Genomic DNA, 57,671 nt, shown 5'->3' with positions numbered 1-57,671 from the left:
GGCTCGGCGTCAGCACCGCGGCGCTGGCCACCGCGGCGCGCCGGCGCGGCATCCCCGTACGCCGGATGGGCCACCTGAACCTCCTGCAGCTCGGGCACGGATGCCACCGCAGGATGGTCTGGGCCGCGATGACCGACCGGACCTCGGCGGTCGGGATGGAGACCGCGGCGGACAAGATGCTGACCAAGTGCCTGCTGGAGGAGGCCGGTCTCCCGGTGCCCAGCGGCTACGTCGTGGGATCCGCCGAGGAGGCCGTCGGGGTGTTCCAGGACATCGGCGGGCCCGTCGTGGTCAAGCCGCTGACCGGCCACCACGGCGAGAAGGTGTCGATCGAGCTGGCGGACCCCGCCGAGGTGGTCGCCGCCTTCCGCGAGGCCGCCACCGTGTGCGAGGACGTCCTCGTCGAGGCGTACGTCCCCGGCCGCGACCACCGGGTGCTCGTGGTCGGCGACAAGGTCGTGGCCGCCGCCGAGCTGAGCCCGGCGCGAGTGACCGGCGACGGGCACTCGACCATCGCCGAGCTCGTCGCGGTCGCCAACGCCGACCCGACGCGCGGTGAGGGCCACGACCGCCCGCTGACCCGGCTCGCGCTCGGCGACACCGAGCTCGCCCACCTCGGCCGCCATGACCTGCATCCGGGCAGCGTGCCGGCGGCCGGCGAGGTCGTCCCGCTGCGCCGGAACGCCAACCTGTCCACCGGCGGCACGAGCAGGGACGTCACCGACCGCGTCCACCCGGACGTCGTACTGCTGTGCCGCCGCGTCGCGGCGACGGTCGGGCTCGACGTCTGCGGCATCGACCTGCGGCTTCCCGACATCGGCGCGCCCGTGCCGCCGGACGCCGGAGGCATCGGGGTGATCGAGGTGAACGCCTCGCCGGGCCTGCGCATGCACCTCGCGCCGTACGAGGGGCGGTCGCGCGACGTCGCGGCCGAGATCATCGACCAGATGTACCCGCCGGGCGTGACGGCCCGGGTGCCGCTCGTCACCGTCACCGGCACGAACGGCAAGACCACGACCGTGCGTCTGGCCGCGCACCTGCTCGGCCAGGACGGCCGGCGCGTCGGCATGTGCACGACCGAGGGCGTCTACGTGGGCGACGACCTGATGTACAAGGCCGACGCCTCCGGTCCCCGGTCGGCGCAGATGGTGCTGGGCAACCGCACGGTGGAGACGGCCGTGCTGGAGGCCGCGCGCGGCGGCATCGTACGGCGCGGGCTCGGCTACGACCGGGCCGACGTCGCGATCATCACCAACATCACCAACGACCACCTCGGCGTCGACGACATCGTCGACGTGGACGACCTGGTCGAGATCAAGGCCCTCGTGGCCGAGGAGATCCGGGTCGGCGGGCACGTCGTGCTCAACGCGGACGACCCGCGCGTCGTGGAGTTCGCCGCGCGCCCGGCCGTACTCAGGCGCAAACCGGTCATCCGCTACTTCGCCCAGTCCGCCGCCAACCCCGTCATCGAACGGCACCTGCGCGCGAACGGCGTCGCCTACTTCACCGACGACGGCTGGCTGGTCGAGGCGGAGGGCCGCCGCAGGAGCGCGCTGTTGCCCGTCGGCGAGGTCGCCGGATCGTTCGGCGGGCGGGCCGACTACATGATCGCGAACGCGCTGGCCGCCGCCGCGGCGGCGCGGGCGCTCGGCGTGCCGGCGAGCCTGGTGACGAGTGGCCTGCGGACCTTTGAGCCGCATCGGTGCAACCCCGGGCGTGGCTGCTCCTTTCGCATCGAGGAGACCCCGGTCGTGGTGGACTACGCGCACAATCCCGCGGCGGTCGCGGCCGTCGGCGGGCTCCTGCGCCGCGTGTGGGGGCGCGAGGGCGTCGCGGCGGTCACGCTGCCCGGCGACCGGTGCGACGACCTCGTGATGGACACGGCGCGCGAGGTCGCCCGGTGTTTCGACCGCGTGGTCGTGTACGAGGACGAGGACCTGCGCGGGCGAAGGTCCGGTGAGATGACCCGGCTCATCATCGACGGTCTCACCGAGACGCGGCCGGACGTACGGATCCATACCGCGGGCGATCTGAAGGACGCCGTCGGCATCGCGCTCGGCCTCGCCGTGCCCGGCGAGCCCCTGCTGCTGCTGTACGAGAAGCTGCAGCCCGTCGCCGACCTCCTGCAGACGCTCGGCGCCACGCCGGCCCGGTGAGCCGCGCCGGCCCGCGGCCTCCGGCGAGGCGCGCGGGCCGGCCGCGGGTCAGAGCCATTCGTGCTCGTTCGCGATGCGGATGGCGTCCAGCCGGTTGCGCGCCCCGATCCGGACGAAGGCGCGGGACAGGTGGTTGCGCACCGTCTTCGCGCTCACCGACAGCAGCGCGGCGATCTCGTCGGTCGTCGCGCCGTCGGCCGCGATCCGCAGGACCTCCTGCTCACGGGGGGTCAGCGGATTCTCGTTGATGGCCCGTGCCGTACGGGCCAGGTCCGGGTCGACCACACGCCGGCCGGCCGCCACCCGGCGGACGCACCAGGTGAGCAGGTCGACGGGCGCCTCCCTGGTGATCAGGCCGAGCGGCTGGACGGCCAGGGCGCGGCTGAGGCCGCCGGAGTCGCCCGAGCCGACGAGCATCACCGCGGCGCAGTCCGGAAGCGTCTCCCGCAGCTCGGTGGCCACGGCGGCGCCTCCGGCGGGCGGCAGGTCGACGTCGATGACGGCGACCTCGGGCGAGGTTTCGGCGGCGGCCGTGACGAGCCCGCCGCCTTCGTCGAGCTCGGCGACCACATCGATCCCAGGTTCGCGGGTGAGATAGGCGACAAGACCGATGCGCAGCAGATGCACGTGCTCGGCGACGAGCGTACGGATCACGAGTCGTTCCCCCTTGTGTACTGATCGAACAGCTCCCGCTCCACGGAAGGCACTGGGGTGTGCCGGCTACGAGGCGGTACCGGCGCGACTACGCGTTAGTCAGGGGAGAAGGACGGTTTGTCGGCGATAATGCGGCTGGCCGTGACGGTCGGCTGTGCCGTGACGGTCCAGATCCCGGAAGCCGGCAGGGCGAGGCGCGGCGCGGCGTCCGTACCCGATGAGGACTTGCCCGCGGAGCAGTCGTTCTCCCCGGAACCGGAGCTCGGGAAGGGCATCGGGGTGATCAGGACCGGGCGCGCGACGCGCGGCCGCGGAGTGTGCGTGATGGCGCCGGTCGCCTTCATGGGCGGCGGCGGTCGTGTCGCCCGGCCGGCGGGCGGGCGGTCCGGATGACCTCGTACGGCCGGCGAGGCCTTGGGCGCGTGCGGGACGACGGAAAAACGGCGGTGCGGCGGCGGGAGAGCGGCCCGGCGCGAGTGGCAGCCCTGGTCGCGCCGCTCCGCCGAAACACGCTCTCTCCTGAGCGTGTCGCGCGGGGTGCGGGCCGGTCGTACGACGGTGGGCCGTGCGGCGGCCACGCGGACGCTTCTCAAGGCACGGTACCCGGACGGCGGATGCGGGGCTCTGGCCTGCGGAGACGCCGCGTTGCGGGGCCGGAAGGCGTCGGCGTGCGCCTCGGCGAGAGCGCCGAACGCCCAGCACACGATGATCATGCCGACGCCGGTCAGGAGGAGGCGGGCGACGTGCACGGTCACGGCGCGGAAGGCCGTGAACCGGGCACGACGCGCCGGTAAGTGGCCCTCTCCGTGGACCGATGGGGCGCCGGCCGGACAGGCCGTTGTCCGGGGCGCCGATCGTGGCGACCCCGGACAACGCACGTCTATGGCCATCTCCCCCGCCCCCGCCAATAACGGCTTGATCGGAATTTTCCCCAGCGGATTTACATCAATCCATAAACACGAGGATGTCCGATCCCGGCCGTTATTCGCGGGTCAACGCGGCAGGACGAGCGGAATCATGGCGCGTCTCCGAGGAGCGACCGCAGGTCGAGGCCGTCTCCGGCGTCGCCCAGGTCACCGCCGTCGTCATCGCCTCGGCCGTCGAAGTCGCGGTCGAACCGCTGTTCGTCGTTCTGCTGCTGCACCGACGACCGCGGCCAGTGTGGACGCGGCCTGGGACCTCCGTGATCGCCCGGCGGCGGCTCGGGCTGGTGCCGTCCCCGGTGCCGCGCCGCGATGAGCGGGATCGGCAGGGTGATCGGCCTCCGCTCCGGTTCGGCGGCCGGCGGGGTCTCCACCGGCGGCTGTTCCGGATACACGTCCGAGTCCTGGTCGCCGGGCTCGATGTCCGGCGGGGCCGCTGCGTCGTCCGGCCAGGTGATCTCCGGGACCGCCACGTGGCCGTGCGGGCGATGTGACGCGTGCTCGTCCGCGTGACCGGCGAGTGTACGGACCCAGTGCGGCCATGAGTGGTACGTGGGTGCCCCGGGACGCGCCGCCCCGGCGAACGTCCGGAGCCGCCAGCCGGACAGAGTGCCCTGCTGGACCCGGGCGCCGGTGTGCGGCGCGTGAAGGAACCGGCGGCGGCCGACATAGATGCCGACGTGGTGGTCGCCCGAGAAGAACACGAGGTCTCCCGGGCGAAGATGGTTGAGACCCACCTTCCTGTGGATCATCCGGTGCTGGAGGTCCGCGCGGTGCGGCAGCCGGAGGCCGGCCTGCCGCCAGGCGGCCATCACCAGACCGGAGCAGTCGTAGGTACGCGGCCCGGCGCCGCCCCACTGGTAGGGCTTGCCGATCTGCCGGTAGGCGAACCGCACGGCCCGCCCCGCCTTGGCGCTCTGGACCCGCATCCGGGCCAGATAACGCTCGTAGGAATGCAGCACGTGCAACCGCCGCTGCGTTGGTACGGCTGAGGTGAATTCTTGAGAGCGTGGCAGCGTACGGGCCGACGCGGCGAGTGGCGTCGCGACGACCAGCACGGCGCTGATGCCCAGGACAGGACAACGCAGTAACACTGGAGCAGCCAATTTGGCCCAGAGACTCCAGGCTTGCGACTTCGCCTGGTCCACCGAATCCATCTACTGACCTCCAAAGGGTGCGTGTGAGCCTTTCTTCGCATCAGCAGATACCCCGTCCCCCAGGCCTCGTATCATCGCCTCTTTTCGCCGCAAGACTCGCCATCGTGATTTAAATTCAAGGCCATTACGCCAAAGTAAAGCAGGGGTATATCGATGACCTTATAAACCCCAATGCCACCGCACAGAAAGTGCAAGGGATACGATGTAATTTCATCGTCTCAGCCACGAGAATCGACAACACGGGACGAGATAGCCGCCCGCGACCGGATTCATGGCGGGTGAACGGGAGAGATCGGGATTTGACACCGTCTGGCCCCGCCCCGCGGAGGTGTCCCGTGGCCCGAAAACGAAAAAGGGCGACCTCGCGGTCGCCCTTCGACACCGATTCCGGGGCCGGCACGCCTGGCAGAAGAGCGTCCGCCCGCCCGGTTCTCCCGGGCGGGCGGACGGATGATTCGCTGGACGTCGAGGAATTTCCTGGTCGTCAGCTTCGGCCGAGCGGACCGTTACGGACGGACCGCACGGTTGCCGAGCCACCCGCTCGACGCCGACCCTTCGCAGGCCGCGGTGGCCGTACCGCCGAGGGCGCCGGCGTTGCCGCAGATCCGGACCGGCGTGTTCACCGGAGCCTCCACCTGGTTGCCGCCGAGCACGCTGTTGTCACCGGAGGTGCTCATCTCCACCACCGGAGTGGCGGCCGGAGCCTCGGCGGGCACGGCCGCCGGAGCTTCGGCCGGTGCCTCCACGGGCGCCACCTCAGGTGCCACCTCGGGCTTCACCGCCGGAGCCTCGGCGGCGACGGCGACCGGCTTGCCCGCTGCGCCGATCGCGGCGATCGGCGCACCGACCGCGGCCGTCGGTGCACCGACCGCGGCGTTGGACGCCTCGGCGATGGCCGGGGCCGGGGCCGGGATCGGGGCCGGCGGGGCCGGGGCGGCGATCTCGCCCTGGCCACCGACGCTGGCCGCGCCCTTGCACGAGGCTGTGCCGATGCCGTTCGCGTTGGAGATGGCGTTGCCGCAGATGTCCATCTGCGTCGGGTTCGAGTCGTCCGTGGGGACGGACGCGAGCCGCGCCTCACGGAAGCCGCTCAGCAGGTTGACGCTGTTGCCGTAAATTCCGATCGGGGCCGTGATCGGAATGAAGAACTGGTTGCCGCCGAGAATGCTGTAGTCGCCCGACGTGTCATCCGCATTGGCGATGCCGGCACCGGCCGCCGTAATAGCGGCCGCGACCAACGCCATCCGGGCGGCGCGAACAGTCCATTTATGCATGTCTCCCCCAAGGGTGTTGATTTTATTCACTGGTAATATGGGAGGTTCGCGCCCGGTGATACGGCGGCGCGCGATCCGCGCCGCCTCCCAGGGCGCACAACCGGCGATGTGGATCACCGCTCGGAGTTCTGGTGAATGAGGATTCTCGGGGACGAGGCGGAAATAGGCCGGATCCCGGCGATAATGGGGGCGAAGCGCACGAGGCTCAGGCGGCGATCGTTACCGACGACAAGTGTCGTCATCCACACCTTCAGCCGTTGCCGCTTCACACACCCTCCGTGTGGCCGGTGATTTCAGAAACGTCGCACCCCGATGCTGATCGAACGCAACATTAACACCGTGCCCCGTGGCGTTCGTTAGACCCGATCGAGGTACGTAAAATAGCCTCCGACTTGCCGGGTGATTTAAAAATATCTTGCCCGCTGCGGTCCATGTGGGCACCATTCGGAGTAAACAACGGGCAATGTGCCATCCGTTGCGGGGTTGCAATATTTGACGGTCTCCTTGCGTCTACCGCGCCACCGAGAAGGCCACAGAATGCCCGTCGGTATCGGATATCAGGTTGATTCGTACGGTGCTCTGCGGGATCGTCGTGGAGTTCTGCGCGGACGAGGCGGCGCAGGGAGCGCGCTGCGCCGAGGTGACCTTCACCGCCGCGGCTCACGCCGAGACGGACGCGTGACCGCTGAACGGCGCAGGGCGAGCGTAAGTTGGTTCGCATGACGATCGAGACCGCCGAGTTCGGGCGCACCGGCCACGAGAGCACGCGGGTGATCTTCGGCGCGGCGGCGCTCGCCGAGGTGCCCCAGCGGGTCGCCGACGAGACCTTCGATGTCCTTCTCGAGTACGGCGTGAACCACATCGACGTCGCCGCCTCCTACGGCGAGGCCGAGGTACGACTCAAGCCGCTGCTGGCCCGCGAGCCGGACCGCTTCTTCCTCGCCACCAAGACCGGGGAGCGTACGGCGGCCGCGGCCCGCGAGGAGCTGCACCGGTCGCTGGAGCGGCTGGGCGTCGACCACGTCGACCTGCTGCAGCTCCACAACCTCGCCGACCCGATCGAGTGGGACGTCGCGCTGAGCCCCGGCGGCGCGCTGGAGGCCGCGATCGAGGCGCGCGAGCAGGGCCTCGTACGCGCGATCGGGGTGACGGGTCACGGCGCGCAGATCGCCGCCACCCACCGGCGCAGCCTGGAGCGGTTCGACTTCGACTCGGTGCTCCTGCCGTACAACTACGTGACCATGCGGAACCCCTACTACGCGGAACACTTCGACGCGCTGTACGCGACCTGCCAGGAGCGGCAGGTCGCGGTCCAGACCATCAAGTCGATCGCGCTGCGCCACTGGCGCGACCGCCCGCACACCCGGTCGACCTGGTACGAACCGCTGCAGGAGAAGGGCGACATCGACCTGGCCGTCTGGTGGGCGCTGAGCCGTCCCGGGGTCTTCGTCAACAGCGTCGGCGACGTCGGCCTGCTGCCCCGCGTGCTCGACGCCGCCGCGCGTCACACCACCACCCCGGACGAACAGGCGATGAGCGCGCTGGCCGAGCGGTCGGCGGCCGAGCCGCTGTTCGTCTGAGCCGTCAGGCCGGGGACATGACCTCATAGAGGTTGCGGGCCGCGTCGGCGAAGAACAGAGCGCGCGGGCAGAGCGGATGGTCGACGCGGCCGTTGGCGGGCGTGCGAGGGCTGTTGCCGAAGGGCACGTCCAGCTCACGGACGCGGGCGAGGATCCGGTCGAAGGTCTCCGGATCGACGTCGAACGCCAGATGGTGGCCGGCCGGCTCCTCGACGGTCATGAAGTCGACGGTGAGCTGCTCGTTCACCCTCACCGGGGCGAAGTGCCCGTGCGCGCCGGCCGGCGGCAGGCACTCCAGGCCCATGACCTGGGCGAAGAAGCGCGCGGCCTCGACGTTGTCCGGCGCGGTGACGATCGTGTGGTTGAGGGTGACGGTCACGCGCCGGCTCCTTCGGCCGCGAGGGCGCCGTGGAGGAAGACCTCCACGAGACGCTGAGTGCTCGGCCCGCCCGGCTCCTCGCCGCGCGCGCGGGAGAACAGGAGCCCCAGGAAGATCGACGCGGCCTCCTCCGGCGGGAGCCGCAACGCGTCCTGGTCCGGGTCGAACAGCTCCGCGACGGCCGCACGGATCACCGCGGCCGACTCCTCGCGGCTTGTGGCCGGGGGACGCTGTTGCTGGGCGCCGGGGCGCGACCGGTGGCCGGACGCGTGCAGCGCACCGGCCAGCGTGCCCATGCGGGCGAGATAGGCGCTCAGGGCGTCGGCGGCCTCGGCCAGGCGGCCGTCCAGCGGCTGGTCGAGCGGGACGGAGGCGATCTCCCGTACGGCGTGGTCCGGGCGGACCGCCTCGGCCATGCAGGCGTCCAGGAGCTCCTCCTTGTCGGTGAAGGCGCGGAAGATGGTGGCCTCGCCGATGCCGGCGGCCCGCGCGACCCGGCTGGTGGTCACGGCGGCGCCGTACTCCGCCACCAGGGGCAGCGCCGCGGCGACGATCATCTCCCGGCGCTGTTCGGTGCTCATTCCCGGCGCGCGTCGCCGGGTGGTGGGTTCGCTCATACCGCCGAGCGTACGGAGTGAGTGTTCACTCCGTCAAGGTGGAGTGAGTGGTCACTCCGCTGTCTCTGGCGTCAGCGCGAGGTCGCCGTACTGCTGGACGACGTAGGCGTCCCGGCCCGGTACGTGGTCCACCGATGCCCACGAGCCCGTACGGGTGCCGCGCTCCAGCCCTCAGAACGTGCGCTCAACCGCCTCGTCGCCCTCGCCGTGGTAGAGCCGGGTCTGCACGCTCGGCACCATCGCCGCGATCGCCAGATCCGCGCGTCGGAGTCCGCGACGAGACGGCGCGGTTCCAGCCGCGTGAGCGTCTCCTCGGCCGTACCGTGAACGAAGTCGAACGCCGCGCGGGCACCGGCCGCTGCGAGCGCATCATCATGTAGCCGGCCCGGCTCGGGAACCGGCCCACCGCCGAACCGTCGCCCGTCACATGGAGCCGCGCCAGCCAGCCGTACCCATGACCGGGCGAGAACGGCACGGCGATGGCCCCACCCGGACGCGTCTGCTCGACCCACGCGTCTCCTCCAGCCGGAGCTCTTCCAGAAACGTCACGACGACACCCGGCGCCGAGCACGAGGAGGACGCGAGGCCCTCGCCGGTCGTGACGTCACCGGTCCCGCCGTACAGCCGGGTGATCAGGGAGGCGTCGGAGTAGGCCGCGTCCCACCAGCCGTCCTCGTCGGCCGCCCGGTCGACCGGGTAGCCGGGGCCGGCCCGTCCGGATTCGCCCAGGCGACCGGCGGGACGAACAGACGCCGAGGTATGGCGTGCAACGCCTCCCGCCACCGCGAATCATGCAACTCGTCCTGCGCGGCGAGCCGGTCGGCGAGCCGATCCGCGAGAGCCCGCCGGTCGGTCACGGATTCTTCTTGCCGTCGCCGGAGTTGCTGTCCGTCTTATCGTCCCCGGACCCCCGTGAGCCTTCCTGAGTGACCTGCCGAAAGTCACCTATTTGCGGTCAGCCCCAACCCCGGGTTCATGGCCGCCGGGCCGGCCGTCTCGCTTGGTGTGGTTCGGCGTGCGGGACGATTTCATCTTTTTCAGCGGACATCCGGCATAGGGAGTCGCAAATAGCCACTAGAGGACATCGTGCCCGGCTCTCGTACGGCTGCGTATAGGTTGTGCGGGAACGGCGGAAAGACTCATCTTGGGAGATGTTCCTTCGTGACCCAGGAGCCCTCACACGGCCTGCAATCCTCCCCCGAGATCGACACCACCGTGTCCCACTCAGCACGGGTCTGGGACTACTGGCTGGGCGGCAAGGAGAACTACCCCGTCGACCGCGAGGTCGGCGATCGCATCGCGGAGATGTTCCCCGACATCGTCGAGCATGCCCGCATGGACCGGGCGTTCCTCGGACGCGCGGTGCGCTACCTGGCCACGGAGGAGGGGATCCGGCAGTTCCTCGACATCGGCACCGGCCTGCCCACGGTCGACAACACCCACGAGGTCGCCCAGCGTGTGGCGCCCGAGTCGCGCATCGTCTACGTCGACAACGACCCCCTTGTGCTCGCGCACGCCCGCGCCCTGCTGACCAGCACTCCCGAAGGCGCGACCGACTACATCGATATCGACATGCACGAACCCGCCGCCATCGTGAACGCGGCACAGCGCACACTCGACTTCTCCCGGCCGATCGCCATCACCATGCTCGGCGTTCTCTGGCATATCGTCGACGATGACGAGGCGCAGTCCGTCATCGACCAATATGTCGACGCCGTGCCGCCCGGCAGTTATCTCGCCATCGCCCATCCGACGATCGCGGTCACCGGCGAGAGGATGGCCGAGGCCATCCGGCACTGGAACGAGTTCGGCACACCGCCCGGCATCCACCGCACGCCGCAGCAGATCGCCGCCCTCTTCCATCGCCTCGAACTCGTGGAGCCCGGCGTGGTCTCCTGCACGCGATGGCGGCCCGAGGCCACGCTGGACGGCGAGCCCGAGGAGATGGACCTGTTCTGTGCCGTCGGCCGGAAACCGTGATCTACCGTCCCCTCACGGTGAGGCCGGCATGACCGACGCGCTGCACGAAAGGCCGGTCGGGCCGACGGCGACGCGCATGGTCCTGGGGGTCATGCTCCGGCGGTTGCGTGAGGCCCGCAACATCAGCCTCGAACGCGCGGGCGAGGCGATCCGGGCGTCGCACGCCACGATCCGCCAGCTCGAGCTGGGCCGGACCGGGTTCCGGCTGCGCGACGTGGTCGACCTGTACGACCTGTACGGCGTCACGGACCACGCCGAACGCGCGACCCTCCTCGGCCTGGCCCGGCAGGCGAACGCCCGCGGGTGGTGGCACGCCTACGACGACGTCGTGCCCCACTGGTTCGAGGCCTACCTCGGCCTCGAACAGGCCGCCGGCGTCATCCGCACGTACGAGGTGCAGTTCGTCCCCGGGCTGCTGCAGACCACGGAGTACGCCCGCGCGGTGATCCGGCTCGGCCACCACCACCGCCCGGAGCCGGAGGTCGAGCGCCGCCTCGCGCTCCGGATGCACCGGCAGGACATCCTGCGGCGTCCGCGGCCGCCGTACCTCTGGGTCGTGATCGACGAGGCGGCCCTGCGGCGGCCGATCGGCGGCGCGGCGGTCATGTTCGCCCAGCTCCAGCGCCTCATCGACCTCTCCGAGCTGCCGCATGTCACGATCCAGCTGCTGCCGTTCAACGCGGCCGGCCACGCCGCCGCGGGCGGGCCCATCACCCTGCTGCGCCTGCCCGAGCCCGAGCTCCCCGACGTCGTCTATCTCGAGCAGCTCAGCAGCGCGGTGTACCCGGACAGGAACGGCGACCCGGACTACTACCGGGACATCATGAACCGCCTGGCCACGCAGGCCGAGCGCCCGTCCGCCACTCCCGGCATCCTCCGGCGGATCATCCGGGAGCTGTGAGGCGTACGGGCCGGGCGCGTTCTTTGCGGAACCCCGTCCACCCGCCGGGCGGTCACTTGACATCCCCTTAGCTGAATCTGTTTCGGTTACTGCCGAGTAAGCATGTCCGACCACTGCACAAGGCCGCTCAGAACTCACCAGGACACCACATGAGCTGGCTTTTCCCACATAAAGGAACGATCCAGAACGGTGCCGTACAAGTAAGGACTGTCGAAACTGATCACCCCGAGACGGAGCAACCCGTACTAGTGCAGCATTAGCCCCAAGATGGGCGAACCGCCGTTAAGCCGGGCAACGAGAGTGGCGGGAAATGACACGAAAGCTTCCAGTCAACCCTGCGAAGGCGAGCTTCCTCGCCGACCTGAGGGCGTTCCAGAAGCAGTGCGGGTCCCCGTCGTTCGGCGAGCTGGCCGCCATCTCCAAGAAGCAGCTTCCCGAAGAGCGTGACCTGCCGGAACTCTCGACCACGGCCCTGTCCGAGACGCTCAACGGCCGCCGCGTGAACCTCCCCACCGCGGCGTGGCTCGCCTCGTTCGTCCTGTCCTGCGAGCAGTACGCCTGGAAGGTGGGGAAGTTCACGGCCGAGCCGGGGCCGGAGAGCCTGGCCTCATGGCAGGCGAAGCTGGCGGCGGCCGAGGAGGCCGCCGGCAGCGCCTCCGCGCCGGATACGACGCCCGAGACGCCCACCGGCGACGTGCTCTCGTTCCCGCCTCCGGCCAACGGGCCCGCGGAGGAGACGGCGATGCCGGGCTTCACGCTGACGCCCGCCGAGGCCGCGTACATGAAGAGCCTGGGACCGTACGGGCGGGCGCTGCTGGCCGGGTTGGGGAGCGGAGACCCGGACGTCGCCTACCGGGTGGCCGTCGTGCTCGCCGCCACCACCGACCACCGAGAGGTGGCCGCCTCCCTGCTGATGGGGCCGGGGACGATCGGCCACAAGCCGGCGCTCGCCCTGCTCGAGGCCGGCATGGAGCCCACTTACACCACGACCATCGGCGAACATGCCTGCGAGCTGGGCGCGGCGGCGGCCGACCGCGGCGACGTCGAGGCGGCCGTCGTCTTCTACGGGTGTGCGGCGGGGTGCTGCTCGCACCTGGGCACCGTGGAGCTCGCGGCGATCCTGTTGGCCGAGCGCGGCCTGAGCGGGGTCGCGGAGGCGATCAGGGCCGCGAACCGCGGAGGAACCGACCCGGCGCCGAAGCGCCCCTGAGCGTCATTTCCGGCCCGGCCGGATCACGGCCGCGATAGAGCCATCCATCCGGGAGTCGCTTTCGTCCCGGACCGTTCTGCTCCGTACTTGATCGCTCTGACCTGCACTTCGTCCGTTCCGATCTGCGCGATCTGCCGACGAAGCGGTGAATGGCGGGAGAAGGTGCCGGTGGGCGGTTGCGGTCGTCCGATTCCGACGAAACCTCAGGAAACGAGAGAGCCCGATGCGTCCTCCGCTCACCCGAACCGGCACCGCCCCGGTGCCGTACGGGCCGAGCGGGGAGGGCACGGGCCGGCCGCAGCCGCCCGAGACCCCCGTCGGCCCGCGGTCCGCGAGCGAAACGATCATCGGTATGGCTCTCACGGCCACGTGGATGCTGACCACCGGCCGCCGGCTGGACCAGCCGCCACTGCTGCACGAGCTCACCGCCGACCAGCTCGTCGACTTCTGGGCCGACGACCACAACGGCGGGACCGCTTCCGGCTCCCGCCCGGCACAAAGGTGTGACATGACGGACAGCCCGACCTTTGAGTCGCCGACACGCGTCACCGATCCGACGCACTGCGGCATGATCACCATCGATATCGCCGAGTTCGGCCGGCGGGACTCCGAAGTGCAGGTCTTCCTGCGCGAAGCCGTCTACCGGATCGCCAAGGCCGCCTGCACCGCCAGTGGCGTGCCCTGGGACGCCTGCCACGTCGAGGACCGGGGCGACGGTCTCGTCCTGATCGCCCCGCCCGACGTCAGCGTCCTGTCCCTCCTCGACCCGCTGATCTTCCAGGTCCGCGCCGCCCTCCGTACGCACAACCGGACGGCGAGCTCCGCCGCCCGGCTCCGGCTGCGCATCGCGGTACACGCCGGGTACGTCCGGTTCGACAGCCACGGCGCGACCGGGTCGCAGGTCATCCACCTGTTCCGGATGGTGGACGCGCCGAGCGTGAAGTCCGAGTTCGCCGCCAGCGGTGGTGACTGGATCGTGGTCGTCTCGGACTACCTCTACCAGGAGGTCATCCTCGCCGGCCCGGGTCTCATCGACCCCGAGGTCTTCGCGCCCGTGGTCGTCTCGGTCAAGGAGACCTACTGCCTGGCGTGGGTCTGGCTGCCGCAGCGCGGGCGCGGGGGAACCCCTGTCCGTCCGGCCGATCTCCCGCCGTACGGCCCGCGACACGTCCGCCGCATCCACCGGCGGCGGGACGGTGGGTCATGAGCGGACCGAAACATAACGGTACGTACCTCCGATGTCACGAGTGTGGCCGGTGAATCCCCCGTGGGGAGGCAGCACGCGAAGACACGCGACGTCCTCATCGTCATCGCGGTCACCCTCCTGGTGACGCTGCTGCTGATCTACGTCCTCATCGCGGTGTGGCCGCCGCCGCCGACGTCGCGTACGGCGGGAAACGGTGCCGTGCGCCTGTTCGGCCGCGCCGCGCGGATGTCGCTGGAGACCCGGCTGTTCGTGATCGTCGCGGTGGCGGGCGCGCTGGGGGCGCTCATCCACTCGCTCCGATCGCTGTACTGGTATGTCGGCAACCGCGCGCTGCGCCGGAGCTGGCTGCTGATGTACGTCTCGCTGCCGTTCGTCGGCGCGGTGCTGGGCCTCGTGGTCTACCTGGTGCTGCGCGGCGGCCTGACCAGCTCGGTCGCCCAGTCCTCCGACGTCAACCCGTACGGCATGGCCGCCGTGGCCGCCCTGGTCGGGATGTTCTCCCAGGAGACCTCGGAGAAGCTGCGCACGGTCTTCGCCACCCTGCTGGCCCCGGCCGCGGCGGGCCGGGACCAGGCCCTGCCCGCGCGTGTGGTCTCGGTGCTGCCCGCCGAGGGCACGGCCGGCACCGTCGTGACGCTGCGGGGGGTCGGCCTCGCCTCCGCCCTGGCGGTCGCCTTCGGCCGCGCCGAGGCGGTGGCGGAGGTCGTCTCGGACAACGAGATCAGGGCGATGGTCCCGGACGGGGCGGACGACGGGTATCCCATCGTGAAGACCCCGGCCGGTCCGGTCATCAGCCCGGTGGAGTTCCGGGTGTCAGGGACGGTCGCCTGACCAGGCGGGGTCGAGCACTCCCGGAGCGATCTCGGGAAGCACGCCGTTCTGGGTCAGCCCCACCCCGTCGGCCGTCGCGGCGTGGCCGAACTCCACCGAGAAGTCGTACGTCCCGCGCTCGGGGTCGATCGGCCCCATGACCAGGCAGCTGTAGAGGTCGGGGGGCCGCCGGCCGGGCCTTTGACGACGAGGCTGTTGGAGACGACGATCCAGGTGCCGAGCAGGCTGGTCGCGCGTTCGGCGGCGATCTGCTCCCAGCGGTACCGCATGATCGGCTTGGAGAAGATCGGCACCAGCATGTGGGAGACCCCGCAGGCGATCAGCTCGCGCTCCCAGTTCACCGACTTGGGGAAGTCCTCGCAGATGAGGATCGCGAGCCGGCCGAGGGAGGACTCCAGGACGTTGACGGCGGCGCCCTGCTGGATGTACTCCTCCGCGGACCTGCCCTTCGGCGCGCCGGGGATGCCCCAGCTGACGATCTGCTTCTCCACCAGCGTGAAGTTGCGCAGCTTGTCCTGCGTCATGATGATGTCGCCCGTACGGCGGTCCATCAGAACGGCGCGGTTGTGCGGCGGATCGTCGCTGCCCACCGGCCCGCTGCCGATCAGGATCCAGCGCAGTGACGCCTTTCTCGTCGCCGTACGGCGCGCCTCCGACCGCCAGTAGTCGAGCAGGCCGTTCGACAGTGTCCCTTCGGGCATCACGCCGATGCGCGCACCGCTTTCGTCGAGCCTTCTGAGGATCGCGCTGATCCGTTCGCGAAGCCGCTGCGAATCGGCCGGCGCGAGGCGATAGACCGTCTGGCCATGGCGTTCGATGAAGTCGATGTCGATATCGGCGAAGTTGCCCAGCACGGGGGCGCAGCCGACCGGGATCGGCTCCTCGGCGGGGAAGTGCACGTCGTGGGCCGGGTCGATCACCTGCTGGCGGACCTCGGTGCCCCACCAGTCGGCGGGCACGCGGTGCACGCTGAAGAACTCGCCCTTCGCCTTCTTGCGGGAGGGCACGCCCGGGTAGGCGCACCGCGGCAGCAGCGCGCCACCGTCGATCTTCCCGGAGGCGAAGCTCCCGGTCTCGGCGTACCGCGCCGCCAGGTAGGTCAGATTTCCGTGGGAAAAGGCGCCGCTGAAAGGGCTGACGTCGGCGAGGGCCGCGTCGATCCCGCGAAGGACGGTGAACATGCCCCGATAGTCGGCCGGTTCCTTGATTATCCGCCCCACCGTCGCCTCGGCGACGCGCCCGGAGTCGGAGAGTTCGTCGTACACCTCGTTCGCCAGCTTCTTGACCTTGGGGTCGCGACTCCAGGCCATGGGATCCCACCCACGGAACAATGATTCGGGGAGCGCGTCATAGAGCTGTACGAACAGATCAGCAGGATCGACCGAGTAGATGGATCGGACGAAGTCGTTCATGTGATCCTAGGGCAGATTAAGACGTACGGTATTGCATGGTAACCCGTGAGTAGTTAGCAAACGATGCGGTTTGCCACAGAGGCCGTTCGACCACCGTTATGGCGTCCGCTCTGATCCTTTGCGGTAAAGGTGAGGATCGTCACTTGACATTCACTTGACGTCGACGCACCATGGGTGGACCCGATGGCTCTGCAACCCGAGGTGTGCGATGAGCGCTCCAAGCGACAGTCGTCATGGCCAGGCCGGTGACCGCCGTGCCGAGGTCGAGCGCCTGATCAAGGTCTTGGAGGACAGTCCGGACGGCGCCGACCGGCAGCTCAACACCCTCGGCATGCTGATCACCGACGCGTCCCTGGACGCGGACGAGATCGCCCTCGCGGAGGCGCACGACGGCCTGCAGTGGCTCTATCGCAACCACGAGCAGCAGGCTCCGGAGTTCCGCGGCCGGCTCCAGGGGTTGCTGGACGTCACCCAGTGGGCGCTGCGGCGGCTGCCCTCCCGGCTGCAGCTCGCCCTCGTGCCCAGCGGTCACGCGGCCCGGTTTCTCGTCGCCGTCATCCAGCGGCCGGGGCTGTCCAACCAGGAGATCGCCGCACGCATCGAGGCGGACGAGACCGAGGTGAGCCGGGTCGGACGCCGGCTGCTCGCCGCCGGCGTCGTCATGCGGCGCAAGGAGTGGCGCCACAACATCTGGGACGCGACCCCGCGCGGACGCCAGTACGCCGAGAGTTCCGGCCTGCTGACCAAGGCCGCGCCCGCGCCGCCGACCACGGCGGCTCTCGGCGTCGGTGTCGTGGTCCTGCCCCACCGGCTCGTCGGTGTGGTGACCGACCGCCGGGCGCGGGTCATGACCTGCCTCGAGCAGGAGCTGCCGCCGCTGCTCGACTCGATGACCACGGCCACCGAGGTGGCGGACTTCGTCAACCACCTGCTGAAGGGCGTCCCGGACGCCGACGCCGAGGCCTCCGTCATCGGCGTGCAGGTCGGCGGCCACGTGATCCCGGAGAGTGGCCGCGTGGTCTTCGCGCCCAACCACGAACCGGAGGTCCCGCTGACCGGCGCGTCACTGGCCGGGATGATCGAGGACGCCACCGACCTGCCGACCGTGATCGAGAACGACGCCAACGCGCTGGCGCAGTACGAGCGGTCGTTCGGCGACGGCCGCGACACCGAGTGCTTCGCCACCGTCATCCTCGGCGAGGGCATCGGCAGCGGCCTCATCGCCCACGGGCGCATCTCCCACGGCGCCCGTTCGGCCGCCGGCGAGATCGGCCACGTCGTCGTGGAGCAGCCCGGACGCGCCTGCCAGTGCGGCAACAAGGGGTGCCTGGAGACCGTGGCGAGCGCGCCCGCCATCATCGGCATCGCCCAGGAGAGTGGCCTTTCCGTCTCCGACCTGGACGCGGTGCTGACGCTGGCGAACGAGAAGGACGGGGCCGCGACGGCGGCCGTCGAGCGGGCCGGCCGCGCGCTGGGCCGTGCCCTGTCGATGCTGCTCAACCTGACCAACCCCGAAAAGGTCATCCTGTACGGCCCGCAGGGGCTGGTCGGCAGCCCGGGCACCCACGCGTCGGACCTGTTCCTCGACTCCGTACGCGACGCCCGCGACCAGTACACCTTCCCGACCACCGGCACCGACTGCGAGCTCATCGCCAAGCCGCTGTCCGGCGAGGTCGAGGCCAGAGCGGCGGCGGCCGTCGCCCTGGCCCGGCATCAGTGAGTCAGTTGTTCCACGGCATGGTCGGGAACCAGCCGTAGCCGAAGGCGGCCGGCAGGCGTACGTCCCAGTAGATGACCAGGAAGGCGCCCAGAGCCAGGAGAGCGACGCCGGCCATGGCACTGGCGCGGCGGGGCCGGGCGGCGATCCACCGGCCGAGGGCGCCGCCGCCCAGAACCGCCATCAGGAAACCGAGCAGGCCCACGACCAGGATGTTTCCCAGCGACTGCAGGCCGAAGGTCAGCGCCCCGGCGAACGGGTTGTGCGTCGCCACCGCCCAGTCGGCGAGCTTGTGGAAGAGCGGGTACGGCCGGCCGATGAGGAATCCGCCGATGAGCGCGCCCAGCACCAGGGACCGGGCGCGCGGCCGTGCCGCCAGGGGATCGGGGATCAGGCCGAGCGATCCCAGGCCCAGGAAGACGAAGATCAGGCCGATCACGCCGAACGCCACCACCGACTGCAGCAGCCGTTCCGGCATCCCGTTGCCGATCACGCGGGTGGACAGTTGCGGCAGGTCGGAGCCGATCAGCACCCCGACGAAGCCGTACGCGACCGAGACCGCCAGCATGCCGCCGACGATCCAGCCCAGCGTGGCCAGCGGCGCGGTCCACCGGCTGCGTTCGGCGCCGGTGACCTGAGGCAGCGCGCCGAACACCGCGAAGTTGCAGGCCGTGAACGTCCCGGCGAAACCGGAGACGAACGCGAAGATCGCCGCGCCGGTCGTACCCCCGATGGCGCTGGTCTCGGCGCTGTGCCGCAGCACGCCGTCGGCCACGTTCTGGCCGATGGAGTCGTCGACGAGGTAGGACGACCAGATGACGGCGAGTAAGAGACCGCCGACGACGCTCGCGCCTGCGAGCGCCCAGGCGCTGCGCCGGCCGACGACGGAGGAGCGGGAGGAGGGGACCGAGTCGACCACGGCGGCCATGACAGACCTCGCAAACGGCAATCGATAACGGTGTGATGTCCCGTTACGTTAGAGAGCCGTCGCCGCTGGGGCACCTCCCAGATTGCGCTTGCCAACGGCCTCCCGTGGTGCCTTCGGGGAGTGAGTCGGCGAGGTACGCGTTCAGGTCGGGCCGGTCGGGCGCGAGCATGTGGCGTACCCAGGCGTCACGCTCGTGGATGATCGGCGGGAGCTCCCAGACGCAGCCGATGAAGTTCTCCTCCAGGACCGTGAAGTGCGTCGAGTCGCCGTCCGGGCAGCCGAGCACGGGCTGGCCGGCCGCCGCCGCACGGAAACGCAGCGCGTTGTCCCACGCCCAGCTGTACGCGTTGAGGTAGGCGCCGTCGTCCGTGCCCCGGTGCAGGACGACGAAGGCGGCCGGGGGCGTCCCGTCGGGCTCGGGCAGCAGCTTCGGCAAGATCGCGTACGCGGCCTCCTCCACCTCCGGCTCGATGCCCGCCGGGTCGGCGGTCACGTGGTAACGCTTGATCCGGCGCCCGCCCACCTCGATCGGCGGGTGCACGCGCAGCAGCTTCTCGGCGAATGTCATGGCTGGACCGTACGGCCGCTCCACTGCCATCTTGTGTCAGTGAAGTCGAGCCGGCTGCTGTCCATCCTCCTGCTCCTCCAGACCGGCGGACGGCTGACCGCCGCGCGGCTCGCCGCCGAACTGGAGGTCTCGGTACGCACCGTCTACCGCGACATCGAGGCGCTGCACGCGGCGGGCGTCCCGCTGTACGGGGAGGCCGGGCATGCCGGTGGATACGAGCTGCTCGCGGGCTACCGCACCCGGCTCACCGGGCTGAGTGCGCCCGAGGCCGAGGCGCTGTTCCTGTCCGGCCTGCCAGGGCCCGCCGGCGAGCTCGGGCTCGGCTCCGCGCTCGCGGCCGCCCAGCTCAAGCTGCGCGCCGCGCTCCCGCCCGGCCTGCGGGCCCAAGCCGACCGGATGCGCGGACGCTTCCACCTCGACGCGCCCGGCTGGTACGCCCCGGACGACGACGTACGCCACCTGCCCCAGGTCGCCGACGCGGTGTGGAACAGCAGGGTGGCCGACGTGCGCTACCGCCGCTGGAAGGAGCCGACCGACGTCGACCGGCGGCTGGAGCCGTACGGGCTCGTGCTGAAGGCGGGCCGCTGGTACGTCGTCGCGGGGCCGGGGCCGCGGACGTACCGGGTCGACCAGATCCTGGAGATCACCGTGCTGGAGGAGGTTTTCGATCCTCCGGAGGACTTCGACCTCGCGGGCTACTGGCGGGGCTACCAGGCGGACTTCCACGCGCGCCTGCACCGGGACGAGGCCGCCGTACGGCTGGCGCCGGCCGCCGCGTCACGCCTCACGGGCGCGGCGGCTCGCGCCCTGGCCGCGACCGGGGTGGAGGAGCCGGACGGGTGGGTACGCGCGGTGCTTCCGATCGAGTCACTCGACCACGCGCACGGGAGGTTCCTGGCGATGGGCGCGGACGTCGAGGTTCTCGACCCGCCTGAGCTGCGCGAACGCCTCGCCGGTACGGTCCGCGCCTTGGCGGCGCGCTACGCCCGGTCCTGAGGCCACGTGAGGAAGTCGGGCCCGCCGTGCAACCGAAGCGGCCGCTCGTGCGTACTCAACGAACGCAGATGACTCTCCGAAAGGGTTCGCGGGCGGCGCAGTAAAGCCGCCCCTGGCGAACCCTCGACGAGCGCTCCACCCCGCGTCCTTCAGGAGTCGAAATCGTGCGTTTGAAGCTTTTGACCAAGTCCGTCGCAGTCGCCGGCGCGCTGGCCGTACCGGCCACGGTCGTGCCCGCCGCCGTCGTCGTGGCCGCCGTGACGGCGACCTCCGCCGCCGCCGCGAGCCCGGCCGGAGGTGTCTCCTCGGCGTTCGGCGTGTCCGCGACCGGCCTGGTCAACGTCCCGCAGATCCCCGCCGTCTCCTCCGCGACCGGCACCCACGACAAGAGCCTGGCCGAACTGCCGGCCAACCCGCTCGTGAAGCTGAAGGTCCTGCACACCTCGGCCGTGGCCGGGCGGTCGCGGGCCAGCGTCGTGGACCTGAGAGTCGTCCGGGCCGCCCTGTCCGCCCACCTGATCACGGCCAAGTGCGTCGACGGCCAGGGTTCGTCGCACCTGGTGAAGGCCTCGCTCGCCGGCCGGCGGCTGGCGGCCGACGCCGCGCCGAACAGCACCATCGCGGTCCCGGTCGGGGGCGTCGGCACCGTCTCGGTCGTGCTGAACAAGCAGGTCAGGGGGGCCGACGGCAGCCTTACGGTGACGGCCGTCGAGGTGAACCTGACCCTCGCGTCGGGCAAGGCCGAGACGATCGACATCTCCTCGGCCACCTGCGCCGCGGGCGGGAAGACGCCGCCGGCACCGCCGACCACGCCCGCACCGACCCCGACGACCACCCCGCCCGGGCAGGCACCCGCGCCGATACCGGTCCCCACCGACCTGCCGGTGACCGGCTGACCCTGCCCCTCCCGCGGTGACGTGCGCGGCTCCGCACCGAGCCCGCACGTCACCGCTTTTTCCCGCGCTCGGTGCGTGCCGCCGCGATCTCCTACTTCCAGTGGCCGCCGTGTGACGGACACACCAGGCCGCTGTTGTCGCAGTCCCGGCAGCTGTGCCGGTCACCAAAGATCGACTGGCCTGGCCTTCCTTTGCAGCTCTGGCATGTGACCAGTGACTTTCCACACTTCTGGCATCTTAGATTCGGCATCGCGCCCGACCTCCCCGTCGTCAGCGCTTGAATTGCGCGTCAACCCGTGTCCGGATATCGCACCTTTATCGACCTCTGTTACCAAGGAAATTGATTCCACGATATCCGCGCATTCCATGGAAGAGTGGAATGCGTTTCGTGCCGTTATTCATCCGCCTGATCCACACCGCCGCCCCGGATACGCCCCGGTTTCGCCCGGCTGTCGACCGGTTATCGGACAGCCGCGCTGATGTGCTTGTGGTGGAGGGGAGACCGTGAGGCTCGTCTCGCAGGTGTCACGGTCGATGGGAGAGCCAGGGGGATTCGGAGGGGAAGACGATGCTGCGTCTGACGCAGGAGCTTGAAGGGGCGGTCGTCGCCAGGTGGTGCCGCGACTCGGCCGGCCGGGGGATGCGATTCGACGGGACACGGACGCCTGAGTCGGCCCGGCTCCGGTGTTGCCGGGCGGTTCTGCGGTTTCTCGACTCGCTGGCCCCGGAGTCGGACTTCGCGGCCGTACGAGTGGAGCGCGCCGCCCTGCACGGGTTGATCGACGTACGGTCCTCGTCCACGCTGTACGCGACGTTCGGGCAGAGTGCCCGGCACTCGCTCGCCGGCCGGCTCACGCCCGAGCTGTCGGCGGCTCTGGGCCGGCGGAAGGTCGGCGACAACGTTCTTGTCGAGACGAAAGTGCTGAGCTACCGGCCGTACCGTGACGCGTGGCTGGCCGGCCTCGACGAGAGCGAACACCTCGACCGGCGGGTCGCCGCCGAGTCCCTGGTCCGTATCCTCGCCCGCTGGGCGCGGGGGAACCCCAGACTCGCCGCCGCCGGCGGTCACCTGCCGCCGCTTTCGGCCATCGAGGATCTGCGGCTCATCGGCCGGCAGGCGGCCGGGATGCCGGAGATCAGAGCGTTCCTGTCGTACGTGTCGGCGACGGCGACGCACCCGCGCGGGCTGAGTCCGGAGGCGGTCCTGGAGACCGTCGACGACGAACTGATCGCTCTGCTCGGCTTCACGCGCAGGCCGCACATCAGCGAGATCCTCAGCCAGATCGCCGAACCGCTGGCCGAGATCGAGTACCTCCTGCCGCGGCTCGGCTCGGCGGAGAGGGATCTCGTCACGGGGGAACTGGAGCCGCGCTTCGCCGGGCTGATCCGCGTGCTGCGAGGGGAGAGCGTCGCCTGACCCGGCCCGGCGCCGGGGCCTCGCTCGCCGGCGACGGGGCCCCGGCGCTTCCAGGTTCAGCCCGGCACTCGCGGCCATGAGGCGGGCGAGAGCGGCCCGTTCGAGGGGCACCGGGCGTTCCTCCAGCAAGCCGTTCCTGATCGCGTGGACGGGAAGCGCGAGCTCGGGGGAGGCTCGCGGATCGAGGCCGGCCGTCGGACGCGAGCCGACCATGTGGCGGGCGCGGGTCCCGGTCGCCCGGGACCGCGCTCGTCTTTCAGAGGCGTCGGAGCCTGAGGGTGTTGTCGGTACGGGTGACGGTCTGCCCGTCGGGAGCGGTCTGGGTGCGTTCGTGCTCTTCGGCGACCTGGACCTCCCACTCTCCTTCGGGGAGAGCCAGGTCTTCCAGCACTTCTTGAGGCGTCGGCAGGTGCACGTCGCCGTGGGCGTGCTCCTCCCACGGCGGGAGGCCCGCGTGGCCGACGATCAGGAGGACTCCGCCGCGTGCGACGGCGTCGGCCGCCGTGCGCAGGATCTCCTCTCGCGGGAGTTCGCCGGGGGAATGCAGGAAATGGGCCGAGACCAGGTCGTACTCGCCGGCGGGGAACGAGGTGGCGAGGTCGTGCCGCTGCCAGTCGATGCGGCCGGCGACGCCCTCGGTGGCGGCGTGGCGGGCGGCGCGTTCGAGGGCGACGGCGGAGATGTCGACCGCGGTCACGCGCCAGCCCTTTCCAGCGAGCCAGATCGCGTCGCCGCCCTCGCCGCAGCCCAGGTCGAGGGCGCTGCCCGGGGTCAGGGCGGCCACCTCGCGGACCAGTGCGTCGTTGGGACGTCCGCTCCAGACGCGGTCGCTCTCGCGGTACCGCGCGTCCCACAGCTCCTGGCTCATCGCGGGCTTCCTTCGCGCTGTCGCAGGTCCCACGGTCGCTGGATCATGATGCGTCTCCTTCGCGGTACCGCGCGTCCCACGGTCGCCGACTCATCGCGGGCTTCCTTCGCGGTATCGCGGTCGCTGTTCGCCGCGCGCGTCTCCCTTGCCGTACCGGGCGTCCATGCCCGCCGCGCATCGCGCGTCCGTTCGCCGGACCGCGCGTCCCGCTGCTCCGGCTCATCGCGCGTCTTCCTCGCCGTACCGCGCGTCCTGGGGTTCCCGGCTCAGCGCCTGTTCCCTCTCCGCGACGGCACGCCGGGTCTCCTCGGCGATGAGGTCGGCGTTGATGGCGGCCCCGGCCCGTACGCCCGCGGCGGCCGAGCCGATGACCTGGTCGAACGGGGCGGCCACGTTTCCGGCCACCCACACTCCGGGGGCCTCCGTCGCACCCAACGGGTCCGCGGCGATGTAGGTGCCGACCACGTGCTCGCCCATCCGCTGCTCCGTCGGCTCCAGGCCGAGGCCGGCGAGCAGCTCGGCGCGGGCGGTCAGGCGGGTGGTCGTCGTCAGGGCGTCGCACGGGACCACGTCGCCGGTGTCGAGCCGTACGCCGGTGAGCCGGTCTTCCACGATTTCCAGGCAGGTCGCCCGTCCCACCGCGATCCGGATCTCGCGGGCGGCGAGCCGGGTGTCGTCTTCCAGGGGTTCCGCGGTGAGGAGCGTGATGTCCTTGCTCCACTGCCGCCAGAGCAGGGCCTGGTGGACGGCCATCGGCCCGGTGGCCAGGACGACGATCGCCTGGTCGCGTACCTCCCAGCCGTGGCAGTACGGGCAGTGCAGGACGTCGCGCCCCCAGCGCTCATCGAGGCCGGGAACGTCCGGAAGTTCGTCGACGAGCCCGGTGGTGACCAGGAGGCGGTCCGCCGTGACGGTGGTGCCGTCGCCGAGCGCGACGCGGAACCCCTCGTCCGTACGCTCGACCGCGGTCACCGTACCGGTGACGATCTCGCCGCCGTACCCGGTCACCTCCCGGCGGCCGTTGGCGAGGAGCTCGGCGGGTGGGATGCCCTCGTTGGAGAGGTATGTGTGGACGTGTCCGGCCGGGGCGTTACGCGGCCGGCCGGCGTCGATCACCAGGACCTCGCGGCGGGCGCGGGAGAGGGTGAGCGCGCCGCTCAGGCCGGCCGCGCCACCGCCGATGATCACGACTTCGTAGTGCGTCTTCGCTGTCATGCGGCGATGGTGCGGCAGAGGTCGTAGATTTGACAAACCTTCTTGCCATAGTGGCAAATACAAGAATGAGCGAGGACATCGCGAGCGTGCTGACCGGAGTCGGGCCGAGGCTGAAGGCGCTGCGCCGGGAGCACGGCACGACGCTCGCCCGGCTCAGCGAGATGACCGGCATCTCGCTGAGCACGCTGTCCCGGCTGGAGGCCGGTCAGCGCAAGCCGACGCTCGAACTCCTGCTTCCGCTGGCCAAGGCGCACGGCGTACAGCTCGACGAGCTCGTCGGCGCGCCCGCGACCGGCGATCCCCGCATCCACGCGCGCCCGTTCACGCGCTGCGGCGTGACGTACATCCCGCTGACGAACCAGCTCGGCGCGCTGCGCGCGTACAAGCAGATCCTGCCCGGCGGCAACGCCCCGCTCGCCAAGCCGGACCAGCGCGCTCACGAGGGATACGAGTGGCTGTACGTCCTGTCCGGCCGGCTGCGGTTGCTTCTGGGAGAGCACGACCTGGTCCTGACCGCGGGGGAGGCCGCCGAGTTCGACACGCACATCCCGCACGCGATGGTGAACGCGGACGCCGAACCGGTGGAGTTCCTGAGCCTGTTCGGCCCCCAGGGCGAACGCCTGCACGTACGCGCCAAGCCCACCGGGCGTTAGGTCATCTCGGCGAGGACCGCGCCGCCCTCTCTGAGCGCGGAGCGCGTACCGCCGCGCCTTCACCCGTCTGTGACGAGCGTTCCATCGGGCCGTCTCGCCGCTTCTGTCAGTCTCCGTATGTGGACCTTGAATCCGAGTCCCACGTCCGTGGACTCCCCTTGCCGATCCTTCTCCTTGAGCTGCTGGCCGAGGGTCGTTGGATGCATCCTGGAGACGAGAGGCTGCACGAGGTGTCGCCGTGGTTCCCCGAGCCGCTCGACTTCTTGCCCGATGTTCGGCAGATGCGCCGGGAGTCGCGGTCCTTGGATCTGTTCGCCGACGACAGGGCGCTGTCCCGGCTGTTCCGTACGGCTCGCGGCTCCGCCGGCCCGGTCGAACTCCCATGGCTCGACGCCGAACGCGCTGTCCTCATCGCGGTCAATCGGGTGCCCGGGGATGATGTGGCGATCGCCTTGGACTATCGCGGTGAGGAGCCTCGGGTGGTCGGCAGCGACTTCTGGACGGATCCGACGCGGTGCGCTTGGCGGACCGTGGCGCCGACTTTTCCCGAGTTCGCGTCGGCGTTGAAGCTGTAGGCGGACTTGTCGTACCGCGCTGGCAGCATGCCGGGTCATGGGACTGGACGTGGTCGTCGGCATTCTGGCCGACGCTGAGGATGAAGACTCCGATGTGGTCCGCGAGGACCTCGTGGTGATTCGGGAGCTGCTCGAAGAAGCCGGAGCCGGGCCGTGGACCGAGCCTGAGCCCGACGGGCAGAAGGCCGAATGGTTGGACTTCTGGGGCTATTCCTCGTTGCACACCGTACGGCGCCTCGCCGTTCACCTGGTGGAGACCGGGAGCCTGCCCGAGCCGTTGAACGGGCAGAGCGCGACGAAAGACCCGTTGCTCGAGGACGCCTACCTGGAAGTGCCAGGTGACACGGCGGGCGGATTCGACCACCTGGTCCACCACTCCGACTGCGAGGGCTACTACGTGCCGGTCGACTTCGAGGAGGTCATCATCGACGAACGCCTGACGGGGGCCTACCTCGGGTCGTCGGTACGCCTGCTGGCGGAGGCCCGCGCCATCGCCGCCGCCCTCGGTCTGCCTGAAGACCTCGATCCCGGGTCGGACGAGGTCTCCGCGGCCACAGACGCGGAAACGCCGAACGGCGAGGGCTGGCAGCGCTACGCCACCGAGTCCTACATCTGCCTGCAGCTCATCAACGCGGCGAAGCACTCGATCAAGACCGGAGCGGCGATCGTCTTCTGCTAGAGACTGTGAAGATGGGCCGTCAGGGTCTTCCCGGGCGTGCTGCGGCAGGAGGGTGGGGTTGTGGGATTCTGCCGATTCCGGGACGTATCCGGGAATGGTTCCGTACCCACCCTCCTTGAGCCGCGGACCTCATGAGGTGCTCAGACCGGTCTCCAACGCAGGCACAGACTACTGATCACCACTGACAATCACGGCCGACCCGAGGCTCACCACTCGACGGGCAGGCTGTGCACCCCGTAGATCTGGCTGGCCGCTCGCATCTCGACCTCCTCGGCCGGGACGGCCAGCCGCAGGTTCGGGAAGCGGTCGAACAGGGCGGTGAAGCCGAGGCGCATTTCCAGCATTGCCAGCGCCTGGCCGATGCACTGGTGGATGCCGTGGCCGAACGTCACGTGGCCCGTGGCCGAACGGGTCACGTCCAGGCGGTCCGGGTCCGGATAGCGTTTCGGGTCGCGGTTGGCGGCCGGGATCGACACCGTCACCACCTCGCCTTCCCTGATCGTCTGGCCTTCCACCTCCACGTCCTTCACGGCCGTACGGGTCAGGCCGTACTGCGGGATCGCCAGGTAGCGCAGCAGTTCCTCCACCGCGTCCGGCATCAGGTCCGGGTCGGCGCGCACCGCGGCGAGCTGGTCCGGGGCGGTCAGCAGGGCGAACGTGCCGATGCCGAGCATGTTCGCGCTGGTCTCGAAACCGGCGATCAGCAGCAGGAAGCCGATGCTCGTGAGTTCCACGTCGTCCAGGTCGGTCTGCGCGACCAGCTCGCCGAGGAGGTCGTCGGTGGTCTCGGCGCGTTTGCGCTGGACCAGGCCGTACAGGTACTCGTTGATCCCGACGTACGCCTCCTGCATCTTCGCCACGTCGAAGCCCATCAAGGCCCCGGAGATGCTCTGGAAATGGGCGCGGTCCTCGTACGGGACGCCCAGCAGCTCGCACATCACCCGTGACGGCACCGGGAGGGCGAAGCGTTCCACCAGGTCGGCGGGGGCGCCGAGTTTTTCCATCTCGTCCAGCTGGTCCGTGATGATCGCCTCGATGCCCGACTCGAGGGCCCGCATGCGGCGTGGGGTGAAACGGCCGCCCAGGAGGCGGCGGTAGCGCGTGTGGTCCGGGGGGTCCATCGCCAGGAAGTAGCCCGGAGGAGCCGGCTGCACCTGGTCCGGGTCGGCGGGCGGCCCCACGGGCAGGCGTTTGAGTTCGAGGCGGGCGCTGAACGCCGGGTCGGACAGCACCGTACGGGCCGCGGCGTGCCCCGTGACCAGCCAGCCGATGTGGCCGTCCGGATAGCGGAGGGGTGTCACCGGGTTCTGCTCGCGAAGCCGGCGGAGTTCCTCGGGCGGGTCGAACGGGGTGGTCCGTTCGGTCGGCATCGTCACTGGTTCCATTTCGATCTTCCTTTCGATCATTAGAAGAGGCGGCGGAGCCAGTCACGTACCGCTCGCGCGGTGGTGTCCGCGTGCTCGCCCATCATGCTGAAGTGGTCGCCGGGTACGTCCACCGTGGTCTCGGCGTCGTGCCAGCTCGTACGCCAGTCGTCGTCGCGGGTCCACTCGACCAGCGGCTCGGTCGCCCGGAGCATGAGGATCGGCGCCGCGAGGTCGTGGACCTTCCACGGGAACGCCACATAGCGCCCCATCGCGGTCAGCCAGTCGTCCTCGGCCCCGTAGCCCATCTCCACGTGGGCGTCGTACAGGCGGGACGCGAACTCCGGGATCAGGTCCTCGACGATGTGGTCCAGGTGCGGGCCGAACGTGTCGAGCAGCACCACCCCGGCCGGGGTGACGCCGAGGCCCTCCAGATGCGCCGCCAGCGTCTGCGCCACCAGGCCGCCCGAGGAGAGCCCGACCAGTACGAACGGCGTCTCGCCGTACCGGGACAGCAGGGTCCGCGCGTGCAGCCGTACGGCGGCGTCTATGTCGGCGGGCAGCGGCTCCCCCGCGACGAAACCGGGATGCCTGAGCACCGACACCTCGTGCTCGTCGCGGAAACTCGCGGCGAACCTCGTGAACTGCTGCGGGCCCGGCATCCCGATGAAGCCCGGGACGCACACGATCGCGGGCGCCCGGTCGCCGTTCGTGACGCGTACCGGCTCCTCGGGCGGGAGGTCGGTCTCGGCGGTGAAGTCGCGGCGGAAGCGGGACGCCACGTCCAGGAAGTCCATGAACTCGTTGGACTTGCCCAGCTCGATGGCCCGCCCGAACATCGCGCTGAACCCGCCGCCGATCGCGGGCTCCCCCTGCTGGGTGACGGCCTCGGTCAGCACGAGCGTGTCGAGGTGGGCGGCCAGCTCCGCCGAGGTGCGGTGGTCGAACACGGCGACCGTCGGCAGCCGCCGCCCGACGGCGGTGCCGAGCCGTTCGGCCAGCTCGGAGGCGGTGAGGGAGTCGAAGCCCAGCTCCGTGAACGCCCGGTCGGCGTCCAGGCCGCCGGCGGTCTCGTGCCCGAGTACGGCGGCCACGTGGGTGGAGACCAGGCCCAGCAGCTCGGCCCGACGCTCCTTCGGGGAGAGGCCGGCCAGGTCCCGGCGCGCGGCGTCCGGCGGCCCCGCCTCGGCGGAGGTGGGGAGGGCGGGGGGAGCACAGGTGGGAGCGGGAGCCGAGGTAGGCGCGGGGGCGGAAGGTCGGCCCGGGGTGGCGGCGCCGCCCAGGCCGGAAGCGCTGCCCCGGGTGGTGGCGGGGGGTGGGGTCGAAGCGGAGGTGGAGGCCGGAGCTGGGACGTTGGCCGGCACGGCGGGCGGCCTGGTGGCCGGTACGGAGGCAGACGCGGTGGCCGATGCGGAAGCCGATGCGGCGGCCGGCGTACGGAGCCAGTAGCTCTTCGGCTGGAAGGCGTAGGTCGGCAGGTCGACCCGGCGTGGCCGGTGGCGGGAGAAGACCGGGGTCCAGTCGACCTCGACGCCCCGCGCGTGCAGGCGGCCCAGTGCCGTGAGCAGCGTCTCGTTCTCCGGCCGGTCGCGGCGGGACACCGGCGCGAACACGGTCGAGGTGTCCGCGGGCAGGGCGCCGTCCAGGCACTCCCGCGTCGCCGCGGCCAGCGCCCCGTCCGGGCCGACGTCCAGGAAGTTCCGTACGCCCTGGTCGGCCAGGCACCGTACGCCGGAGAGAAAGCGCACCGACCGGCGGACGTGGTCCACCCAGTACGCGGGCGAGCGGAGCTGTTCCTCGGTGGCCAGGTCACCGGTGACGTTCGACACGATCGGGATGCGCGGTGCGGCGAACGTCAGACCCTCGGCGACCTCGCCGAAAGCCGCCAGCATCGGGTCCATCGCGGGTGAGTGGAAGGCGTGGCCGACCGGCAGCCGTTTCGTGCGCCGCCCCCGCGCGCTCCATTCCGAGGCGAGGCTCAGCACCGCGTCCTCCGGACCGGAGATCACCGTGGCCGCCGGGCCGTTGACGGCGGCGAGCGCCACGCCCGGGACCAGCGACGCGACCGTCTCCTCCTCCGACACCGCCAGGGCCACCATCGCCCCGCCGGGCGGCAGCGCCTGCATCAGCCGGCCGCGCGCCGCGACCAGCGTGCCCGCGTCCTCCAGCGACAGCACGCCGGACACGTGCGCGGCGGCGAGTTCGCCGATCGAGTGGCCCAGCAGGTGGCCGGGGCGCAGCCCGAACGACCGCAGCAGCCGGTACGACGCGACCTCGTACGCGAACAGGCTCGCCTGGGCGAACACCGTCCGGGACAGTGACTCGCCGGCGGCGAAGACGACGTCGCGTACCGGTTCGTCGAGGTGGGCGTCGACGGCCGCGCACGCCTCGTCGAACGCCGTCGCGAACACCGAGTAGGTGTCGTACAGCTCGTGTCCCATGCCCGCCCGCTGCGCCCCCTGCCCGGCGAACAGGAGCGCCAGCCCGCCCGGCCGCCGCGCCACTCCACGGACCAGGCCGGGGTGGGACCCGCCGAGCGCGAGCGCGTCCAGCCCGCGCCGGAACGACTCCTGAGCGGACCCGACCAGCACCGCGCGATGCGCCAACGAGGACCGCGTGGTCGCCAGTGAGAACCCCACGTCCGCCGGACGCTCCGAGGACACGTGCGAACGCAGCCGGGCGGCCTGGGCGCGCAGCGCCTCCTCGGTCTTGGCCGACAGCGTCCACGGCACCGGCCCCTCGCCCGGCGAGGCCGGCGAGGGCGGGGGGAGAACCGGCGGTTGCTCGACGATGACGTGCGCGTTCGTACCGCTGACGCCGAACGAGGAGACGCCCGCGCGGCGCGGGTGGCCGTTCGCCTCCCAGGGCACCTCCGAGGTGAGGAGCCGGACGTCGCCGGCGGACCAGTCGACGTCCGGCGACGGCGCGTCCACGTTGAGGGTGCGCGGCAGCACCCCGTTCCGCATCGCCATCACCATCTTGACCACGCCGGCCAGCCCCGAGACGCCCTGCGTGTGCCCGATGTTGGACTTCAGCGACCCCAGCCAGAGCGGCCCCTCGCGGTCCTGCCCGTACGTGGCCAGCAGCGCGTGCGCCTCGATCGGGTCGCCCAGCCGGGTCCCGGTGCCGTGCGCCTCGACGACGTCCACCTCGCGAGCGGAGAGCCCGGCGCTCGCCAGCGCGGCGCGGATCACCCGCTGCTGCGCGGGGCCGCTGGGAGCGGACAGCCCGTTGGAGGCGCCGTCGGAGTTGATCGCCGAGCCGCGGATCACGGCGTGCACCTGATGGCCGTTGCGCTCGGCGTCGGAGAGGCGTTCGAGCAGCAGCAGGCCGACCCCCTCCGACCACGCCGTGCCGTCCGCGGCGGCTGCGAACGGCTTGCATCGCCCGTCGGGCGCCAGGCCGCGCTGGCGGCTGAAGGCGACGAACGCGGCCGGGGTCGCGAGGATCGCCGCACCGCCCGCGAGCGCCAGGGAGCACTCGCCGTGGCGCAGCGACTGGCAGGCCAGGTGCAGCGCGACCAGCGAGGACGAGCAGGCCGTGTCGACCGTGACCGCGGGCCCCTCCAGGCCGAAGGCGTACGCGATGCGCCCGGACAGCACGCTCGCCGAGCCGCCGGTGATCAGGAAGTCGTCGGCGCCGTCCATCCCGGCCATCAGCGCGGTGTAGTCCTGGCCGCTGGTCGCCGCGAACACGCCCGTACGGCTGCCGCGCAGCGACGCCGGGTCCAGGCCGGCCCGTTCGAGCAGTTCCCACGCCGAGTGCAGCAGCAGCCGCTGCTGCGGGTCCATGCCCTGCGCCTCGCGCGGGCTGATGCCGAAGAAGTCGGCGTCGAACAGGTCGACCCCGTCGAGGAACCCGCTCTCCCGCACGTAGGACTTGCCCGGACGGCCCGGCTCGGGGTCGTAGATCGCCTCCAGGTCCCAGCCGCGGTCCTCGGGGAACGGCGTGACCGCGCTGCGGCCCTCGGCGACGAGCCGCCACAGGTCCTCCGGCGAGGACACGCCACCGGGGAAGCGGCAGGTCATCGACACGATCGCAATGGGCTCGTCGGTCGCAAGCGCCTCCGGGACGGCCGCGGCGGGGGCGTCCTCGCCGAGCAGGTGCCGGGCGAGCGCCTCGACGGTCGGGTGGTCGAAGACGGCGGTCGCGGGCAGCCGCCGGCCGGTCGCGGCGGCCAGCCGGTCGCGGAGCCGTACGGCGGTCATCGAGTCCAGGCCGAGCTCCTTGAACGCCCGCTCGTCCGGCACCTCGTCCTCGGACTCGTAGCCGAGGACGGCCGCCGCGTGCCGGCGGACCAGGGCGCGCGTGCCTTCGGCATCGGGCAGCCCGGTGAGGTCCTCCGCCGGCTCCTCCACAAACGCGGGCGCGGGCGCGGTCGTGAGGCGCGCGCTCGACAGCCAGTAGCGGCGCCGCTGGAAGGCGTAGGTCGGCAGCGCGACGCGACGAGGGCTGTGGCCGGCGAAGACCGCCGCCCAGTCGAGGGCCACGCCCTGCACGTGCGCCTCGGCGAGAGAGACCAGGAACCGGTCCAGCCCGCCCTCGCCCCGGCGCAGCGAGCCCACGGCGCAGACCCGCGCCCCGGCGTCGTCGGCGACCTGCGCCACGGCCATGGCCAGGATGGGATGGGCGCTCGGCTCGACGAACGCCTGGTAGCCGTCGGCGAGCAGCGCGCGCACCGCGCCCTCGAAGTCGACCGGCTCGCGTGCGTTCCAGAACCAGTAGTCCGTGCCGAGCTCGGCCGTGTCGATCAGCGTGCCGGTCACCGTCGAGTAGAACGGCACGTCCGTGGACCGGGCCCGTACCTCGCCGAGCGAGGAGAGCAGCCGCTCGCGCAGCGGGTCGACCTGGGCGCAGTGCGACGCGACGGTCGAGGGCACGATCCGGGCCCGTACGCCGTCGGCCGCGCAGGCGGCGGTGAACTCCTCCAGCGCGGCCTGCTCTCCGGCGACCGAGACCAGCCTTGGCCCGTTGCGCCCGGCCAGCCCGAGCCTGTCCTCGTACGGGGCCAGGCGGGCCTCCACCTCGGCGGCCGGGAGCACCACCGAGGCCACCGCGCCGTTGCCGACGAGCGTCTCGGCGAACAGCAGGCTCCTTACGACGATGATCCGCATCGCGTCGCCGAGGGACAGCGCGCCCGCGACGCACGCCGCCGCGACCTCGCCCTGCGAGCTGCCGACCACGGCCGCGGGCCGTACGCCATAGGAGCGCCACAGCTCGGCCAGCGACACCATCACCGCGAACAGGACCGGCTGGACGATCTCGATGAGGTCCATATCGGGCGCGCCGGGTTCGCCGCGCAGAACGGAGAGCAGCGACCAGTCCGCCATCGACCGCAGGACCTCGTCGCACTCGCGCATCCGCCCGGCGAACACGGGCGCGGAGTCGAGCAGCTCGACCGCCATGCCCTTCCACTGCGCGCCCTGGCCGGGGAAGACGAACACCACCCGGTCGGCGTCCACGGCGACGCCGGTGACGACGGAGTCCGCGGCGTCGTCCGCCGCGAGCGTGCCGAGCCCGGCGCGGAGGCCCTCGGCGTCGGCGGCCACGACCGCCGCGCGGTGCTCCAGCGAAGCCCGTGCCGTCGCCAGCGTGTGGCCGACGTCGGCGGGACGCAGGTCGGGGTGCTCGTCCAGGTGCGCGAGCAGGCGGGCGGCCTGGTCGCGCAGCGCCGCCGGGGTCGCGGCGGACAGCACCCACGGCAGGGGACCGCCGGCGCCGGCCTCAATCGAGGCACCGGGCTCGGCGGGCGGCGCTTCCAGGATGACGTGCGCGTTCGTGCCGCTGATGCCGAAGGAGGACACCCCGGCCCGGCGCGGACGCCCGTTCGCCTCCCACGGCACCGGCTCGGTCAGGAGCCGTACGGGCGCGGCGGACCAGTCGACGTGCGGCGAGGGCGTCTCGGCGTGCAGTGTCTTGGGCAGCAGGCCGTGCCGGAAGGCCATCACCATCTTGATCACCCCGGCCGCGCCGGCGGCGAACTGGGTGTGGCCGATGTTCGACTTGATCGAGCCCAGCCACAGCGGCCGGTCCTCCGTACGGCCGGCGCCGAAGACCTCCAGCAGCGCGGTCGCCTCGATCGGGTCGCCGAGCGTGGTGCCGGTGCCGTGCGCCTCGACCGCGTCGATGTCGCCTGGGGTCAGGCCCGCGCCGGCCAGGGCCTGGCCGATCACGCGCCGCTGCGACGGGCCGTTCGGGGCGGTCAGGCCGTTGGAGGCGCCGTCGGAGTTCATCGCCGAGCCGCGGAGGAGGGCGAGCACGGGATGGCCGTTGCGACGCGCGTCGGAGAGGCGTTCGAGGAGCACGAGGCCGAGCCCCTCGGCGGCGCCGAACCCGTCCGCCCGCGCGGAGAACGCCTTGCACCGGCCGTCCGGCGCCATCCCTCCCTGGCGGCTGAACTCCACGAAGGCGTTCGGGGTGGCCATCACCGTGACGCCGCCGGCCAGCGCGAGCGCGCACTCCCCCTGCCGCAGGGCCTGCGCGGACAGGTGCAGGGCGACCAGTGAGGACGAGCACGCCGTGTCGACGGTGAGCGCCGGCCCCTCGAACCCGAAGGTGTAGGCGATCCGCCCGGACACGACGCTGCCGCTGTTCCCGGTCACGACGTAGCCCTCGACGTCCTGGCCGGAGTTGAACATCCCGGTGCCGTAGTCGTTGTAGGCGGTGCCGACGTAGACGCCGGTCGCGCTGCCGCGCAGCGTCGCCGGGTCGATCCCGGCGCGCTCGAACAGCTCCCAGGACGCCTCCAGCAGCAGCCGCTGCTGCGGGTCGCTGGCCAGTGCCTCGCGGGGCGCGATGCCGAAGAACGCGGCGTCGAACTGCGCCACGTCGCGCAGGAAGCCGCCCGTACGGACGTAGCTGCGGCCGGCCCGGCTCGGGTCCGGGTCGTAGATGCCGTCGACGTCCCAGCCGCGGTCGGTGGGGAAGTCGCCGATCGCGTCGCCGCCGTCGGCGACGAGACGCCACAGGTCCTCCGGCGAGTCGATGCCGCCGGGGAAGCGGCAGCTCATCGCCACGATCGCGATCGGCTCGTCCGCGTCGGCGGCGGGCACCGGGGCCGGAGCGGCCGGGGCGGACTCGCCGCCCGGCTCGGCCAGCAGGTACGCGGCGAGGGCCGCCGGCGTCGGGTGGTCGAACACCAGCGTCGCCGGCAACCGTACGCCGAGCGCGGCGGCGAGGCGGTTGCGCAGCTCGACGGCGGTGAGGGAGTCGAAGCCGATGTCCTTGAAGGGCCGCTTGGCCGGGACCGCCTCCGGCGACGGGTGGCCGAGGGTCGCGGCGGCGTGCGTACGGACCAGGTCGAGGAGGAAGCGGTCGCGGTCCCGGCCGGGAAGGGGACCGGCGGTCGCGGCCGGGGCCGGGGCCGTGACCAGGCCACGCAACAGCGGCGGGACGCCCGCGGTGCCGATCTCGGCCCGCATCGCGGCGAGGTTCACCCTCGCGGGCACCAGGACGGGCTCGTCGATCGCGGTCGCGGCGTCGAAGAGCGCGAGGCCCTCCGCGCTGGACAGCCCGACCGCGCCGACGCGCCGCATCCGCCGCCGGTCGATCTCGTCGAGCCGCTCGGTCATCCCGCTCGGCGGCTCCCACAGGCCCCAGGCCAGCGCCGCCGCGGGCAGGCCGTGGGCGCGGCGGTGCTGGGCGAGCGCGTCGAGCAGCGCGTTGGCCGCCGCGTAGTTGCCCTGCCCGGCGCTGCCCATGGTCGCGGCGGCCGAGGAGAACATCACGAACGCCGCCAGGTCGCGGTCGCGGGTCAGCTCGTGCAGGTGGAGGGCCGCGCCGGCCTTGGGCGCCATCGCCCGGTCCACCTGCTCGGGGGTCAGCGACTCGATGACGCCGTCGTCCAGGGTGCCCGCGGCGTGGACGACGGCGGTCAGCGGATGCGCCTCGTCGACCGAGGCGACCAGCGCGGCCAGGGCGTCGCGGTCGGTGACGTCGCAGGTCACGACCCTTACCGTGGCGCCGAGCTCGGCCTCGATCGCGTCCCCGTCGGCGCCGGTCAGGGTCGTGAGCAGCAGGTGCCGGACGCCGTGCCGGGTGACGAGGTGGCGGGCCAGCAGGGTGCCGAGGGTGCCGGTGCCGCCGGTGATCAGGATCGTGCCGCCGGGGTCGAACGCGCGCGGGAGCCGCAGGACGAGCTTGCCGGTGTGCTCGGCGCGCTGCAGGACGCCGAACGCCTCGCGCGCCCGGCCGATGTCCCACGTCCACACCGGCAGCGGGCGCAGCACACCGCGCCCGAACAGCTCCAGCAGCTCGGCGAGGATCTGCGCGATGCGGTCCGGGCCGGCCTCGAACAGGTCGAACGCCCGGTACGAGACGGGCTCCACGGACGCGGCGTCACGGACGTCGGTCTTGCCCATCTCGACGAACCGCCCGCCGCCCCGGAGCAGGCGCAGCGACGCGTCCACGAACTCCCCGGCCAGGCTGTTGAGCACGACGTCGACGCCTCGTCCGCCGGTCGCCGCCAGGAACCTCTCGGCGAAGTCCTGGTCGCGTGAGGAGCTCAGGTGGTCCTCGTCGAGACCGGTGGCGGCGTGCTTGCCCGGGCTCGCGGTGCCGTACACCTCGGCGCCGAGGTGGCGGGCGAGCTGGACCGCGGCCATCCCGACGCCGCCGGCCGCGGCGTGGATGAGGACCTTCTCCCCCTCGGACAGGTTCGCGAGGTCCTTCAGCGCGTAGTAGGCGGTCAGGAACACCACCGGCACGGACGCGGCCGTCTCGAAGGACCAGCCCTCCGGGACGCGGGCGACCATCCGCCGGTCGGCCACGGCCGTACGGGCGAAGGAGCCCGGGATCAGGCCGAACACCCGGTCGCCGGGGGCGAGGTCGGACACTCCGGGGCCGGTCTCGATCACGACGCCCGCGGCCTCGGCGGCCATCGTCGCCTCGTCCGGGTAGACGCCGAGGGCGATGAGGACGTCGCGGAAGTTCAGGCCTGCGGCGCGTACCGCGATCCGTACCCGTCCCTCGGCCAGGTCCTCCTCCGGAGCCGGGACGAACGCCAGGCCGTCGAGGGTGCCGGGCGCGATGGTGTCGAGGCGCGTGCCGGGGACGGCGGCGAGCCGGTCGGTCGCGCGGGCGAGCCGGGGGACGTAGGCGGTACCGTCGCGCAGCGCGAGCTGGGGTTCGCCGGTCGCGAGGGCGGCGGGCAGCAGCGCGCGTGACGCCTCGTCGGTGTCGACCAGGACGAACCGGCCGGGGTTCTCGGTCTGCGCGGAGCGGACCAGGCCCCAGACCGGCGCGGCGGCCAGGTCCGTGACGTCCTCGCCGGGCCGGACGCCGATCGCGCCGCCGGTGAGGACCGCGAGTGTGGCGTCGGCGAAGCGCTCGCCGGCCAGCCAGGTCTGGAGGGCTTTGAGGATCCGTTCGATGGCGTCGCCGGGTTCGACGGTCAGCACGACCGGACCGCCTGGGGCTTCGTCGAGCGCCTCGGTGAACGGCACGACGGCGGGGGCTCTTTCCGGCGTGGCGACCGGGGTCCACTCGACGCGGAAGAGGTCGTCCGTACGGGGCGCGGGGAGCGTGTCCGGGGCGAGCGGCCGCAGGGTCAGGGACCGTACGTCGGCGACCGTCCGGCCGTCCTCGCCGGTCATCGTGACCGAGACCGCGTCCGGCCCCGCCTGTACGATCCGCACGCGTGCGGCGGTCGCGCCCGTACCCCGTACGGTGACGCCGGCCCAGGCGAACGGCAGGAGAGGCCCGTCGGCACCCGCGAAGAAGTCGCCCGCGCCGATGGCGTGCAGGGCGGCGTCCAGCAGGGCCGGGTGCGTGCCGGAGTGCGCGTCGCCGGCCTCGGCGGGCAGGGCCACCTCGGCGAACACCTCGCCGTCGCGGCGCCAGGCGGCCCGCAACCCGCGGAACGCCGAGCCGTAGTCGAGCCCGCTGCCGGCCAGCCTCTCGTACAGGGCGGCCACGTCGACCGGGGCGGCGTCCGGCGGCCAGGCGTCCGGCGCACCGGGCGTCTCACCCGTGTCGGCGGACAGGATGCCGCTCGCGTGCCGGGTCCACGTCGCGTCCCCGGTGCGGGAGTGGATCCGTACGGGCCTTGACCCGTCCGGTGACGGATCGCCGACCCAGAGCTGGAGGCCCACGGTGCCGTCGCCGTTGACGACGAGTGGCGCTTCGAGGGTGAGCTCGTCCAGCCGTCCGCAGCCGAGGCGCTCGCCCGCCCGTACGGCCATCTCGACCAGCGCGGTGCCCGGGAGCAGCACGGTGCCGAGCACGGCGTGGTCGGCGAGCCAGGGCTGCGCGGCGGGGGAGAGGGCGCCGGTGAGCAGGACGCCGCCGGCCTCGGCGAGCTCGACCGTGTCCCCGAGCACCGGGTGCGCAGCGGTGTCCTCCAGCCAGAACCGCTCGCGCTGGAAGGGGTACGTCGGCAGGTCGACGACCTTCGCTCCGGGGAACGCAGGCCGCCAGTCCACCGCGACGCCCCGCGTGTACGCCTCGGCGAGTGAGGTGAGGAAGCGCTCGTGGCCGCCCTCGTCGCGGCGCAGCGTGCCCAGCGCGATCGCGTCGGCGCCGGCCGCGTCGATCGTCTCCTGCACGCCCATGGTCAGCACGGGATGGGGGCTGACCTCGATGAACGCGCCGTGTTCGAGGAGCCTTCCGGTCGCCTCGGCGAAGCGGACCGTCTCGCGGAGGTTGCGGTACCAGTATTCGGCGTCCAGGCCGGTCTCCCGCTCGCCGGTGACCGTGGACAGGAACGGGACGGTCCCGGGCCGCGGCCGTACGGGGGCGAGGTCGGTACGGAGGCGGTCGCGGATCTCCTCGACGCCTTCGGAGTGGGAGGCGTAGTCGACCGGGATGCGGCGGGCGCGTTCCTCGCGGGCGAGGAGGGCGTCGAGGGCGGCCGGGTCGCCGGAGACGACGGTGGAGCGCGGGCCGTTGATCGCCGCGATCGACAGGCCGGCGCCGTCGATCTCGTCGGCCGGCAGGGGTACCGAGACCATGCCGCCGCGGCCGGCCAGCGCGCCGAGGGCGGCGGCGCGCAGCGCGACGACACGGGCGCCGTCCTCCAGGGTGAGGATGCCGGCCACGCAGGCGGCGGCGATCTCGCCCTGGCTGTGGCCGACGACGGCCGCGGGCTCGACGCCGTAGGACTTCCAGAGTTCGGCGAGCGAGACCATGACGGCCCAGAGCGCGGGCTGGACGACGTCGACGCGCTTGAGGACCGTCTCGTCGCGCAGTACGTCGCGCAGGTCCCAGTCGACGAAGGGCGCGAGGGCGGCGGCGCACTCGTCCATCCGCGCCGCGAACACGGGCGCGGCGTCGAGCAGGCCGACCGCCATTCCGGCCCACTGGGAGCCCTGGCCGGGGAAGACGAACACGACCTCGCGGGCGTCGCCGGCCGCGACGCCGGTGACGACGCGCGGATCGGGCCGGCCGGTCGCGAGCGCGCCGAGCCGCTCGCGCGTCGGCCCGATCACGACGGCGCGGTGGTCGAGCGCGGCTCGCGTGGTGGCGAGCGAGAGGCCGACGTCGGCGGCCGGCCCGTCCAGGAGAGACACCAGCCCGGCCGCCTGCGCGCGCAGCGCGGCGTCACTGTGCCCGGCCACCACCCACGGCACGGGGCCCGACGCGGTGGCCGGGGCGGGGGGCGGTGCGGAGGGCGAGGTGGGGGCCTGGGTAAAGGTGGTCGCTGGCGCGGCGGTGGGGGGCTGTTCGACGATCACGTGGGCGTTGGTGCCGCTGGCGCCGAAGGACGACACACCCGCGCGGCGGGGTCTGCCGGTCTCTGGCCAGGGGGTTCGTTCGGTGGCCGGTATCACCGCGCCGGCCGTCCAGTCGACCTGGCGAGACGGCTCCTCCGCGTGCAGCGTCGCCGGGACGACGCCGTGCCGCATCGCCATGACCATCTTGATCACGCCGCCGACGCCGGCCGCGGCCTGGGCGTGGCCGATGTTCGACTTCAGCGAGCCGAGGAGCAGCGGCCGCTCCCGGCCCCGCCCGTACGTCGCGAGCAGCGCCTGCGCCTCGATCGGGTCGCCCAGCGTCGTTCCGGTGCCGTGCGCCTCGACCACGTCCACGTCCGAGGTCCTCAGCCGGGCGTCGGCGAGGGCCCGCTGGATCACCCGCTGCTGCGACGGGCCGTTCGGCGCGGTCAGGCCGCTGCTCGCGCCGTCGGAGTTGACCGCCGTGCCGCGCACCACGGCCAGCACCTCATGACCGTTGCGGCGAGCGTCGGACAACCGTTCCAGGAGCAGCAGGCCGATGCCCTCGGCCCAGCCCGTACCGTCCGCGTGGGCCGAGAACGGCTTGCACCGGCCGTCCGGCGCGAGCCCGCGCTGGCGGCTGAACTCCAGGAACAGCGCGGGCGTCGACATCACCGTCACCCCGCCCGCGAGCGCGAGGCCGCACTCCCCCTGCCGCAGCGCCTGCGCGGCCATGTGCAGCGTGACCAGCGAGGACGAGCACGCCGTGTCGACGGTGACGGTCGGCCCCTCCAGGCCCAGCGTGTAGGCGATCCGGCCGGAGGCCACGCTGCCCGCGCTGCCGTTGCCGAGGTAGCCCTCGAACCCGGCGGGCGGGCGCGCGAACCGCGAGGCGTACTCCTGGACCATGGCGCCCACGAACACGCCGGTCTGGCTGCCGCGCAGGGACCGCGGGTCGATCCGGGCGCGTTCGAGCGTCTCCCAGGAGACCTCCAGCAGCAGCCGCTGCTGCGGGTCCATCGCGAGCGCCTCGCGCGGGGAGATGCCGAAGAACCCGGCGTCGAACCGGTCGGCGCCGTCGAGGAACCCGCCCTGCGTGGTGTAGGTGTGGCCGGGCCGGTCGGGATCGGCGTCGTAGGGCGCGTCCCAGCCGCGGTCGGCGGGGAAGTCCCCGACCGCGTCGGTGCCGTCGGCGACGAGCCGCCACAGGTCCTCCGGCGAGGACACGCCGCCGGGGTACCGGCAGGCCATCCCGACGATGGCGATCGGCTCGCCGGCCCGGTCCTCGGCCTCCTTGAGCTGCCGGCGTGCCTGGCGGAGGTCGACGGTCGCCCGCTTGAGGTAGTCCCGCAGGCGCTGCTCATTGTCCATGTGCCGCTCTTCCGTCATGGCGTCTGGAGTTCGTCGTCGAGAAGTTCGAACAGTTCCTCGTCGCCGGCCGACTCCACGTCGGCGTCCGGCCCGCCCGGCTCGTGGTCCAGCGCCGCGAGGATCTCCCGCAGCCGCGCCACGACCTCGGGCCGCGTACGGTCATCCGGCGGTGTCTCCGCCACCGCCCGCGCCACCCGGTCGAGGTCGGCGAGGACCGGCGGCTCGGCGTCGCCACCGAGCCGCTCGGCAAGGTAGGCCGCGAGTGCGCCGGGGTTCGGGTAGTCGAAGATCATCGTGGCGGGCAGCCGGAGGCCGGTCTCGTCGGTCAGCCGGTTGCGGAGCTCGACCGCGGTGAGCGAGTCGAAGCCCTGTTCCAGGAAGCCGCGCCCGGACTCGACGGCGGAGGGCGCCGCGTGGCCGAGCACCGCCGAGGCATGGCTCCGGACCAGGTTGAGCACGGCGCGGTCCCGTTCGGCCCCGGACAGACCGGCCAGGTCGGTACGCGCGCGGCGCGCGGCCGGCCGGACAAGGTCGCGCAGCAGCGCCGGCACCGTGCCTCCGGCGCGCAGCGCGGCCAGGTCCAGGCGGACCGCCACCGGGACCGGGTCGGCGGAGGCGAGCGCGGCGTCCAGGAAGGCGAGGCCCTCCTCGGCGGACATCTCCACCGCCCCCGAGCGCGCCATTCGTTCGCCGTCCACGTCGCCGGTCATGCCGCTCCGGTCGCGCCACAGCCCCCAGGCGATCGACGTGCCGGGCAGACCGCGGGCGCGCCGGTACGCGGCGAGGCCGTCGAGGAAGGTGTTGGCCGCCGCGTAATTGCCCTGGCCCGCGGTGCCGAACAGCCCCGCCGCGGCCGAGAACAGCACGAACGCGGCCAGGTCGCGGTCGCGGGTCAGCTCGTGCAGATGCCACGCCGCGTCCGCCTTGGGCCGCAGAACGGCGGAGATCCGCTCGGGCGTCAGCGAGGTGAGCACGCCGTCGTCGAGCACCCCGGCCGCGTGCACGACGCCGGTCAGGTCGGGGATACCGGCCAGCAGGTCCGCGAGGGCGTCGCGGTCGGCGACGTCGCACGCCACGACCCGTACGCCCAGGCCGGCGAGGTCACCGGGCTCGCCGCCGCTCCGGCTCGCCAGGACGATCGACCGTACGCCGTGCCCGGTGGCGAGGTGCCGGGCGACCAGGCGGCCGAGCGTCCCGGTGCCGCCGGTGATGAGGACCGTCCCGTACGGGCCGAAGGGGGTCTCCTCCTTCGGCCCGGCGGCGCGGACCAGCCGTGGCACGCGGGCGACGCCGTCCCGTACGGCCACCTGTGGTTCCCCGGACCCGAGGACGGCGCGCAGGAGCGGTTCGGGGACCTCGGCGTCGGCGTCGGCCAGCACGAACCGGCCGGGATGCTCGGCCTGCGCCGAGCGGACCAGTCCCCAGACGGCCGCGCCGGCGAGGTCGGAGACGTCCGGCCCGGCGGCGTCGCGGGTGAGGATCACGAGCGGGGCCGGGTCGTCGGCCGCGATCCGGTCGCGCAGGGCCCCGGCGGCCGCCCGCACGGCCTCGTGCGGGTCGCCGCCGGACGGCACCCGGTAGGTCTCGTACGCGTCGGTGAAGGCCCGGCCCGGCGGCAGGGTCCGCCAGTCGACCCGCCAGAGCGCCTGGCCTCCCGCGGACACCGGCCGCAGGGCCAGCGACTCCACCGACAGCGCAGGCGCGCCGGACGGGTCGGTGGCCTCCAGGGACACCCCGCCGTCGACCGCGGACAGCCGGACGCGGAGCGACGCCGCCCCGGTGGCGTGCAGGCGGACCCCGCGCCAGGAGAACGGGAGCTGGGCCCGGCCGGCGTCCTCGACCAGCCCGCCCGCGGCGATGGCGTGGAGCACCGCGTCCAGCAGCGCCGGGTGCACGCCGAAACCGTCGGCCCGTACGCCGTCGGGAAGCGTCACCTCGGCGAGCACGTCGTCGCCGTCGCGCCGCACCGCGCGCAGGCCGCGGAACGCCGGCCCGTAGTCCAGCCCGGTGTCGGCGAGCGCGGGGTACAGGTCGCCGAGGTCGACCGGCGTCGCGTCGGCGGGCCACGGGACCGGCGCCGGGGCGACGCCGGAAGGCCCGAGGAGCCCGGTGGCGTGGCGGGTCCACGAGGCGTCGCCGTCCGTACGGGAGTGCACGTGGACGGTCCGGCGGCCGTCGTCGCCCGGGGCGCCCGCCGACACCTGGATCTCGGCCGAGCCGTCCTCCGGCAGGGTCAGTGGCGTCTCCAGCGTGAGCTCCTCGACGCCCGGGCAGCCGGCCTCCTCGCCCACCCGAAGGACCAGCTCGACGTACGCGGCGCCGGGCAGCACGACCGAGCCCAGTACGACGTGGTCGGCGAGCCACGGCTGCGCCCGTACGCACAGGCGGCCGGTCAGCAGCACCCCGCCGCCCTCCGCCTGCGTGATCACCGAGCCCATCGGGTGGCCGTCCGTGACGGGGACGGGCCGGTGCTCCAGCCAGAAGCGTCTCCGCTGGAACGGATAGGTGGGCAGGGGTACGTGACGGCCGCCGGCGAGGCCGGGCCGCCAGTCCACGGCCGCGCCGTGCGCATACGCCTCGCCGAGTGAGGTCAGCATCCGCTCCAGACCGCCCTCGCCGCGGCGCAGGGAGCCGAGCACGACGGCGTCCGTCCCGTCGGCGGTCTCCTGGACCGCGACGGTGAGCACGGGGTGCGGGCTGACCTCGACGAAGTACCGGTATCCGGCGTCGAGCAGGTCACGGGTGACGCGTTCGAACTCCACCGTCTCGCGCAGGTTGCGGTACCAGTACTCCGCGTCCAGCCCGGCCGGATCCTCGCCGACGGTCGAGTGGAACGCGATCTCCGGGGGCCGCGCGTCCAGCCCACTGAGGTCGGCGAGCAGCCGGTCGCGGATCTCCTCGACGTGCGCCGAGTGCGAGGCGTAGTCCACCGGGATCCGCTTCGCGCGCTCCTCACGCGCGAGAAGGGCCTCGATCGCGGACGGGTCGCCGGAGACGACGGTCGAGCGCGGCCCGTTCACCGCCGCCACGGACAGCCCGTCGCCGAGGTCGAGGTCGCCGGCGGGCAGCGGCACCGAGGCCATCCCGCCGCGGCCGGCGAGCGCGGCGAGCGCCCTGCTGCGCAGGGCGACCACCCGGGCGGCGTCGGCGAGCGGCAGCCCGCCGGCCACGCACGCGGCGGCGATCTCGCCCTGGCTGTGCCCGACGACGGCGTCCGGCACCACGCCGTACGCGCGCCAGGTCGCGGCCAGCGACACCATCACGGCGAACAGTGCCGGCTGCACCACGTCCACGCGCTCCAGCGCGTCCGGGTCGGCCAGCACGTCGAGCAGTTTCCAGTCGGCGTACGGGGCGAGGGCGGCGGCGCACTCGCGCATCCGCCCGGCGAACTCCGGGGACTCGCCGAGCAGGTCCAGCGCCATCCCGGCCCACTGCGAGCCCTGGCCGGGGAAGACGAACGCGACCTTGCCGCCGGGCCGCGCGGTGCCGGTGACGACGCCGGGCGCGGGCTCGCCGGCCGCGAGCGCGGCCAGCGCCCCACCGAACCCCTCCCGGGCCACGACGACCGCGCGCCGGTCGAACGCCGACCGCCCGGTGGCCAGCGAGAACGCCACGTCGGCGGGCGCGGCGTCCACCTCGGACAGCAGGCGCGCCTGGTCGCGCAGCGCCTCCGGCGTACGGGCGGACAGCACCCAGGGCACCGGCCGCTCCGTGGGCTCGGAGACCTGGCCGGGGTCGCCCTCCTGGAGGATGACGTGGGCGTTGGTGCCGCTCACTCCGAACGAGGAGACGCCCGCGCGGCGGGGCCGGCCGGCCCGCGGCCACGGGCGGTTCTCGGTGACGACCTCGACGCCGCCGGAGGCCCAGTCCACGTGCGAGGACGGCCGGTCGACGTGCAGGCTGCGCGGCACCGTGCCGTGCCGCATCGCCTCCACCATCTTGATGACCCCGGCGACGCCGGAGGCGGCCTGGGTGTGCCCGAGATTGGACTTGACCGAGCCGAGCAGGAGGGCGTGATCCCGGTCCTGTCCGTACGTGGCGATCAGCGCCTCGGCCTCGATCGGGTCGCCCAGGGCGGTACCGGTGCCGTGCGCCTCGACCGCGTCCACCTCCGACGGGCCGAGCCCGGCCGCCGCCAGCGCCTGCCGGATGACCCGCCGCTGCGCGGAGCCGCTCGGCGCGGTCAGGCCGTTGGAGGCGCCGTCCTGGTTGACCGCGGTGCCGGCGACGGTGGCCAGCACGGGGTGGCCGCCCCGGCGCGCGTCGGACAGCCGCTCCAGCAGGAGCAGGCCGACGCCCTCGGCCCAGCCGGTGCCGTCGGCGGCGTCCGCGAACGCCTTGCACCGGCCGTCCGGGGCGAGCCCGCGCTGCCGGCTGAAGCCGATGAACGCGTCCGGCGTGGCCATGACGGTCGCGCCGCCGGCCAGCGCCAGGTCGCACTCGCCCTGCCGGAGCGCCTGGGCGGCGAGGTGCAGGGCGACCAGCGAGGACGAGCAGGCGGTGTCGATCGTGACGGCCGGCCCCTCCAGGCCGAAGGTGTAGGCGAGGCGGCCGGACACGACGCTGCCGGCGTTCCCGGTCAGCAGGTGGCCTTCGAGCTCCTGCGGCGCCTGCCTCAGACCGGTGCCGGCGTAGCTCTGGTACCCGGCGCCGACGAACACGCCGGTCCGCCCGGCCCGCGCGGCGGATGGCGCGATGCCGGTGCGCTCGAACGCCTCCCAGGCCGTCTCCAGCAGCAGCCGCTGCTGCGGGTCCATGGCGAGGGCCTCACGCGGGGAGATCCCGAAGATGTCCGCGTCGAAGTCGGCCGCGTCGTACAGGAAGCCGCCGGTGCGTACGTACGAGTGGCCCGGCCGGTCCGGGTCGGGGTCGTAGAGACCGGCCACGTCCCAGCCGCGGTCGGCGGGGAACTCCCCGATCGCGTCACCGCCCGCCTCGACGAACCTCCAGAGATCCTCGGGCGTACGGACGCCGCCGGGGAAGCGGCAGCTCATCGCGACGATCGCGATCGGGTCTCCGGAGTGGTCGGCCGCGGTCACGGGGGCGGCGTCCGCGGACGCCGTGCCGAGCAGCTCCCCGGCGAGGTGGCGGGCGAGCGCGACGGCCGTAGGGTGCTCGAACGCCAGGGTGGCCGGCAGTCTCAGCCCGGTCTCGGCGGCCAGTCGCGTGCGCAGCTCCAGAGCGGTCAGGGAGTCGAAGCCGAGTTCGCTGATCGCGCGGTCGGCCGGAACGGTGTCGGGCGTACGGTGCCCGAGGACGCCCGCGATCGCGGCGCGGACCAGCTCCACGAGCGCGGGCTCGCGGTCGTTCCCGGGCAGCGCGGCCAGGCGTTCGCGCAGGTCCGTACGGGCGGGTTGCTCGGCGGGGGCGGCGATCTCGCCGATCAGCGGCCGGGGCCGCGCCGAGGCGAACAGCGCGGCGAACCTCGGCCAGTCCACCTCCGACACCACGAGCGTGGTCTCGTCGCGGTCGAGCGCGCCCTGCAGTTCGCCGAGCGCGCGTTCGGGGTCCATCGCCGGCAGGCCCTGTCGGCGCAGGCGGTCCTCCGCGTCGCCCTCGGCGACCATGCCGCCGCCCGCCCAGGGCCCCCAGGCGACCGACGTCGCGGGCAGGCCCTCGGCCCGCCGGCGCTCGGCGAGGGCGTCGAGGTAGGCGTTGGCCGCCGCGTACGCGCCCTGCCCGCCGCTGCCCCACACGCCGGAGACGGAGGAGAACAGCACGAACGCGTCCAGGGGCCGGTCCGCGAGCAGCGTGTGCAGGTTGGCGGCGCCGGTCACCTTCGCGCGGGTGACCTCGCCGAATTCCTCCGGTGTGGTGTCCGTGAGCGGCGTCAGCGCGTTGGTGCCCGCGGCGTGGAAGACCGCCGTTAGATCTTCCACGGGTTCCAGTACGGCGGCGAGCGCGGCGCGGTCGGCCACGTCGCAGGCCACGGCGGTCACCGGAATTCCCAGGTCACGGTGCCAGTCGGCGTCCCGCCCGCCACGGCTGAGCAGGACCAGGCGCTCGGCCCCGGACCGGGCCAGCCAGCCGGCCACGTGACGGCCGACGCCGCCGGAACCGCCGGTGACGAGCACGGTTCCGCGTGGCCGCCACTCACCGCCGGCCGTCGTACGGGCGCGGCGCAGCCGGCGTGCCAGGACGCCGGTGGCTCGCACCGCGACCTGGTCCTCGCCGCCGGTTCCGGTCAGCACGGCGGCGAGCCGGCCGACGACCTCGGCGTCCAGCATGTCGGGAAGGTCGGCCAGGCCGCCCCAGGAGCGGGGGTGTTCCAGCGCGAACACCCGGGCCAGGCCCCAGACCATCGCGGCGTCGGGGTCCGCGGGCGCGTCGGCGGCCCGCGCGGCGACCGCCCGGCGGGTGACGAACCACAGCGGGATCTCCCGGTCGCCGAACGCCCGCGCCAGGTCCAGCGCTTCGGTCGCGTCGCCGGTGAGGGCGACCACTCCGGCGGGTGGCGGGTCGAGCTCGAGGCGGGGGGTGACCCGCGCGCCGCGCTCGGCCAGCAGCGCGGCGGCCGGGTCGTCCTCGGCGGCCACGACGAGCCAGCCCGCCAGCGCGCCCTCGGCGCTCGGTCCGCTGCCTCCGTTCCCACCGGACCCCACCCTCACCTCGAGTCCAGCTGCGGGCCGCTCGGCCGGCTCCGTGGCGATGGGTACCGGCCGCCAGGCGATCCGGTAGCGCGGCCCGTCCCCGCCGGCCGCGACCGGCCAGTACGACTCGCCCTGGAACGCGTACGTGGGCAGATCGACGCGCCGCCGCCGCCCGGTCAGCGCGGTGAAGTCGACCCGCGTCCCGCGTACGTGCAGCGCACCGAGGGCGGTGAGCAGGGTCTCGGTCTCGGGCCGGTCGCGCCGCGAAGCGGGCACGGCCTGCGCGTCCAGAGACCCGCGTACGGCCGCGGTGAGTGAGGCGTCCGGGCCGATCTCCAGGAAGTCCGTGACGCCCTGCCCGGCGAGCCAGCGGGTCCCGTCGAGGAACCGTACGGTGTCGCGGGCGTGCCGGGCCCAGTGGTCCGGCTCGACGACGTCGAGGGGCTCGCCGGTGAGGTCGCTGATCACCGGGATGGCCGGGCGCCGCCACTCGATCCGCGCCGCGACCCGCGTGAATTCCTCCAGCATCCCGTCCATGTGCGGCGAGTGGAAGGCGTGGCCGACCCGCAGCCGCCGGGTGCGGCGTCCCTCCGCGGCCCAGCGACCGGCGACCTCCAGGACGGCGTCCTCGTCGCCGGAGACGACGGTCGCCGAGGGGCCGTTGACCGCCGCGAGGGCGACCGAGTCCGGCAGCCCGGCGGAGACGACCTCCTCCTCCGACGCCTCGATCGCGGCCATCGCGCCGCCGGACGGCAGCGCCTGCATCAGCCGCCCGCGCGCGGCGACCAGAGCGCACGCGTCCGGCAGAGACAGGGCGCCCGCGACGTGCGCGGCGGCGATCTCGCCGATGGAGTGGCCGAGCACGTAGTCCGGGCGCACGCCGCAGCTCTCGACGAGCCGGTACAGCGCGACCTCGAACGCGAACAGGGCCGGCTGGGTGAACGCGGTCCGGCCGAGCCGTTCGGCGTCGTCGCCGAACACGATGTCGCGCAGCGGCAGGTCGAAGTGGCCGCAGACCTCGTCGAACGCCTCGGCGAAGACCGCGAAGGTCGCGTGCAGCTCGCGTCCCATGCCGGGCCGCTGCGCGCCCTGCCCGGTGAACAGGAAGGCCGTCGCGCCGTCCGGCCGTACGCCGTGAGCCGGCGCCGTGCCCTCGGCGAGCGCGCCCAGTTCGCGCCGGAACCCCTCGGCGTCCGCCGCGACGACCACGGCGCGGTGGTCGTGGGCCGCGCGGTACGCCGCGAGGGAGTAGGCGACGTCGCCGAGGTCGTGGTCGGCGTAGGGCAGGAGCCGGGCGGCCTGCGCCCGCAGCGCGGCCTCGGACCGCGCCGAGACGACCCACGGCCAGTACGGCCGGCCGGTGTCGGGCTCGGGCTCCGGACCCGCCTCGGGAGCCTGTTCGAGGATGACGTGCGCGTTCGTACCGCTCACGCCGAACGACGAGACGCCCGCCCGCCGGGGCCGCCCGGTGTCCGGCCAGGCGCGCTCCTCGGCCAGCACGGCCACCGCGCCGGAGGACCAGTCGACGTACGGCGAGGGCTCGTCGACGTGCAGCGTCTTCGGCAGCAGGCCGTGCCGCATCGCGAGCACCATCTTGATCACACCGGCGGCGCCGGCGGCGGCCTGCGTGTGGCCGAGGTTCGACTTGACCGATCCCAGCCACAGCGGGGTCGCGCGGTCCGGCCCGTACGCCGCGATCAGTGCCTCGGCCTCGATCGGGTCGCCGAGCCGCGTCCCGGTCCCGTGCCCCTCGACCGCGTCCACCTCCGCCGGCGACAGGCCGGCGTCGGCGAGGGCGCGGCCGACGACGCGCTGCTGCGACGGGCCGTTCGGCGCGGTCAGGCCGTTGGAGGCGCCGTCCTGGTTGATCGCCGAGCCCCGGACCAGGCCGAGCACGGGATGACCGTGCCGCCGGGCGTCGGAGAGGCGTTCGAGGAGCAGGACGCCGCAGCCCTCGCCCCAGGCCGTGCCGTCCGCCGCGCCCGCGAACGCCTTGCAGCGGCCGTCCGCCGCCAGGCCCCGCTGCCGGCTGAACGCCACGAACGCGGCGGGCGTCGCCATCACCGAGACGCCGCCGGCCAGCGCCAGCGAGCACTCCCCCGATCGCAGCGACCGCGCCGCGAGGTGCAGCGCGACCAGCGCGGACGAGCACGCCGTGTCCACGGTGACCGCGGGGCCCTCGAAGCCGAACAGGTACGACACGCGGCCGGACAGCACGCTCGCGGAGTTGCCGGTGGCGAGGTAGTCGGAGGCGTCCTCGGCCATGCCGGCGACGAGGGTGGCGTAGTCCTGGCCGTTCGTGCCGGCGAACACCCCGACCGGCCCGTCGTGCGGAGTGGCCGGGTCGATGCCCGCGCGTTCCAGCGCCTCCCAGGACGACTCCAGCAGCAGGCGCTGCTGCGGGTCCATCGCGAGGGCCTCACGCGGGCTGACGCCGAAGAAGTCCGCGTCGAACCGGTCCGCGCCGTCCACGAAACCGCCCTCGCGGACGTAGGTGCGGCCGGGCCGGCCGGGCTCGGGATCGTAGATCGCCTCGACGTCCCAGCCCCGGTCGTACGGGAACTCCGTGATCGCGTCCGTGCCGGAGGCGACCAGGTCCCAGAGCTGCTCGGGCGTACGGACGCCGCCGGGGAAGCGGCAGGCCATCGAGACGATCGCGATCGGCTCGTCGGCGGGGGCGGTGGACGGCTCCGGGGCCACGGCGGAGGTCGTGCCGGTCAGCTCCGCTTCGAGGTACGCGGCGAGGGCGTGCGGGGTGGGGTGGTCGAAGACGGCGCCGGCGGGGAGCCGCAGGCCGGTGGCGGCGCTCAGCCGGTTGCGCAGCTCGACGGCCATCAGCGAGTCGAAGCCGAGGTCGCGGAAGGCCCGTTTGCCGGTGACCGTACGGCCGGGCGCGTGGCCGAGCACGGCGGCGGCGTGCGCCCCGACGAGCTCCGGCAGCCGCCGTACGTCGAGCGCCGGCGCCTCTTCCTCGGGCGCGGAAACGAGATCGCGCAGGACGGCGGGGACGGCGCCGGCGAAGGTGGCCGAGGTGTCGATGCGCGCGGCGACGAGGACGGGTTCGCGGCGGGCGACGGCGGCGTCGAGCAGCGCCAGGCCCTCGCGTTCGGCCAGCGCGACCAGGCCCCCGCGCCGTACGCGCCGGCGGTCGGCGTCGGTGAGGTGACCGGTCATCCCGCTGCCCTGCTCCCAGAACCCCCACACGACGGACGTCGCGGGAAGCCCGGCGGCGTGGCGGCGCTGGGCGAGCGCGTCGAGGTAGGCGTTGGCGGCGGCGTAGTTGGCCTGCCCGGCCCCGCCGAGCGTGCCGGCCGCCGAGGAGAACAGCACGAACGCGTCCAGGTCGCGGTCGCGGGTCAATTCGTCCAGGTGCAGCGCCGCGTCGGCCTTCGGCCGGAACACCCGGTCGAGGCGCCCGGCGTCCTGCGCGGCGAGCACGGCGTCGTCGAGGACCCCGGCGGCGTGCACGACGGCGGTCAGGTCCGGGATGCCGTCCAGGAGTCCGCGCAGCGCGTCGCGGTCGGCGACGTCGCAGGCGACGGCGGTCACGGCGGGGCCGAGGGCGGCGACCTCCTCGGCGTCGCCGCCGCTGCGGCTGGCCAGGACGACGTGCCCGACGCCGCGGGCCTCGACCAGGTGCCGGGCGACCGAGCGGCCCAGCGAGCCGGTGCCGCCGGTGATCAGTACGGTGCCGGTGCCGAAGCCGGTCGTCGTTCTCCCGGCGCGGGCGACCGGGGCGAGGCGGGGCACGGACACGGAGCCGCGGCGCAGGGCGAGCTGCGGTTCGCCGGTGGCGAGGGCGGCCGGCAGCGCGTCGCGCGATGCGTCGGTGCCGTCGGTGTCGGCGAGCACGACCGCGCCCGGGTTCTCCGCCTGGGCGGCACGGACGAGGCCCCAGACCGCCGCGAGGGCCGGGTCCGGCGCGGTGTCTCGGTCGTCGGTGGCGACCGCTCCGCGGGTGACGAACACGAGCCGGGCGCCGTCACGGTCGGCCGCGAACCAGTCCGTGAGCAGCGTCAACGCGCGTGTGGTGGCCGCGCGGAGGTCCGTGGTCGCAAAGTCCTCCAGCACGGTGCCGTACGGGGGCGCGGCCTCGGGGCGCAGCGGCAGGCGGGTCCAGTCCACGCGGAACAGCGCGTCGTGCCGTCCCGTCGCCGCGGCCCGGTCCTCGGCCAGCCAGTAGCGCTCGTGCTGGAACGCGTACGTCGGCAGGTCCACCCGCCGGGCGCCGGGGAACGCCGCCGGCCAGTCGACGGGGGCACCGGCCACGTGCGCCTCGGCCAGGGAGGTCAGGAACCTCCGCCGCCCGCCCTCGTCCCGGCGGAGCGACCCGATGACGGCCGCCTCGGCGCCGGCCTCGTCGATGACCTCGCGCAGCCCGCCCGCCAGCACGGGGTGGGGGCTCGCCTCGACGAACACGCGGCAGCCGTCGTCCAGCGCCCGCCGCGCCGCCGCCCCGAACCGGACCGTCTCACGCAGATTCCGGTACCAGTACGCGGCGGTCATCTCGGTCGTGTCGAGACGCTCCCCGGTGACCGTCGAGTAGACGGGGATCGCGGCGGCCCGGGGCTCGACCGGCGCGAGCAGGCCGAGGAGCTCCTCCCGGATCGCCGCGACGTGGGCGGAGTGCGAGGCGTAGTCGACCGGTACGCGGCGGGCGCGCTCCTCGGCCGCGAGCAGCTCCTCCAGGACGGCCGGCTCGCCGGAGACCACGGTCGAGCGGGGGCCGTTGACGGCGGCCACCGACAGCCGGTCCAGGAACGGGATCTCCTCGACCGGCAGCGGAACGGACACCATGCCGCCGCGCCCGGCCAGGTCCAGCAGCGCCCGGCTGCGCAGCGCGACCACGCGGGCGCCGTCCTCCAGGCTCAGCGCGCCGGCCACACAGGCGGCGGCGATCTCACCCTGGCTGTGCCCGACGACGGCGGCGGGCTCGACGCCGTAGGAGCGCCAGAGGGCGGCGAGCGAGACCATGACCGCCCACAACGCGGGCTGGACGACGTCGACGCGGTCGAGATCGCCGCGCAGGGCGTCCCGGAGCGACCAGTCCACGAAGGGGGACAGCGCGGCGGCGCACTCGTCCAGCCGCTCGCCGAAGACGGGCGCGGACTCCAGCAGGTCGACGGCCATCCCGGTCCACTGCGCGCCCTGGCCGGGGAAGACGAACGCGACCTTCGCGGCGTCGGCGGGCGCGGTGCCCGTGACGAGGTTCGACGCCGGGAGCCCGTCGGCGAGGTGGCCGAGGGTCTGCAGGAACTCGGCGCGGCCGGACCCGATGACCGCGGCCCGGTGTTCGAGCGCGGCACGGCCGGTGGCCAGGGAGAACCCCACGTCGCCGGGCTCGTCGTCGCGCTCGCTCAGGTGCTCGCGCAACCGGCGGGCCTGGTCGCGCAGTGCCGCCCCGGTGTGTCCGGACAGCAGCCAGGGACCGGTGGGCGGGGCCGTACGGTCCGGCTCGTCGGCGGCGGGAGGCTGCTCCAGGATGACGTGGGCGTTCGTGCCGCTCACGCCGAACGAGGACACGCCCGCGCGGCGCGGGCGTCCCGAGTCCGGCCACGCGTGCTCTTCGGCGAGCAGTTCGACGGCGCCGGAGGACCAGTCCACATACGGGGTCGGCTCGTCCACGTGCAGGGTCGGCGGCAGCACGCCGTGCCGCATCGCGAGCACCATCTTGATCACACCGGCGGCGCCGGCGGCGGCCTGCGTGTGGCCGAGGTTGGACTTGACCGAGCCCAGCAGCAGCGGGCGTTCCCGGTCCGGCCCGTACGCCTCCAGCAGCGCCTGCGCCTCGATCGGGTCACCGAGCGTCGTCCCGGTGCCGTGGCCCTCGACGGCGTCCACGTCGGCCGGGTCCAGGCCCGCGCCGGCGAGCGCCTGCCGGATGACGCGCAGCTGGGAGGGACCGTTCGGCGCGGTCAGGCCGTTGGAGGCGCCGTCCTGGTTCACCGCCGAGCCCCGGACCAGGCCGAGCACCGGATGGCCGAGCCGCCGGGCGTCCGAGAGCCGTTCGAGCAGCAGCAGGCCCGCGCCCTCGCCCCAGCCCGTACCGTCCGCGGCGCCGGCGAACGCCTTGCAGCGGCCGTCGGCTGCGAGCCCGCGCTGGCGGCTGAACGCCACGAACGCCGACGGCGTCGCCATCACGGCCACGCCTCCGGCGAGCGCGAGCGAGCACTCGCCCGACCGCAGCGACTGGGCGGCGAGGTGCAGCGCGACCAGGGCCGAGGAGCAGCCGGTGTCGATGGTGACGGCGGGCCCTTCGAGGCCGAACGCGTAGGAGACCCGGCCGGAGGCGACACTGCCGGTGTTGCCGGTGAGCAGGTGCGCTTCGAGGCCGCCGGGCGCGGTGGCGATCCGCGCGGCGTAGTCGTTCTGCGTGGCGCCCGCGAACACGCCGGTCGCGGTGCCGCGCAGGGCGGTCGGGTCGATGCCGGCACGTTCGAAGGTCTCCCAGCCGAGCTCCAGGAGGAGCCGTTGCTGCGGGTCCGTGGCGAGCGCCTCGCGGGGGCTCACGCCGAACAGGCCGGCGTCGAAGTCGGCCGCGTCGTAGAGGAAGCCGCCGTCGCGCGTGTAGCTCTTCCCGGGCCGGTCGGGGTCCGGGTCGTACAGGTCGGTCAGGTCCCAGCCGCGGTCGGTCGGGAAGCCGGAGATGGCGTCGCGGCCGTCGCGTACGAGCCGCCACAGGTCCTCGGGCGACCGTACGCCGCCGGGGAAGCGGCAGGCCATCGCCACGATCGCGATCGGCTCGCCGGACGGTGCCGCGGTGACGGCGGGCCGTGCCTGCGCGGGCCCGTACCGATCGCGGCTGCCGGTCAGCCGCTCGCCGAGGTAGGCGGCGAGGGCGCCCGGCGTGGGGTGGTCGAACACGACGGTGGCCGGCAGGCGCAGGCCGGTGGCGGAGGCGAGGCGGTTGCGCAGCTCCACCGAGGTGAGCGAGTCGAAGCCCAGCTCCTTGAACGCCCGGCCGGCCGGTACGGCCTCCGGCGTCGTGTGGCCGAGCACGGTGGCGACCTCGCCGCGGACCAGGTCGAGCAGGGCCTGTTCGTGGTCCGCGGCCGACAGTGCGGACCGGCTCGCGGGTTCGGCGGTACGGCGGGCGGGCGCGCGGACCAGCCCGCGCAGGATCGCCGGCGTCTCGGCCCGCCGCGTGCCGAGGCGCATGGGCACAAGGACGGCGTCCGGCAGTGCGGTGGCGGTGTCGAACAGCGCGAGGGCCTCGTCGGTGGCCAGCCCGCGTACGCCGGAGCGGGACATCCGGCCCTGGTCGGTGCCGTCGAGGTGCGCGGTGAGGCCGCTGCGCTCCTCCCACAGGCCCCAGGCCAGCGACGTCGCGGGCAGCCCGGTGGCCCGGCGGTGCTGGGCCAGCGCGTCCAGGAAGGTGTTCGCGGCGGCGTAGTTGGCCTGCCCGGCCCCGCCGAGCGTGCCGGCCGCCGAGGAGAACAGCACGAACGCGTCCAGGTCGCGGCCCGAGGTCAGCTCGTGCAGGTTGACCGCGCCGTCGACCTTGGCGCGGAACACGCGGGTGACCTGGCCGGCGGTGAGCGCCGAGACGACGCCGTCGTCGAGCACTCCGGCGGCGTGCACGACGGCGGTCAGGTCCGGGATGCCGTCCAGGAGCGCGCGCAGCGCGTCGCGGTCGGCGGCGTCGCAGGCGACGACGCGGACGTCGGCGTCCAGGTCCGGGCCCTCGCCGCCGGTACGGCTCGCGAGCACCAGTGACCGTACGCCGTGCTCGGCGACCAGGTGCTCGGCGACGCGGCGGCCGAGCGTGCCGGTTCCGCCGGTGATGAGCACGGTGCCGCCGGGGTTCCAGCCGGCCGGGAAGGTGAGGACGAGCTTGCCGGTGTGCCGGGCCTGGCTCAGCCACCGGAACGCCTCCGGCGCGCGGGTGACGTCCCAGCTCCGTACGGGAAGCGGCCGGAGCTCCTCCGCCGCGAACAGCGCGGTCACCTCGGCGAGCAGCGCGCCGATGCGCTCGGGCCCGGCGTCGCTCAGGTCGAACGCCTGGTACGCGACGCCGGGATACGCCTCGGTGTCATGGCGGATGTCGGTCTTGCCCATTTCGACGAACCGGCCGCCGTCGCCGAGCAGCCGCAGGGAGGCGTCGGTCAGCTCCCCGGCGAGGGAGTTCAGGACGACGTCGACGCGGCCGAACTTCTCCTCGAAGGCGGCGTCCCGCGAGGACGCGATGTGGTCCGCCGCGACGCCCAGCCCGGCCAGGACCGGTTGTTTGGCGGGACTCGCCGTGGCGTACACCTCGGCGCCGAGATGCCGTGCGAGCTGCACCGCCGCCATGCCGACGCCGCCGGTGCCCGCGTGGATCAGCACCGACTCGCCGGGCCGCAGGCCGGCCAGGTCGCGCAGGCCGTACGCGGCGGTGAGGAAGGCGATCGGGACGGATGCGGCGCGCTCGCATGACCAGCCGTCCGGGATCGCGGCCACCATGCGGTGGTCGGCCACGGCCAGCGGCCCGAACGCGCCGGCGAACAGCCCGAACACCCGGTCGCCGGGCGCGACTCCGGTCACGCCGGGGCCGGTCTCGGTGACGACGCCCGCGCCCTCGCTGCCCATCATGCGGTCGTCCTCGACCATGCCGAGGGCGAGGACGACGTCGCGGAAGTTCAGCCCGGCGGCCCGTACCGCGATCCGCACCTGGCCGTGTTCGAGGGGGGCGAGCGACTCCGGGGCCTCGACGAGGCCGAGGTTCTCCAGGGTGCCCTTGGCGGTCACGTCGAGGCGGGTGCCGGGCCGGGGCGCGGCCAGGCCGGTGGCGGCGCGCGCGAGCCTCGGGACCAGGATCTCGCCGTCGCGCAGGGCGAGCTGGGGTTCTCCGGTGGCCAGGGCGGCCGGAAGCAGGTCCCGGGAGTCGGCGTCGACGAGGACGAAGCGGCCGGGGTTCTCGGTCTGCGCGGAGCGGACCAGGCCCCAGAGCGGGGAGGCGGCGAGGCCGGTGACGTCCTCGTTCCCGGTGGCGAGTGCGTGCTCGGTGAGGATGACCAGCCGCGAGGTCGCGTACGCCTCGTCGGCGAGCCAGGTCTGCATTGTGTCGAGGAGCTCTTGTACGGCCGTGGCGGCGGCCGCGGCCAGGTCGCCGCCCGGCGCGGGGCACGGCAGCACGACGAAGGGGGGTACGGCGTCGCCCGGCAGCGCGCCGAGGTCCGCGTAGGTCGTGATCTCCACCGGGTCGCCCGCGGGGACGGGGGTCCACTCGACGCGGAAGAGCGAGTCGGCGGGCGTCCGGGTGAGCTGTCCCCGGGACACCGGCCGCAGGGTCAGCGCGTCGATCGAGGCGACCGGGACCCCCGCGCCGTCGGCCACCAGGACGGACACGGTGTCGTCGCCGACGCGGGTCAGCCGTACGCGAGCGGCCGACGCGCCCGAGGCGTGGAGCTGGACGCCGCTCCACGCGAACGGCAGCAGCCCGGAGCCGATGTCGAGGGCCCCCAGCCCGAGCGCGTGCAGCGCGGCGTCCAGGAGGACCGGGTGCACGGCGAACGGGTCGGTGCCCGCCTCCTCCGGAAGCGCGACCTCCGCGAACACCGCGCCGTCGTGCGCCCACGCCGCCCTCAGCCCCTGGAACGCCGGCCCGTAGTGGAACCCGCTCTCGTCCAGCCGCTGATAGAAGCCGGTGACGTCGAGTTCCTCCGCTCCGGCGGGCGGCCACTCGACCGTCTGCGGCGGCGGGGCGCCGCGCGTAAGAGTCGCCGTGGCGTGCCGCGTCCACGGCCCGTCGGTCTGCGAGTGGAGGGTCAGCGCGCGTGTCCCGGACTCATCGGGCGCGCCGACCGCGACCTGCAGGCGTACGGCGGTGCGCTCGGGCAGCACGAGCGGCGTGTGGAGGGTCAGCTCGTCGAGGCGGTCGCAGCCGGCCTGGTCGCCGGCGTGCAGGGCCAGTTCGGCGATCG

The 57,671-nt window shown here is 73.3% G+C and carries 29 protein-coding genes (2 of these 29 cut by a window edge); 14 read left to right on the top strand and 15 right to left on the bottom strand.

The window, feature by feature from the left end:
* On the top strand, nucleotides 1-2,156 hold the 3' portion of the coding sequence (gene cphA / locus QWU11_RS10705) for a cyanophycin synthetase (protein ID WP_290104975.1). 484 nt of this gene lie to the left of the window's left edge; only the last 2,156 of its 2,640 coding nucleotides appear in the window; the start codon falls outside the window, past its left edge; it ends in the stop codon at nucleotides 2,154-2,156.
* A 48-nt stretch (nucleotides 2,157-2,204) separates the two neighbouring features.
* Here cphA and QWU11_RS10700 read toward each other — a convergent pair whose 3' ends face one another.
* From QWU11_RS10700 to QWU11_RS10685, 4 genes are all read right to left on the bottom strand, one after another.
* A complete protein-coding gene (locus QWU11_RS10700) occupies nucleotides 2,205-2,810 on the bottom strand; it encodes a response regulator transcription factor (RefSeq protein ID WP_290104974.1) in 606 nt (201 codons plus the stop codon).
* 95 nt (nucleotides 2,811-2,905) lie between these two features.
* The gene (locus QWU11_RS10695; RefSeq protein ID WP_290104973.1) at nucleotides 2,906-3,565 is read right to left on the bottom strand and encodes a hypothetical protein; all 660 of its coding nucleotides are present in this window, start codon (nucleotides 3,563-3,565) and stop codon (nucleotides 2,906-2,908) included.
* A 260-nt stretch (nucleotides 3,566-3,825) separates the two neighbouring features.
* Nucleotides 3,826-4,695: a C40 family peptidase gene (locus tag QWU11_RS10690; RefSeq protein WP_290104971.1), complete on the bottom strand. Its 870-nt coding sequence runs from the start codon at nucleotides 4,693-4,695 to the stop codon at nucleotides 3,826-3,828.
* A gap of 701 nt (nucleotides 4,696-5,396) precedes the next feature.
* The gene (locus QWU11_RS10685; protein WP_290104970.1) at nucleotides 5,397-6,281 is read right to left on the bottom strand and encodes a chaplin family protein; all 885 of its coding nucleotides are present in this window, start codon (nucleotides 6,279-6,281) and stop codon (nucleotides 5,397-5,399) included.
* A 602-nt stretch (nucleotides 6,282-6,883) separates the two neighbouring features.
* Here QWU11_RS10685 and QWU11_RS10680 point away from each other — a divergent pair.
* A complete protein-coding gene (locus tag QWU11_RS10680; protein WP_290104969.1) occupies nucleotides 6,884-7,744 on the top strand; it encodes an aldo/keto reductase in 861 nt (286 codons plus the stop codon).
* A 4-nt stretch (nucleotides 7,745-7,748) separates the two neighbouring features.
* On the opposite strand, the gene QWU11_RS10675 is transcribed toward QWU11_RS10680, so the two are convergent.
* From QWU11_RS10675 to QWU11_RS10665, 3 genes are all read right to left on the bottom strand, one after another.
* The gene (locus QWU11_RS10675; RefSeq protein WP_290104968.1) at nucleotides 7,749-8,123 is read right to left on the bottom strand and encodes a VOC family protein; all 375 of its coding nucleotides are present in this window, start codon (nucleotides 8,121-8,123) and stop codon (nucleotides 7,749-7,751) included.
* On the bottom strand, nucleotides 8,120-8,740 hold the full coding sequence (locus QWU11_RS10670; RefSeq protein WP_290104967.1) for a TetR/AcrR family transcriptional regulator: 621 nt from the start codon (nucleotides 8,738-8,740) through the stop codon (nucleotides 8,120-8,122). Before QWU11_RS10670 ends, QWU11_RS10675 begins: the two co-directional genes overlap by 4 nt.
* Nucleotides 8,741-9,163: 423 nt before the next feature.
* Entirely contained in the window at nucleotides 9,164-9,523 is a 360-nt protein-coding gene (locus QWU11_RS10665; RefSeq protein WP_290104966.1) for a hypothetical protein, read from the bottom strand.
* Between the two features lie 378 nt (nucleotides 9,524-9,901).
* On the opposite strand from QWU11_RS10665, the gene QWU11_RS10660 reads away from it, so the two are divergent.
* The 5 genes from QWU11_RS10660 to QWU11_RS10640 all read left to right on the top strand — a co-directional run bounded on the left by QWU11_RS10660 (nucleotide 9,902) and on the right by QWU11_RS10640 (nucleotide 14,869).
* Complete coding sequence (locus QWU11_RS10660) at nucleotides 9,902-10,720, top strand: SAM-dependent methyltransferase (protein WP_290104965.1); 819 nt, start codon at nucleotides 9,902-9,904, stop codon at nucleotides 10,718-10,720.
* A gap of 28 nt (nucleotides 10,721-10,748) precedes the next feature.
* A complete protein-coding gene (locus QWU11_RS10655) occupies nucleotides 10,749-11,621 on the top strand; it encodes a helix-turn-helix transcriptional regulator (RefSeq protein WP_290104964.1) in 873 nt (290 codons plus the stop codon).
* Nucleotides 11,622-11,931: 310 nt separating this feature from the next.
* Nucleotides 11,932-12,831, top strand: coding sequence for a hypothetical protein (locus tag QWU11_RS10650; protein ID WP_290104963.1), 900 nt, complete (start codon nucleotides 11,932-11,934; stop codon nucleotides 12,829-12,831).
* A gap of 223 nt (nucleotides 12,832-13,054) precedes the next feature.
* Complete coding sequence (locus tag QWU11_RS10645) at nucleotides 13,055-14,038, top strand: hypothetical protein (RefSeq protein WP_290104962.1); 984 nt, start codon at nucleotides 13,055-13,057, stop codon at nucleotides 14,036-14,038.
* Nucleotides 14,039-14,098: 60 nt separating this feature from the next.
* A complete protein-coding gene (locus tag QWU11_RS10640; protein WP_290104961.1) occupies nucleotides 14,099-14,869 on the top strand; it encodes an IPT/TIG domain-containing protein in 771 nt (256 codons plus the stop codon).
* Between the two features lie 53 nt (nucleotides 14,870-14,922).
* Here the strand turns inward: QWU11_RS10640 and QWU11_RS10635 are convergent, their stop codons facing one another.
* Nucleotides 14,923-16,281: a hypothetical protein gene (locus QWU11_RS10635; protein ID WP_290104960.1), complete on the bottom strand. Its 1,359-nt coding sequence runs from the start codon at nucleotides 16,279-16,281 to the stop codon at nucleotides 14,923-14,925.
* Nucleotides 16,282-16,489: 208 nt separating this feature from the next.
* Here QWU11_RS10635 and QWU11_RS10630 point away from each other — a divergent pair, with 208 nt between their 5' ends.
* Nucleotides 16,490-18,001, top strand: a complete 1,512-nt coding sequence (locus QWU11_RS10630; RefSeq protein ID WP_290104959.1) for an ROK family transcriptional regulator — start codon at nucleotides 16,490-16,492, stop codon at nucleotides 17,999-18,001.
* A 1-nt stretch (nucleotide 18,002) separates the two neighbouring features.
* Here the strand turns inward: QWU11_RS10630 and QWU11_RS10625 are convergent, their stop codons facing one another.
* Both QWU11_RS10625 and QWU11_RS10620 read right to left on the bottom strand, forming a co-directional pair.
* Nucleotides 18,003-18,926, bottom strand: a complete 924-nt coding sequence (locus QWU11_RS10625; protein WP_290104958.1) for a hypothetical protein — start codon at nucleotides 18,924-18,926, stop codon at nucleotides 18,003-18,005.
* Nucleotides 18,927-18,969: 43 nt separating this feature from the next.
* Nucleotides 18,970-19,494, bottom strand: a complete 525-nt coding sequence (locus tag QWU11_RS10620; protein WP_290104957.1) for a hypothetical protein — start codon at nucleotides 19,492-19,494, stop codon at nucleotides 18,970-18,972.
* A gap of 39 nt (nucleotides 19,495-19,533) precedes the next feature.
* Here QWU11_RS10620 and QWU11_RS10615 point away from each other — a divergent pair, with 39 nt between their 5' ends.
* From QWU11_RS10615 to QWU11_RS10605, 3 genes are all read left to right on the top strand, one after another.
* The gene (locus QWU11_RS10615) at nucleotides 19,534-20,490 is read left to right on the top strand and encodes a YafY family protein (protein ID WP_290104956.1); all 957 of its coding nucleotides are present in this window, start codon (nucleotides 19,534-19,536) and stop codon (nucleotides 20,488-20,490) included.
* A gap of 164 nt (nucleotides 20,491-20,654) precedes the next feature.
* A complete protein-coding gene (locus tag QWU11_RS10610; RefSeq protein WP_290104955.1) occupies nucleotides 20,655-21,386 on the top strand; it encodes a choice-of-anchor P family protein in 732 nt (243 codons plus the stop codon).
* A 568-nt stretch (nucleotides 21,387-21,954) separates the two neighbouring features.
* On the top strand, nucleotides 21,955-22,803 hold the full coding sequence (locus tag QWU11_RS10605; protein ID WP_290104954.1) for a hypothetical protein: 849 nt from the start codon (nucleotides 21,955-21,957) through the stop codon (nucleotides 22,801-22,803).
* A gap of 256 nt (nucleotides 22,804-23,059) precedes the next feature.
* On the opposite strand, the gene QWU11_RS10600 is transcribed toward QWU11_RS10605, so the two are convergent.
* Nucleotides 23,060-23,671: a class I SAM-dependent methyltransferase gene (locus tag QWU11_RS10600; protein WP_290104953.1), complete on the bottom strand. Its 612-nt coding sequence runs from the start codon at nucleotides 23,669-23,671 to the stop codon at nucleotides 23,060-23,062.
* Nucleotides 23,672-23,890: 219 nt separating this feature from the next.
* Nucleotides 23,891-24,886 carry an NAD(P)/FAD-dependent oxidoreductase gene (locus tag QWU11_RS10595; protein WP_290104952.1) on the bottom strand — a complete coding sequence of 332 codons (996 nt, stop codon included), beginning with the start codon at nucleotides 24,884-24,886 and terminating at the stop codon, nucleotides 23,891-23,893.
* A gap of 65 nt (nucleotides 24,887-24,951) precedes the next feature.
* Here QWU11_RS10595 and QWU11_RS10590 point away from each other — a divergent pair, with 65 nt between their 5' ends.
* The 3 genes from QWU11_RS10590 (at nucleotide 24,952) to QWU11_RS10580 (ending at nucleotide 26,793) form a co-directional block, all read left to right on the top strand.
* Complete coding sequence (locus QWU11_RS10590) at nucleotides 24,952-25,539, top strand: helix-turn-helix transcriptional regulator (RefSeq protein ID WP_290104951.1); 588 nt, start codon at nucleotides 24,952-24,954, stop codon at nucleotides 25,537-25,539.
* Between the two features lie 200 nt (nucleotides 25,540-25,739).
* Complete coding sequence (locus tag QWU11_RS10585; protein WP_290104950.1) at nucleotides 25,740-26,114, top strand: hypothetical protein; 375 nt, start codon at nucleotides 25,740-25,742, stop codon at nucleotides 26,112-26,114.
* 37 nt (nucleotides 26,115-26,151) lie between these two features.
* Nucleotides 26,152-26,793 carry a hypothetical protein gene (locus tag QWU11_RS10580; RefSeq protein ID WP_290104949.1) on the top strand — a complete coding sequence of 214 codons (642 nt, stop codon included), beginning with the start codon at nucleotides 26,152-26,154 and terminating at the stop codon, nucleotides 26,791-26,793.
* A 206-nt stretch (nucleotides 26,794-26,999) separates the two neighbouring features.
* Here the strand turns inward: QWU11_RS10580 and QWU11_RS10575 are convergent, their stop codons facing one another.
* The 3 genes in view from QWU11_RS10575 to QWU11_RS10565 are tightly spaced (at most 20 nt apart) and all read right to left on the bottom strand, a layout consistent with a single transcriptional unit that may run on beyond the window.
* Nucleotides 27,000-28,178, bottom strand: coding sequence for a cytochrome P450 (locus QWU11_RS10575; protein WP_290104948.1), 1,179 nt, complete (start codon nucleotides 28,176-28,178; stop codon nucleotides 27,000-27,002).
* A 20-nt stretch (nucleotides 28,179-28,198) separates the two neighbouring features.
* Complete coding sequence (locus tag QWU11_RS10570) at nucleotides 28,199-41,179, bottom strand: type I polyketide synthase (RefSeq protein WP_290104947.1); 12,981 nt, start codon at nucleotides 41,177-41,179, stop codon at nucleotides 28,199-28,201.
* 14 nt (nucleotides 41,180-41,193) lie between these two features.
* Nucleotides 41,194-57,671, bottom strand: partial view of a type I polyketide synthase gene (locus QWU11_RS10565; RefSeq protein WP_290104946.1) — the 3' portion only. The gene runs 2,767 nt beyond the window's last position; only the last 16,478 of its 19,245 coding nucleotides appear in the window; its start codon lies off the right edge, out of view; it ends in the stop codon at nucleotides 41,194-41,196.

Origin of the sequence: Actinomadura sp. DC4 (genome assembly GCF_030406325.1) — a bacterium.
GTDB lineage: Bacteria > Actinomycetota > Actinomycetes > Streptosporangiales > Streptosporangiaceae > Actinoallomurus.
Note: the sequence above shows the minus strand (reverse complement) of the source record. Positions and strands in the feature narration are given on the sequence as shown.

Excerpts from the sequence above, each read along its gene's own strand:
- QWU11_RS10590 (WP_290104951.1), top strand. The coding sequence starts at position 24,952 with ATGAGCGAGGACATCGCGAGCGTGCTGACCGGAGTCGGGCCGAGGCTG.
- QWU11_RS10600 (WP_290104953.1), bottom strand. The coding sequence starts at position 23,671 with ATGAGCCAGGAGCTGTGGGACGCGCGGTACCGCGAGAGCGACCGCGTC.
- QWU11_RS10585 (WP_290104950.1), top strand. The coding sequence starts at position 25,740 with ATGCATCCTGGAGACGAGAGGCTGCACGAGGTGTCGCCGTGGTTCCCC.
- QWU11_RS10570 (WP_290104947.1), bottom strand. The coding sequence starts at position 41,179 with ATGGACAATGAGCAGCGCCTGCGGGACTACCTCAAGCGGGCGACCGTC.
- QWU11_RS10595 (WP_290104952.1), bottom strand. The coding sequence starts at position 24,886 with ATGACAGCGAAGACGCACTACGAAGTCGTGATCATCGGCGGTGGCGCG.
- QWU11_RS10630 (WP_290104959.1), top strand. The coding sequence starts at position 16,490 with ATGAGCGCTCCAAGCGACAGTCGTCATGGCCAGGCCGGTGACCGCCGT.
- QWU11_RS10645 (WP_290104962.1), top strand. The coding sequence starts at position 13,055 with ATGCGTCCTCCGCTCACCCGAACCGGCACCGCCCCGGTGCCGTACGGG.
- QWU11_RS10650 (WP_290104963.1), top strand. The coding sequence starts at position 11,932 with ATGACACGAAAGCTTCCAGTCAACCCTGCGAAGGCGAGCTTCCTCGCC.
- QWU11_RS10635 (WP_290104960.1), bottom strand. The coding sequence starts at position 16,281 with ATGAACGACTTCGTCCGATCCATCTACTCGGTCGATCCTGCTGATCTG.
- QWU11_RS10580 (WP_290104949.1), top strand. The coding sequence starts at position 26,152 with ATGGGACTGGACGTGGTCGTCGGCATTCTGGCCGACGCTGAGGATGAA.
- QWU11_RS10655 (WP_290104964.1), top strand. The coding sequence starts at position 10,749 with ATGACCGACGCGCTGCACGAAAGGCCGGTCGGGCCGACGGCGACGCGC.
- QWU11_RS10620 (WP_290104957.1), bottom strand. The coding sequence starts at position 19,494 with ATGACATTCGCCGAGAAGCTGCTGCGCGTGCACCCGCCGATCGAGGTG.
- QWU11_RS10575 (WP_290104948.1), bottom strand. The coding sequence starts at position 28,178 with ATGGAACCAGTGACGATGCCGACCGAACGGACCACCCCGTTCGACCCG.
- QWU11_RS10670 (WP_290104967.1), bottom strand. The coding sequence starts at position 8,740 with ATGAGCGAACCCACCACCCGGCGACGCGCGCCGGGAATGAGCACCGAA.
- QWU11_RS10680 (WP_290104969.1), top strand. The coding sequence starts at position 6,884 with ATGACGATCGAGACCGCCGAGTTCGGGCGCACCGGCCACGAGAGCACG.
- QWU11_RS10625 (WP_290104958.1), bottom strand. The coding sequence starts at position 18,926 with ATGGCCGCCGTGGTCGACTCGGTCCCCTCCTCCCGCTCCTCCGTCGTC.
- QWU11_RS10605 (WP_290104954.1), top strand. The coding sequence starts at position 21,955 with ATGCTGCGTCTGACGCAGGAGCTTGAAGGGGCGGTCGTCGCCAGGTGG.